The following is a 56,197-nucleotide window of genomic DNA, read 5'->3' as shown; positions in this document are numbered from 1 at the left end:
CTGGCCGTAACCGAGCGCCGGAATGCCATGCGATCGGGCAAACAGCTGCAAATAACCCACGATATCCTCATGTCTTCGGAAGCAACCGGGTGGAGCGACAATTGCCAGGTTATCCAGTACCGGCAAAGCCGCGTGACCATGGCCGTCAGTAAAACGATCTACCTGCAGACAATGCTCGGCTGCAATTTGTCGAAGCTGCTGCAACATCTCGTGCGCTGCGGTCAGTACCTTGTTTTGCAAGAGCCAGCCCGCCACTTGGTGTACCCGAAGCAGGAATGGTGACCAGCCCCAACGGTTTGACGATCCGGAGGTATGTGTCATCTCCGCCTCCTGGCACAGCAACGTGACCAGGCTTCCAGACTCAGCACTCAGCCAGCCGACTACTTCCGGGTAATGTTCCTCGGCCACCGCAATGGCGTCCGCGATACCTGCAACAGGCTTGATCCGCTGGCGTCGATGACGAACCTCTTGATGCAGGAAGGCCAGGGCTGCGATCAGGGCATAGACAGCGGCCGGACCACCCTCTATGGGAATGGTTGTACGACGAGCTACAGGGTAACCTTCTGGCAGCCACATTGCTGCCGATGCCGCCAGCACCTCGGCCATCTGGTTTCTCGCACGCGACCATATGCTACATGCCAGTCGATTGACGTTCCTGCCGACATTCTGCCGCGACGCGAGCCAGAGTACATGCTGAGGGCAGCGGTCGAACCCTCTCAGATCCCATAAGGCTGGCCTGAATCCAAAGTCATTGATGCACCTTGGACACGCCAAGTCCGGTTTGTAACGGAGGTCGATCAGTTGCCCCGATACCGGATCGGTGCGAAACACCAGCCAGCACGCCAGCGCTGACTGGTAACCTTCGACACCCATGGTGCTTAATAGTTGGTCTGCCAGTGCCCTTACCACCAGAGTATCTGTTGCAGCGTAGATCGTCCGTAGTGCGCTGACGACATCTCCAGAAACAGGCTGGGCATTCACCTCATGCAATCGCAACACATACCCCGCAAAGCTCTCGCCCTGATGCCAAGCCGGCCGTACAGGCAGACGATGCAGTCTCATGCGGCCTCCCTCCGATGACTGCCTCCTTTGCCGACTTCCGGACCAAATGGCTCACCAGGACGATCCAGCTTGCGGAAATCAAATTCAGCGGAAAATGGGTTTAGGCGCGCCGGCGAAGCTGACCAGACTCGGCTAAGGAAGGCCTTCGCTAAGTCATCAAGTGTTATCACCAGGCTGCCAGGTTCCTGACGTGTAACCAGCACCCCCAGCATCAGCTCATGCAGGTAGCCTACCCGCCCCATAGAGGCGTACCACAGACGCTCAGCCCACTCACTCCATGCTCCGCCAGCGAAATCCAGATCAACACCAGCGGCCTCAGCAAACCCACTGAACAGGCGGAAGCAGGCCTCCCAACCTTCAACGCCATCACTAGGAGGGGGCCCCATCTGCATGACCTCGGTGAAACGACGCCGCAGCTGATCGTTGACTCCCAGCAGTTCAGCCAATCGGGGTAGTCCGAACAGAACCACCGGTATACCCAGGGCATCAGCCAGCGCTTTTACCCAATCGCCGGCGAGAAACCTAGACTGGTATTTGCCCCGGTCATACAAATGCTGTGCCTCATCTAGCAATAGCATCTGCACTCTGCAACCACGCATCAGAACTTTGATGCGGTAGGCCTTGCCGGCGGTCGTACCATTGAAGGGGCTGGGGTCCCCCAGCCCTTCGAGGATCGCCGACGCGATTGCACCTATGGTGCCGGAAGGCGGTACCGATGCGTAGACTATTGGCCTGACATCACACTCCTGAGTGCGCTGTAGCGGGTGTGCTCGTAACAGTGCAGCCGCGAGGGTACTTTTGCCGACACCGGTCTCACCGGCGATCACCAGATTTTGCACCAGCCCAATGCGTCGGTATGCCTCCAATACCGAATTGATCCGCGAAAACGTGATTTGGAGTGCAGGGAACAACAGCGGCGATGCAGCGATCCCACGAAAGGCGCGAAGGCGACTCATGTGGTCCATGCTACTCATGGCTGCCCCTCTTCAAGCCGAGGATACGCGGTCGGAATTGGTCGGTTGCTTTGGGGCGAGGGGCGGGGTGATGGTGTGCTGGGCGCGGACTCGTTGACCTTTATCTCACGTTTTGGACTATTACTGGTCTTGCCGTGGATGGCAGCGGCCCGTCGGCGATCACGCTGTCTTCGACTACTCATCAGCGCGGCGATGCTGTCTGCCAACTGTATCTTGGCCTCATGCAATGCCTCGAGATCCTGGGACGCACGGCCATTTTCCAATACCAGTTTGCGGATGAGTCGATGCTGCAGCAGCGTGAGCCCATTGGCGTAGGCGGGATCAACAGCATGAACTTCGACAGGGTCGGACTCATCAGGCGCCCAAACTTGGATCGATCCGAGATCGGCGGCATCGAACGCGACCTTGAGCCTTACTTTTTCCCCGTAGCGATTGAGTATCGGCTGCAGAGCGGGTCCGTTGTAATGCAATCCATTCAGTTCAATACCAGGTCTGCGCAACGATCGTTGTGCTACCTGCCCGATTCGGCGCTGTAGCAACTGAAGATCGGGTGGCAGGGTCAGAATGCGCCGGGACAGGCCTTCATGCCATTTTGCCCAGGGCGTAGTCCCCAATCCACGATGCAGGGTCTGGGCATAAATGTCGATCAGCCATTTCTCCAAAACCTGGACGAGCTCGGAGAGGGTCAATAGCGCGTGTTTTTGGGGGTCGTAGTCATTTCGATCAGCCAATCGAGCGAAGCTGGTGCCCGGCATCTGGTGGGAAAAACTGTAGTTCAGCGTCTTCAAAAAGCGCTCAATGGCACCCTTGAATCGAGGGGTTCGCTTTGGACAGTATTGCAATCGAATACCAAGATCAAACGCAACTGACTCCAGATCATTGCCGTGAAATTCCAGGCCGTTGTCGAGCACCATGCTGTCCATCACTCCGTAGCAAGACCACGCATGCTCTATCCTCAAGCCTGGCACCGTGATCGCCGGTGGGCGCTTGGGTAATATCGCGTGACGCAGGGCAGACAGCACTGCATGCGCCGATGTACCACCAAAATTTAGGTAGTACCCTAATGGGTGCCGGCTATAGTGATCCAGCACTACCGTCAGGATAGGACGGCCCAGGGGAAGCGATGTTTTGTCGTCGATGGTGAACATATCGAGAGGTGTGTGATCAACCTCCACCCGTTCCAAGATGTTAGTAGTGACGGCTCCTTTCATGACAATATTGAGCCGCCGATTAGCTGCCACCTCCCCCTCCTTCAGGCAGATGCGGTCATATATTTCAACCTCGGCCAGCAGGCGATAGCACGTGCGCGGACTGGGGGTCGGCAGTTGATCGAATTCGGAACGCAGCCTGTTGCACTGTCGGATCTTGCCCTTCCAGCGCACATAGATGTCCGCTCCAGTCGCCGCCGGGCTTTGCATGTATGCATCTTCAATGGCAGTCTTAAGCAAACTCAATACTTCATCGGATTGCCTGGTGTGCTTCCCACCGCGTCGATCAAATCGAGGAATCAGGCTACGCGGGTCGTGGGTCGAGCTAAGGCGCAACCACCAGCGATAGATACTGGTGGGACTAGGTGGAGTTGAGTCATCAAGCTCGGCTGCGATCACAGAAATAATGGGTTCTAGGTAAGCCGCCGTGAAGTTCGGTGCGCCGTAATCCTCCAGCCTTTGTAGATAGTGCAGTCGGCGTTTAACTTCACGCTGCACCGATGGCTTCAGATCCGATAACGGCCGGCCAAAGATCGCGACGTCAAATCGCTTGGCTCTGGCAGGTAGCTCCCCTTGACGCAAGGTTCCAGCTGAATAGGCGGATAGTAGTTCCTCGGACGCCACCAATTGCATCACACCATCCTGTTCGCGGAGCAGAAGCGCTTGTCCGTGCTCGTTCAACTGTTGGATACGAAACCTGCCACCATGCCATTCAAAATCCATGTTGCGGCGCAATGCGAAACCATTCATGTTCGTTCTCCTGAATAGGGAATAGCGGGGTGTCAGATTGCAAATGCAGGGACAGATTGAAGTGCAACAACCCGTAAACCAACGCACCGAATATGTCGGTGCCGAGGTTTTTCAAGCGGCGCTGTAGTTCGGCAAAGGCCAGGGGCTGGTCTCCCATTGCCTGACGCAGGGCGTTACGATAGGAAGCGGCCGTAGGAACATGCCTCGGCAGGCCATGCCAGATGATTTTGAGTGAGGCGAGCCGTGGCTGTAATCGCAGGATGCGATCGTCCAGAACCGTGAACGGTGTACCCATCTCGTCGAAGTGGCGGGAGACCGCTGCCAGCTTGGCAGCGATGTCGGGCCGGTTCAGACTGTGCTGCGGCTTGATCTCCACCATAACCGTCCGGCCATTGACCAGGGTCAACTCGAAATCCGGCGTATATCGCCGCTGCTGTCCGCAGTCCAGGTAGCGAATAGTGATGGGTTGCTCCCGATAGGAAACAATCAGTGGCGAGGTCTCGAAAAGGTAAATCGCATCAAGTTCGAGCAATCCCTCGTGATGCACCATGCGGCGGTTTTTGCGGCTGGGGAATTTGCCGCGGACGATACCGCCGGTATACCGAACTACCTCGCGTGCTCGGTGCGCTGCACCACCATCGGGTGCAGAACCGCGCCACAAACCCTGCCAAAAATGAATCTCAGGCATATAGCTCTCCCTGCCCATGCTGCACCAGGAAGGGCGCCAACACACGGGCAACGTTAAGTCACGGAAATTGTGAGGAAAGGAAGGGCTTGCCGTTCGGCAGGAGAGGGAGCGATACTACAAGCGCGACCAAGTAGTGGCTTCGGCTACTGCGCGAACGGGGCAGGCCTTCCAGGTTTGTCCCGTTTGTTTTTCTACATGTTGTGCTCCTCAGTAATTAGGCCGTCTCTCGGTATAGCTGCACTGGCAGCCGCTTTGCGTCGATCTTCAGAATCATGCTGATAGCTGCAACCTGCTCGCAGGTCAGTTCACCCATTCGACGAATCAGGGCGTGGGCTATTTGGTACTCATCCACGCTGGCGTCTATCGGAATCTCCAGATTCCTCCGAGACAGGTTCGCAACCTCCACGAATGCCGCATATTCGCTCTGATCCAATGCCATCGCTTTGGCCATGCGCGCGAGCTGCTGCTCAGACGGTGGCTCTTTGCGACCCGTTTCCAACGCGCAAAGATAGGATGTGCCGATCCCCAACAGGTTAGCTAAGTCCTTCTGGCGCAAACCGCGGCTGCGACGGAGCTGGAAGAGATGGTCGGCAAACGGTGACATGGTGTTGAACCTACAACATGGTCAGTGGCTAGAAATCAGGCCGAGTAGTTCACCTGGATTTCGAGATTTTTCCCCCCAATGGCCGCTGAGCGCAAGCCAATAGAAAAGCGGGCATAACCCGCTTCGGAAGGTGACCGAACGCACGCCAGTAGAGGCAAGTCCTCCAAAACCTCGACATTACAAGGACTTTGAGCGTAATAGGAAAATCTGACATTCAGCGCAGCTTGATCAAAGTAATCAAATCGCACGCGCGACTCGTGCAGGTTGATCAATCACAGCTCAAAGGATTATTTTCAATACTGTTGTGAGGATCAGACTGAGTTTGTCTGCGCTTACCACCCTGATGCGTAGCTAATGGTTTGCGACAGGAGTTCATCACCCCACATTGCCCGCAGCAGAACGCTGGTGGAGAGGGGGATCCGGACGCTGAAGGAACAGTGTGTGCATCGCTACCGGTTCGAGACCTTGCTGCATGCCAGCCGGGTGATCGCGGACTGGATACAGTTTTAAAACCATAGAAGGCTGCACCAGGCACTGAAGATGAAGACTCCAGCGGCAACCTACGCATTATGGGGCTACAAGGTGTGGCGACAGCTGAAGCGCGAAGGTGGGGTGGTGGCGCGCTGCACGGTTGAGCGGTGTGACCCGTGTGACCCGTGTGACCCGTGGCAAGGTGGTCCGCACTACGGTGCCGGAAACCAAGACACCCTGCCCGCAGGATCGGGTGAATCGCCAGTTCAAGGCGGCTCGCCCCAATCAGCTCAGCATCGGCATAATTGGGATGGCTTGCCGGCTACTGAAGGAGCGATCGTCCTGGTGGCGCAAAAAAACAACAAAGTTGTTGCCTGATCAAACAGCTTCGCTGTCGTTTAGTGAACAGCGTGGCTTGGAGGTGCGGGCTTTTTCAACAACTGTGTCACAGACTTTTCAGTAACTTGGCACGGATTTCACTAACTGTGTCATCCGACAAGTATGCAGGCAAACGCTTCCAGCTGCTGTCTATCGAGGTTCATCAGTTTTTCTAATGATCTCTTCAATGTCTTGATAATAAGTGATGCTGGCCGACTTGCGGCCTAGGCTTTGTCTTCCCACCTCTGCAGAGAGGCTGCAGGGGGGCAAGACAAGGAAACAGGTATGGCTTTTCTGCCACGTGAGTTTGTGGTGCCGGCAACGCTGGTCACCGAGCGCTGGAAGATGCGCAGCATCAACATCAACGATGTGGTGAAGGATTTCGATGCGGTAATGAGCAGCCGTGAACATCTGCGCGCCCGCTTTGGCGATATCTGGGGCTGGCCCAGTGATGACTGGACGCTGGAGCAGAACCTGGTGCACCTGGGCTGGCACCAGCATGAGTTCGTGCTGCGGTCCTCATTCGACTATGCGGTGATGAGTCTGGACGACAGCCGCTTGCTGGGCTGCGTGTATGTGGATCCGCCGTATGGTGGGGCGTCTGGCATAGAGGCCGAGGTCTGGTTCTGGGGCCGCCAGAGCGAGCTGGCTAGTGGCCTGGAGGGGCATATGGAGACGGTGCTGCGATCCTGGTTGGCCAGCCACTGGCCATTCAAGCGGGTGCTGTTTCAGGGACAGGCGCTGGATGTCTAGCCAGCGCCGCGCTACACCACCGTCAGATGGTTGTCCCAGTGGTGGGGGTAGCGCTGGCTGGCCTGTACCGTCAGTTTGCCCGGAACAAGCTGCCAGAGCTCGCCCTGCTCGCCACTTGCCAGCCAGCGGTCAGGCAGGGCGGCCGCGCCGAACACCCTGGGCAGGCTCAGCTGGGCCGTGGCCTGGCCTTCGCTGCTCCATTCGGTCAGCAGGTTGCCCGTGGGGCAAGGCATGAGGAAGCGATTGCCCAGGGCAGCCAGGCTGGCGGCGTAGCCGCGCATGGCCTGAGCCAGTTCGGGCGGCGTGCTGGCATAGGCAAACTGGCCATCGCGCAGGATGGCCAGCATGGGGGACGTATTGCTGCTCTCGTTCTGCAGCGCAGTGCCCACCGCGCCATCGGCCGTTACGGCCAGGTGGCGGATCGAGAGCTTGCTGTCGGGTAGCCGGTACTCTTGCAGCAGTCCGCCATCGCGGCTGTCTATCAGCACCAGTGAGGGATCCATGCGGTCGATATTACGCTTGTAGCGTCCCGTCTCGGGCAGGGTGAGTATGCCGCCGTTGGCTACCACCAGGGTATGTGGGTTCAGCCAGAGGATTTCATGCGGGCCGACACCATGGCTGGGGCGGTCTTCCAGGCGTTTGAAGCTGCGGGCATCCCGGATCGCCAAGCGGCCGGCGCCGGTGTTCTCGTCGGTCTCGGCGGTGATCAGATACCGCCCGTCCTGGCTGAAGACGGCATGGCCCACCAGGTTGCGTTCATCTTCCAGTGCAAACTGCTTGAGCAGCTTGCCACGGCGCCAGTCTATCCGTGCCAGGTAGTAGCCAGGCCGGCGGGCCACCACGATGGCTTCGCCATAGCGCTGCGGGTCGGGCACCAGTACATGGCCGCGTGCTGGCAATGGGGCACTGGCATGCTCCAGGGTACCGGCGCACCATTGCTCATCGCCGTCCCAGCCGGCGGACAGTACGACGGGCTGGCGTTGCCGGCCGGCCGCCAGCAGGGGCAGGGTGGCAAGCGTCAGGCCAGCGCCGAGTAGCTGGCGGCGGCTTAGGCGCATGTTGGTTGCCTTGGGAGCATGGCAAGCGCTGGCAAGCCGGGATTGTCGCGATAGGGCTCAAGCATGGCTTGCAGGTGCGCCGCGCAGTGGGTGCAAGCGGCGGACGTCACGGCTAGTCACCGTCGCTGTCCTTGAAGCCTATAGTCACGCCTACCGCGTCAGCCACCTGCAATTCGATGATGCCTTGCAGCTTCTTGATGCTATCGAGAAAGGGCTGGGCACTGGCAGGCTTGGCGGCTGCGCTGGCGGCCATGTCGGCAGGCAGCTTGGCCAGGTGTTCGCGGGCGATGGCAAATTCTTCGCGCAGGTGCTGGGCCAGCAGGGGTTTTTCTACTGCCAGACGGTCGACAAAGCTGGGTGCCTGGCGATTATCAAGGAACAGCTGTTCCAGCGCATTGAGCGTGGCTGCCATGCCGGCATGGGTGCCGTGACTGCGCCAGGCATCGAAAATCTGCCGGGTGGGTTTCTGGGTCAGCTTGGGGCTGCCCAGGCGGCCAACCTTCTTGTCACGCAGTGCTTCCACGCTGCCGGCGATCAGGTTGACGGCCTCCTCAAAGGCCTGGCGGCCTGCGTCGGCATCCAGCGCAGTACTGCTATAGCCTTGCCAGTCCTGCTGCAAGGACTGGGCCTCGGTTGCGACATCGGCCGCCAGTGCCTGGGCGTACTGGCAGCGTTGGCGGAAATGCAGGCGGCCCAGCTGCGCGCTGGCCCGGTCATCACCCCACAGCAGGTATTCCAACGCAGGCAGGCCCTGTGCATTAGCGCCCACACTATCGGCGATGGGGGCATCGCGTTCCACCAGTCGCACGGCTTCTTCCACCTTCTGCGGCTTTACTGGCCAGGCGTCTATCTGCCAGGCGGTACGGCGGCTCAGGGCCGGCCCCATGGGCAGCGCCTCCACGGCACGCCAGGCCACATAGGTTTGCAGCCAGGCCTGGCGGGCGGCCCGTATCTCGCTATTGCCCAGGCGCTTGCACAGTGCGTCCACGCTGTCTTTCAGCACCAGGCTGCTGGCTCGCAGCGTCTGTACCCGGCCCAACTGCTGGCTTTGCCACCCCTTCACCACGGCAGTGGCATCCAGCCCCTCGGCATGGACGTTGAGCAGTGAGCCGCAGGCGAGGGCAATCAGGGCAGGGCGTAGCAACATGCGCGGTATTCCTGGTAAGGATGAAGCAAGGTATTGGCAGGGCAGGCCCGGGGTACGCGCCGCCCTTGAAAAGCTACAGTGACTGCAGGAAGTGGGTTAAGTTCTCGCGATCGGCGCGGCTGAGCTTGAGTACGTGCTGCTTGCTGCCTTCGGCTTCGCCACCATGCCACAGCACCGCCTCCATCAGGTTGCGGGCGCGGCCATCGTGCAGGTAGCGGCTGTGCTTGTTGACCGTAGGTACCAGTCCCAGGCCCCATAGCGGTGGTGTTTTCCAGTCGCGGCCGCCGGCGGCAAAGTCAGGTCGGCCATCGGCCAGCCCCTCGCCCATATCGTGCAGCAACAGGTCGGTATAGGGATAGATGGTTTGCTGGCCCAGCTGCGGCACCGCCTTGAAACTGCCGGTAGTGTAGCTGGGTACATGGCAGCTAGCGCATTGGGCCTGGTGGAAGACTTCACGGCCACGGCGTACCTTGGGGTCGTCCTGATGGCGGGCAGCCGGCACGGCCAGGGTACGGCTGTAGAAGATGACAGACTCCATCAGGTGATCAGCGATCTCCAGCTTGCCGCCGCTGGGGGCCTTGCGGCAGTCGGTCTGTGCCTTGGTGCATTCCTCATGGGGGAAGCGGCGTGAGGTGATGCCGATGTCGCCCAGAAAGGCGCCTGCGCTCTGGTGTGCCACGCTGCCGGTATTGGCCTTCCAGCCGTACCGGCCTATCACCATCTTGCCGGCATAAGCGTCCCAGACCCGGTTGGGTCTGCCCTTGATATCGCCACCCATGGCGGCCTGTCGCTGGGCATTGGCCAGGATATCGCTCTCCTTGATGGCCTCCAGCAAGCCCAGGCCTATCATCTGCGGTGCAATGCGGGGGGACAGCATGGTCTGGGGGTGCATGGCGCCATAAGCCAGCTCGGTCAGCTGATAGCTAGGCTTGATCAGGCTATAGCGTTCACCATCGGCAAACTGGCCGCTGATCTCCTGGTAGCGGATCTGTACCTGGCCCTCGGGTTTGACATCGGGGATGGCATCGTTGTTGAACTGGCCGCCGTAGATCGGTTCGCCCACGGGGCCGCCATGCGCGTCTGTGCCGGGTATGGACAGGCGTATCAGCAGGGCCAGCGGCTGTTCGGTCTGCAAGCCGTTCTCGAAGCTGGGCGGGGCGCCGCGGCCGTCCAGCGCATGGCAGGCACCGCAGGAGCGGGCAATGAAATGGGGGCCCAGGCCGTCACGTGCCGTCGTGGACGCGGGCGCCTCTACCCAGTTCTTTTTGAAGAAGGAGTTGCCGATGACAAAGGTTGTCCGCTGCTGGTCATTGAGATTGGCAGCGGGCAGGGAGAAGGCATTCTGGCCGGCATCGATGGTGGTGGTCTTACCGCCAGGCAGAGCCTCGTCCGGGCTATAGGGCGGAACCAGGGCCACACCGGTGGCGAGCACAGTGCCGGTCAGTATCAGGGGAAGCAGCAGTTTCATATCGGGCCGGAAAACGACAAAGAGGGCATGGCCGCCGTGCGGTCATGCCCCCAGGGTGGGCGACCCCCCAGGGTAAGGGGGACGGGAATTATACGTTGGTATTGAGGTTCTTGATGCCCAGGCTCTTGGCGGCACTGACGATGCCCTTGGCCTGCTTGCGCAGCGCGTCGATCACTGCGCGAACGCGCTGCCGACCGGGGGCGGTGTTCTTGCCGACGATCTCCTGATCGAACGGTGCCTTGATCTCGCCTGCGAGCTTGACCGAAGCGGCAATGTCGGCGCTGGTCTTGTCAGCCAGCTTGGCATCCTTGGCAGCGACCAGTGCGCGCAGCGAGGGGCCAGCCAGCACAGTGCCATCGGCACGCTTGTAGCTGCCTTCCCAGACGTTCTGAATGCCTTGGGCATTGGTCACCACATCGCGGTGGGTATTGTCGGCAAAGCAGCTGTGCTCGTCTTCCTGTGCCTTGGAGGCCAATGCCACTTCCATGCGCTCGCCAGCCAGCTCGCCGTGCGAGAGGGTGCCGATACCGGTCAGCATCTTTTGGATAGCAGCCGGGTCGGCCACGAACTTGGCGCGGAAGTTGGCAGCATTGGGTGCCCATTCGCGGCTGATGCTGGCCAGGTCGTCAACCAGCAGGTCGCTGACGATCTTCAGGTAAGCACGGCGGCGATCAGCATTGGGGGCCTTGCCGTCCACAAAGTCGGTAAAAGGACGCGCGCCTGGGCCGTCCTTGGACAGATCCTGGCCCCACAGCAGGAACTCGATGGCATGCCAGCCGGTGCTGATGTTCTCTTCGCCGCCCTTCTCATTAAGGCCTATCAGTGCCTCGCGGCTCAGCTTGGCCTTGGCGTTGTTGACCACGCCTGCCTTGGGCTTGCCCTTGACATAGTCGACATAGGCCTCGTCCATGGGCCAGGCGTTGATCTGGCCTTCGGGGCCATTGTCGCCATCGATGGGGCCGCCATAGAAGCGGAAGGCCTCGGTCTGGCCATACCATTCGCGGGCGGCCAACCAGCTCTGCCGAGCTTTGTTCAGGCCTTCCTCAGAAGGGGCGGCCAGAAAGGCGTCGATGCTGGCTTGCAACTGCTTGGCGCCGGCCAGGCTGTCTTCGTAACCTGCGTGCACCAGAGTGGCGTAGTGGTTGGCCACGGAAGCGGACGTAACAGGCTCGGCTGCCTGGGCAAACAAGCTGGTGGCCAGGGCGGCGGCGATCAGACAGGGGCGGAACAGCGACATGACGAGCTTCCTCTTGGAGGGGATGGCGTTATACGAAACCATAATGCTAACGGTAATGGGAATTGTTATCAACCTTGCCAGTTGACGCTGCACGCTTTGTTGGCTTTTGGTGCGGGTGGGCGCCCCCGGCAGTACGTGGTCGGGTTGGCTGGTTTTCCTACAGCAGGGTGTACAGGCGGGCCATGGCGGCGCACAGTAAGCCGGCGATGAGGGTGTGGACGCCACGCCTTAGCCAGCCGGGCCGGCTGCTGCCGGCCACGTAATGCACCAGCAATGCACCCAAGGTGGCTGGCGCCAGTTGCCAGCTGGCCTGGGTCAGCCAACAGGGCCAGGCTACGGCCGATACACCAAGCAGCCAGGCAGCTGCCGTCAGCCGCGCGGCCCGGCCTATATAGCCTTGGGCGGGCGAGGCCAGCCCCAGTTGCAGCAGCTCCTCGTCACGTATGCTGTCGGGCTGGCTGACCAGGCGCTGGCAGTTGGCCTGGGCGGCCGGGTAATCCTGGCCGGCGGCAATCAGCAAGCCGGCCAGGCCCAGGGTCGCCTCGCTGGGCGTGAGTACTGCGACTACTTCGGCATGCTGGGCCTGTATGGCGGCGCGTAGCCGGCTGGCCTCGCGCCAGCTTTGCCAGGCAAAGGCGCTGGCACCCAGTAGTGCCAGCATGATCAGCAACAGCTCGCGGCTGGCATTGAGACTGCCCAGCCCCCATAGCGTGCATAGCAGGCAAAGTGCCAGCAGGGCCGCGTCCTCCGCCCGCTTGGCCAGGGGGGGGCGGTAGGGCAGTCGGTAGGGCGCAAGGCCGCTCATGCCGATGGCAGCCAGCCAAGGCAGCAGGCGGCGACCTTGGCCACGGGCCAGCAGCCATGCCAGCAGGCGCACCCAGCGTGGGGCCGTGGCTACAGGCAGGGTGGCGGCGATTTCCAGGTGCCACCATTGTCGCGGCGTGCCGGACGCACTATCTGCCAGTGCAAGGTGCAAGGGGCGGGCATGCTGTGGGGGGAGGCGCATCAGGCGGAACAGCGGGGTGACCGGGCGTGCATGGCAGGGGCGGGCGTCCGCATCCAGGGGGTGATTCATTCGTCCAGGGGGCTGGCGTCGGGATGAGGCGGCGCATCCGTCAGCAGGCGCCAGGCGCCATCAAGCAAGCCTTCAATGGGCTTGAAGCGGGTCTTGTAGGTCATTTTGCGGCATTCTTCTATCCAGTAGCCGAGATAGACATAGGGCAAAGCTAGTTCCTGTGCCAGGCCGACCTGCCACAGCACGTTATAGGTGCCGTAGCTGGCCTGTGGGTCGTCCGGCTCAAAAAAGGTGTAGACCGAGCTGAGGCCATCATTGAGCTTATCTATCAGGCTGACCATCTTCAACTGGCCGTCCAGGCGAAACTCGGCCAGGAAACTGTCCACCTGGCTCTTCAGTATGAAGTTTTCGTACTGCTCCCGATTGTCCTCGTCCATGCCCCCGCCGCTGTGGCGGCTGAGCTGGTAGCGATGGTAGAGGGCGTAGTGCTCGTCGTGGTATTCCAGCGGCAGCATGGTAACGCTGAGATCGCCATGGCGCCGAAGGATCCGGCGTTGCGTGCGGTCGGCAACGAACTCGTTGCTGCGCAGACGTACCGGTACGCAGGCACGACACTGGTCGCACCAGGGGCGATAGGTGAACAGGCCGCTGCGCCGAAAACCGTTGCGCACCAGTTGGCTGTAGATATGGGTATCAATCAGCTCCGCCGGTATGGCCACCTGCGAGCGTGCCATCCGCTCATCCAGATAGCTGCAAGGGTAGGGAGCGGTGGCGTAGAACTGCAGGCGTATCAGTTTGCTGTCGCTGGGATGGCTCATGGCAGGCGCCCTTCGCTGGGTGACTGATGGCGATAATGCCATGCACCGGCTTTTGCCGGCAGGGCCGCCAGCCTGCGCAGTTCGGCCAGAAAATCCACCCGGCCGATCTCGCGCCCACCAAAGCGAGCCAGATGATCGGTCCGCATCTGGCAATCGATCAGGCCATAACCCTGTTGCTGCAACCACTGCACCAGGTGCACAAAGGCCAGTTTGGAGGCATCGGGACGCTGGGTGTACATGGATTCACCGTAGAACATTTTTCCTATGGCCACACCATAGAGCCCGCCCACCAGTTCACCGTCCATCCAACACTCAGCCGAATGTGCCCAGCCCAGCGTATGCAGGCGGCAGTAGGCGTCAATCACTTCGGGCACGATCCAGGTGCCGTCCTGGCCGGGCCGGGCACTACCGGCGCAATGGCTGATCACGGTTCGAAAGGCAGTATCGAAGCGGATTTCGTAGGGCTTGTGGCGCAGGGTCTTGGCCAATGAGCGAGGGATGTGCAGCTCGCTGGGCACCAGTACCATGCGCGGATCGGGACTCCACCAGAGTATGGGCTCACCAGGTGCAAACCAGGGAAATATGCCCTGATGATAGGCGAGCAAAAGGCGATCAGGGCTGAGATCGCCGCCGGCGGCCAGCAGCCCGTTGGGTTCGGTCAGCGCGCTTTCCAATGGCGGAAACGCCAGCGCGCGGCCCAACCAGGGAATCATCGCGCCTTCAGTTTGCCAGCCAGACGGGTCTGGCATTCGGCGCATACACCGTACAGGTACATGGCATGATCCTGTATCAGGAAGTGATGCTGCTCAGCGATGGCGTCCTGGCGCTTTTCGATTTCAGCATCGTAGAACTCCTCGACCTTGCCACATTTGACGCAGACCAGATGGTCATGGTGCCCGCCCTGGTTCAGTTCGAACACGGCCTTGCCGGACTCGAAGTGATGGCGTACCAGCAGGCCTGCCTGCTCGAACTGGGTCAGTACACGATAGACGGTGGCCAAGCCTACGTCGTCCTGTTCATCCAGCAGCAGACGGTAGACGTCTTCGGCGCTCAAATGGCGCTGCTCGCTGGTTTCAAACAGATTGAGGATTTTCAGACGCGGGCCGGTAGCTTTCAGGCCGGCATCCTTGAGGTCACTTGCTTTGCTCATGATCACGTCCAGGATGAATGATTAGGCTATGATACGGCACTTCTTGGGCTGAACGCAGTCTCCTCCGTCTACTATCGATTCCAGTATTCCATCCATGCGTACATTGCTGATCGCCACCTTGCTAGCCTCGCTCACCGCCTGCAGCTACCTGACTCCCTACAAGCTGGACGTGCCGCAAGGCAACGCCATCACCGCAGATCAGGTGGCCAAGCTCAAGCTGGGCATGACGCGCGCGCAGGTGCGCTTTGCCCTGGGTACGCCGCTGCTGGTCGATGCCTTCCACCCCAATCGCTGGGATTACCTCTATTACGATAGCAAGGGCGGCAAAGTGGAACAGAACAAGCGCTACCATGTGCTGTTCGATGGCGACCGGGTGATCGGCATGGGTGGCGACACCTTGCCGGCCCGTGCCAGCGTGGCCGACAAAGCCCCCAAGGATCCGCGCGCCACGGCGGCGCCGGAGGCTGCTGCGCCGGTGGCAAAATGAGCGGCCCCTTGCGCGTTGCCATCGCGGGTACCTCGGGCCGCATGGGCCGGGTATTGATCGAAACCGTGCTGGCGGCTGGTGACTGCCGGTTGACAGTGGCGCTGGATCGGGCCGAGTCAGCCAGCCTGGGCCAGGATGCCGGGCACAATCTGGGCCAGCTTACCGGTGTGGCTATCCGCAGCAATGTGGCCACCGCGCTGCGTGAGGCAGATGTATTGATTGACTTCACCCGCCCCGAAGGCACGCTGGCTCACCTGGCCATCTGCCGTGAGCTGGGGGTGAACCTGGTTGTTGGCACTACCGGCTTCGACGAAGCTGGCAAGGCGGCGCTGAAGGATGCCAGCCAAGACATAGGCATCGTGTTTGCCCCCAATATGAGCGTGGGGGTCAACCTGACCTTCAAGCTGCTGGAAATGGCCGCCAAGGTGCTGGCCGAAGGCTACGATATCGAGATCGTCGAGGCGCACCACCGCCACAAGGTGGACGCCCCTTCCGGCACGGCACTGCGCATGGGTGAGGTAGTAGCCGATGCCCTGGGGCGCGACCTCAAGACCTGCGCGGTCTATGGCCGGGAAGGCGTGACCGGCGCACGTGATCCGTCCACCATCGGCTTTGCCACCGTGCGGGGCGGCGATGTGGTGGGCGACCATACGGTGATGTTCATGGCCGATGGCGAGCGGGTGGAAATCAGCCACAAGGCCAGCTCCCGCGCCACCTTTGCGCAAGGCGCCGTACGCGCTGCGCGCTGGCTGAAGCAGCAGCCGGCTGGGTTGTACGATATGCAGGATGTGCTGGGCCTGCGCTAGAACATGTTGGACTGAAGCATTGCGGGGCGATGGCGGGAAATCGACACTTCTGTCGCCTGCCCAGCACGAGAGACAAAAAACGGGGAGCCATGTGCTCCCCGTTTTGCTAGGCTCCAGCTACCCCTTACTATTTGCATGGAGCCTGCGGCATGACCTTCCATACCACCGATATCAGTGATCATCAGGGCGAACGGGTGCAGGTGGCCGACCCCATCTTCCGCCATTTTGGCCAGCGCGGACGGTTTGCCGGGCAGATTGCCACGCTCAAGGTATTCGAGGACAACAGCCTGGTGCGTGCTGCACTGGAAACCCAGGGTCATGGCCGGGTGCTGGTGGTGGATGGTGGCGGCAGCCTGCGCTGCGCTCTGGTAGGTGGGCAACTGGGTGAGCTGGCGGTGCAGAATGGCTGGTCCGGCATTGTGGTATGGGGCTGTGTACGTGATACGGCCGAACTCCATGGCCACGATGTCGGCATCCTTGCGCTGGCTAGCCACCCGCGCAAGAGCGTGAAGAAAGGCGAGGGTAGCCGCGACTTGGTACTACACTTCGCAGGTATCAGTTTTGTCCCTGGCCACTGGTTGTATGCCGACGAGGATGGCTTGCTGGTCGCACCTGAACCCGTCATCTGATAATCCGGCCTGCGTGCCCTGGGCCGGCACGCACTGGCCCTGATGCGGCCCTTTGAAGCCAGGCAAACACCATGCATCAGCGTTCCCTTTCCGCCCTGGTGGCGGACCCATCATCCACCGTTAGGCTGTCCTTGCGCGCCATCTTGCAGGGTTGCGACGTGGGCCGCATTGATACCGCCTCGACCATCAGCGAAGCGCGCCGCCGATTGCTGGATGGCAAATACGATCTGGTGCTGTGCGAATTCCATTTCGAGTCGGAAGAGACAGGCCAGGATCTGCTGGAAGAGCTGCGCGAGAAAAAGATACTGCCGCTCTCGACTTTGTTCTTCATGGTCACCGCCGAAGCCAGCTACGCCAGGGTAGTGAATGTGGCGGAGGAAACCCCCGACGACTACATGCTCAAGCCGGTACAGGCCGGGGAGTTGTCGGAGCGCATAGAGAAGGCTTTCAATCGCCGCCAGGCGCTGATGGAAATCTATGAGGCGCTGAACGACAAGCATTACAACAAGGCGCTCAAGAGCGCACAGCAGATGATGGCGGTGAAAACGCCTTACCTGGGCGATATCGTCCGGCTGGCCGCCAATATCCTGTTCCGCCTGGGGCGGCTGGAAGAAGCCGCCACTATGTACAAGCGTATCCTGGCCACCCGCAATCCGGCCTGGGCCAAGCTCGGCTTGGCTAGGGTGGCCTTGCGCATGGGCGACAAGGCAACGGCCGAGGCGGCCATGATCGATATCGTCAACCTGCATTTCCGCTACCTGCCGGTATACAACCAGTTGGCCGAGCTGTACCTGTCGGAAGAGCGCTACGATGATGCGCTGGATATCACCGAGCAGGCGCTCAAGATCACGCCCAACAACCTCAAGCGCCTGCAGCGTGCGGGGCAGATAGCCTGGAGCCTGGGCGACTCGACCAAGGCGGCCGAGCACCTGGGCCGTGCGGTGCGCTTGAATGGCAAGGCAGTAGACCTGGACTACCGCAGCATCTTCCACCTGGCCTTGCTGCAGTTCAACGCTGGCGGGTTGCCCGATGGCGCCAGCCTGGTCAAACAGCTGCTGGCCAAGTGCAAGGCCGAGGAGCTGGGGGTGGAGGGCCGTCGGGGGGAGTGGTATGCCGAGCTGGCGCAGGCGGCGGAATCGATTGCCCGGCGCGAGCCGCTGGCGGCCGTCGATGTCATGCGCAAGCTGGCGACCTACTGGGATGCCCCGGATTTTGACTTTGCCTTTGCGCTGGATTACCTGGCCTTATTGGCACAACTGTATGCCGAGGATATCGCCAGCACGCTGATAGCCTGGATAGAGCCCATCGCCTTGCGGTTTGACAGCGGCCGCCATGCCGACCAGCTGCTGGTGCAGCCCCTGGTCAAGCACCCCAAGCTGGTGGAAGTGATCACAAGGGCGGGCGAGGTGATAGCCCAGACCACCAATCAGGCGGCCAAGATGATGGTGGAGAATGATACGCGCGCGGCGGCCGAGCTGTTGATCCAAGAGGGCCAGCGTACCCGCAACAACCGGCTGCTGGCGGCAGCGGCCAATGCCGCCGCAAAGAACTACCTGAGCTACAAGGAGCCGGCCTTCAGGCAGCAGGCCGAGACCTGCCTGGCCTTCATGGTGCCAGCCGACGACCAACTGACCTTGCGGCTACGGGCACAGATGGGCAGCGTGAAGGTAGCCGATGACGCCGCGGAAACAGCCGCCGCACCACCGCCGTCGGCGGACGGTAGCGACTAAGCGCCGCTAACCAACCTATCTGGCGTGCTTGTGGGAGCTTGCCGTAGCCATGTACTGTCTGCTGCACGCGCCATCGCCCGCACGCTTGGCCAGAACCGCTACGCTGGAAATTTTGGCGGCACCAAGCTGGAACTTTTTTGCCGCCAGCGCTGAATACGGGTAGAGGGTGCCGTGTCGGGCACCCATAACCCGAGCCCAATGTGTCCGTCCTAGCCCAGCCTACCGATGCCGAGCTGCACAACCGCCTGATGGCGGGCGACGAGGCGGCCTTTACCCAGGTCTATCGTCGCCACAAGGATGTGGTCTACCGCTTTGCGCTGATGCTGTGCGGCGCTAGTGGCCTGGCTGCCGATGCCACCCAGGAAACCTTCCTGCTGCTGATACGCGAGCCCGCCCGGTTTGATCCGGCGCGTGGTGCGCTGTCTGCCTTCTTGCTCGGCGTGGTGCGCAATCTGGTGCGACGGGGGCGCGATGACCTGGCCGTCGCGGCGCCGGACGAGGATGACTCGGCGCCTGACGGCAGCCACGACCCCACCCCGCTGGCGACCCTGCTGGCGGGCGAGACACTCAACAGCCTGCACCAAGCCATTTTGGCCCTGCCGTTTGCCTACCGCGAAGCCCTGGTGCTGTGCGATCTGCAGGAACTGCCCTATCTCGATGCTGCCAACGTGATCGGCTGCCCTATCGGCACCGTGCGTTCGCGACTCAACCGCGCCCGCGCCCGGCTGGCTGAACTGCTGGCCGAACACGCGCCCTTGCGCCTGGAGACCACCTTATGACACCCGATGAGAAAACCCTGCATGCAGCCTATGCGCCGCTGCGCCAGGCGCTGGCCACGGCAGTGCCGCCTGCCGGCCTGGAGGCAGGTCTGCTGGCTGCCTTCCGCCAGCAGCATGCCCCCGTCAGCCGGTGGCAGCGGCTCATGCAGTGGCTACGGCAGGATAAGGGGCTATATCTGTCGCTGGGCGGGGGCTGTGTGGCCGCCCTGGCAGCCTTGATGTGGCTGCGCCCCATGCTGTGGAACGAGACACAGGCCTTGCAGGCTGCCCCTGCCGGTACCTTGGTGCCCACAGCCAGCACAGAGCTGACCACGGCTTTTTTCCCCCTGGGCGACCCTGCCCGTATCGAGGCAGCCCAGCATGCCCGCATGGTGAGAGTGTCCATGCCCCGGGCCTCGCTGGCGGCCTATGGCTTGCCAGTCAACCCGGAATTGGCCGACGAGGCCATCGAGGCCGACCTGCTGGTCGGCGACGATGGCGCACCGCTGGCCTTGCGCTTTGTACGCGGTAAATACCAACTGATCTGAAAGGAATGCCATGACAACCCAACATCTGCCGCTGGGGCTGCTGCTCTGCCTGCTGGCCCCCCTGGCCCTGGCCGACGAGGTGGTGGAAGAACGCATCGTGCTGGCCGGCGATCCAGCACCCACAGACGGCGGCAAGAGCACGGTGGAGAAACGCATCATCATTACCCGGGTAGGTGGGGATGGCGTAGGCGCGCCACCTTTGCCGCCGCTCCCTCCGTTGCCGCCCACGCCGGAGATGATCAACCTGCACATGCCCGGTATGCCGCTTGCCGATGGCAACACGCTGGCCTTTGCCGGTAGCGAGTTCGGCTCCGCCGCCAACGTCAAGGGCGCGCCCTACAGCGCCGAGGCCATCAGCGAAAAAGTACAGACCCTGCTGGATGGCAATCGCATCGTTAAGCGGTCGGTAACCCGCCTGTATCGCGATGGCGAGGGGCGCAGCCGGCAAGATACGCTGAACGACGATGGCACGGTCCGCAGCGCTTTCATATTCGACCCCGTTGGTGGCGCGCACTGGCTGCTGAGCCCAGCGCGCAAGGCGGCCACCAAGCTGCCTTTCCCCGTGATGCCCAATGCGCGTGTCGAAGTGCGCCACCATGAGGCTGGGATGGAGGGCACTGGCCAGGCAGGCCGGGAGGTGAGGGTAGAGCGCAATGTGGTGGTGTTACGAGGTCAGGATGGCAAGGAGACGCGCCTGGAGCAGGGCAGCGAACCTGAATCCGGCGCAGCCCGCAAATCCCTGGGTAGCAAGGAGATGGAGGGGGTGAAGGTGGAGGGCAGCCAGCTAGTCCGTACCATACCGGCTGGCCGGATCGGCAATGAAAAACCTATCCAGATCGTGACGGAGCGCTGGTACGCACCTGAGCTGAAGGTGGTGCTGGCAACCCAGACCCGTGACCCCCGCAGTGGCGAAACCAGCTACAAGCTGACCAAGCTCAAGCGCAGCGAACCCGCCAGCGACCTGTTCAAGCCGCCGGCCGACTACAAGGTGCGTGATGTCATGGCCAAGCAACCCAAGGTGCCGGCTCCGCCCGCACCACCCAAAGCGCCTTGAATGCCAGCCGCCGTGGCGGCTGGCCTGGTACTAGCAGAGGGATAGCTGATACACCGTGCGCCTGGGCAGGTGCTCATACCCGCCCAGCCGCTCATGCAGTGCCATGGAGGCGCCGTTGCTGCTGGCCACCATGGCATGCAGATGGCTGACTCCCCGTCGCAGCAGCGCCTCGCCTGCCTGGGCATACAGCGCCGCAGCCAAGCCTCGGCCTTGCAGTGCCGGCATGACCCCGACAGCATCGACCTCTTCGCCGCTGACCAGCAAGAACGCCTGGTAGTGGCCCTGCTCATCGACCAGCACGCGGCTGACTGTCCAATCGGCAGCCGACCACTCCTCCTGCATGGCGTCCACGTCTGGCACGGGGGCGTTGGGTACCTGCTGGAAGCACTGGGCATAGCATGCACGCAGGGCAAGCCAGTCGATCTCGGCGTAAGGCAGGCTACGCAGCCCTGCTGGTAGCGCGTTGGTGCCGGCTATAGGCAGGGGGAGCGCCCAGTGGACAAACTCGAACACCGGCACGAAGCCGGCAGCCAGCAGCGCGGCCTGCTTGGCCGATTCGGCGGCAAAGCTACCGATGCGCAGGCGTTTGGCGCCAGCCTCGCTCGCCACCGCGATGACCCGGGCAATCAGCAAGCTGGCTACCTCCTGGTCTGCCGCCAGTAGCGGCGCACCATAGCCGCAACCATCCTGCTCCACCCCCTGCAGCACCCAGCCAGCACAACCCACCGCCTGGCCACGGCACCAAGCCAGGCAGGCATGCTGGCCATGGCCGCGTGCCACGTCGGTCAGCTCCTCAGCCAAGCCTGGTTGGGCATGGGGTGCCAGCAAGTCATCGCGCAGTTGCTGCAATGCCGGCAACGCGGCTGCTTGCAGTGGGGTCAGGGTGATGGTGGGCACGGTAGGGTGGTGGGGTCTGGGGCTGCAGAGTACCAGCGGGCTCATGCAGCGGCTCGCTGGCGGCAGAGCTGCATCAGCTCGCGTACATCGGCCGGCGGTGCCTGTTCCAGCCGGCGGTATCGGGCGCCATCGGGCGTGCGCTCCAGCAGGCGGTAGTTCACCAGTTCGCGCCGCAGCAGCACATGGTCACCAAACGCCTCGCCCTGTCTGATATAGTCATTCACTTCGCGCTCAGTCATATCCTGTCGGGCCGGCAGGCGGGCCCAAACAGTCCAGAGTACGGGCAATTGTTCCGAGAACTTGCCCGGCCAGCGCAGCAGGCGCCCTTGCTCATCGAAATGGCGCAATAGCCGCTGGGTATTGGCCGGCGCCACCATCTTGCCCGCTACCAACCTGGGGCCGGTGAGGGGAGGAGCAGAGGCGTCCGGCGCGGCGGCGTCCGGCGGGGAGACTACCGCCTCGGCACTTTCGCGGAAATGCTGGAAGTTCTGATAGCCGGCAGCGCGCGCCAGCATATTAAGCATCTGCAGATGGCCGGGGGGTGTGCTGACATCTGCCCATTGCTTGACCAGCGAGCGTGCCAGGGAGGAGATATCGTCAGCGTGAAACGGAAAAACGGGACGAGACATGGTCGATTCCTTGTCGTCGTGCCTGCAGTCCAAGCTGCATGCCATGGTCGCCGTTGTGGCCTGGCACTCGGGTTTCGAGCCAAGCTGCGCCGAGAGGCGCATGGAGTGGTTTTGCCTGGCAGGTTTAGCGTGGTTCGCATGAACCGGCGACGCCTGGGTGAACTGCCGACCAGTGCGCAGGATAAACCGGAAGAGGCGCTTGACTCAAGCGTAGCGCTTAGAGCCGCTAACAAACCCCTGTGGCGTTGTTGTGCGAGCTTGCCGTACCCACTTACTGTCTGCTGCGCGCGCCATCGCTCGCACGCCTAGCCAGAACCGCTACGCTGGGTTTTGTTAGCCGCTCTTAGTCCATTTCATACCTACTGTGGATGGGGAGGTTGCGGCGCAGCATTTCAGTAATGACGGCTTGATTCACGGCATCATCGTCAGAGGGCTGATGCGAGACACCATTGATGCGATGGATAGGTTGGTAGACGACATACGAGGCATCCTTGAGATGTGCGTTCAAACCCAGTTTTTTCGCTTTGTCATGAAGGCGCTGGGCCTCAAGATTGCCGTAGCGGCCGAGATCGAGTTCCCTTTCCTCTTGTGCCAAGGCTCTGACGGCTGCGGGGGCCATGGTGCTGACTTGAGGAAGTAAGCCACGTAAAGCGACCAACTCTTTGACTGATACGCCGGTTTCAGCAAAGCTGACAATGACATGTGCTTCGCTATGTATGCCTTGCGCCAATGCCCAGTCTCCGGATTCCCAAAGGTACGCTAGGTGGTTGATGTCAGGCACTTTGCATGTTCCGATAGATACGGTGGACAAGGGATGGTTAGGCCACTTGTCCGCCGTAATTAAGGCAGATGCTGGTTGGTCTGATTCAAGTTAGGCACTCGCCAGCGCTTCAATCTCGGCAATGGTCTTGGGTATGGGTTTGCCCAGCACGCGGGCACCATCGGCTGTGATCAGCACGTCATCCTCGATGCGTATGCCACCGAAGTCGGCGTACTGGCGCGCCACATCGTAGTCTATCAAACCGGCATGGCGCTGCTCGGCTGCCCAGCGCTCGATCAGCGCGGGAATGAAGTAAGCGCCTGGCTCCACGGTCACGACCCAGCCTTCACGCAAGGGACGGCCCAAGCGCAGCGATTTGCGGCCGAACTCGCTGGCGCGCTCCACCCCTTCGCCGTAGCCCACCCAGTTCTCGTTGAGCGCTTCCATATCGTGTACATCCAGGCCGATGTGGTGGCCCAGCCCGTGCGGGAACACCAGGGCGTAAGCACCGCTGGCAACTACCTCGGCCGCATCGCCCTTGAACAGCCCGGTGGGGGCCAGGCCGCTGACCAACACCCGGGCGGCCAGATCGTGTACCTCGCGGTAGGGTACGCCGGGTTTCATGGCATTAATGGCCGCCAGCTGTGCATCCAGCACTGCCTGGTAGACCAGCTTCTGCCGGTCGTTGAAACGGCCTGCCACCGGAATGGTGCGGGTGATGTCGCTGGCGTAGTGCAGCGGGCTCTCGGCGCCGGCATCGTTGACCACCAGGTCACCGGCCTTGAGGGTGTAGCCATGGCCGTGGTTGTGCAGGATATGGCCGTCACGGCTGAAAATGACGGGGTAGGCTAGCGCACGGCCCTGGCTCTGCGCCAGGCCGGTCATCAAGCCGACCACCTCTTGCTCCTTTACTCCGGGGCGGGATGAGCGCATAGCCAGCATATGCATGCGGTAGGCGACTTCCAGGGCGTTCTCCATCTCGGCGATTTCCTCGGCCGACTTGACCGAGCGCAGCGCGATGACCGCACGGGTCAGCGATTCGGAAGCCGCATCGTCCACTGCTGCGACATAGAGCTGCAGCAGTTCCGCCAGCCAGACGCGGTGCTCGGCGCGGTAAGGCGGCAGATAGTGCACCTTGCGGCCACCATCGCGGGCGCGGCTCACTACGCCGTCGAGCTTGGACAGCGCCAGCGTCTGGCTGACCGCCACCGCCTGGGCCTGCTCGGCCAAGCTGGGCAGCGGGCCGGTCCAGACTATGCTGTCCAGGCCGCCATCGTCGCCAAACAGGGTGGCGCTGTCGGCCTCCACGTCTATCACGGCAGCCAGCCCCGGCAGGTCCAGCCCGAAGAAATACAGGAAGCTGGAATCCTGGCGAAAGTGGTAGATGTTGTCGGTGTAGTTCATGGGGCTGTCGGCATTGCCTATCAGCAGGATAAGACCAGAACCGACCTGTTGGGCCAGTGCCGCGCGACGGGCGCGATAGATGTCGGGTGTGAACATGGGGCTACCTCAATGGGAGGGTGGCAAAGTTGCGCGCATGATACCCCCGTCAGGTGGGTTTGGATGCAGGGAGCGGGGCTGCAAGCGTTAGCTGGAGGTGTTGCCCGCGGCCAAGGGGTATGGCTTGAGTGGGGCATGGGCATGCCGGTAGCCATACCAAGCGTGGGCTATGCCAGAGACGGCCAGCAGATAGGCAATGGGCTGGGATTGCGGGTTGATACCCAGCACGATGAACGCTAACAGCCCGATCACTGCAATGGCGGCGGTAATGCCTACAGCAAGCAGTCGCTGCTTGCGTAATCGGTGTGCCTGCTGCTGAAGCCAGCTCTTACGGGTATCCGTCTTCATACCGGTCAACCAGTCTGCGCAAAAAACCTGCACAGGAGCATGGAGGAAACCGAGATCGTAGCTGCCATTCTGATCGCTGAATCTGACCGCCATGCATGGGCGCAGGAGCGAGTCTGCGCCTGGCAAGCGTAGTGTCTGGATAGTCTGCATATCGGCATAGTTGAACCGGTGCAGCGACAGCAGCGAGAAATCGCTCTGGCGAACCTGCACCAGTAGCAAAGCGTCATGACAGAGCAGGACGATGGCCTTGTCTGCGATCAAAACCAGATAGCAGCCGTGTGCTGCATTGATGGCTTGAGGCAGGGTGGCATGATCCACGTTTGCCAAGTTGAGCAGCGTTTTGGCTATGGGCTGCGGCAGTGTTTTTCCCAGTTGCAAAGGGGCAATCAGAAAGTGGGGGACGGCGTCGACCTGTAACCACATGCCCAGCACAAGCGGCCAGAGCACCATCCACAGTGTGTAGTTGCCGCAGACGCTGATGGCACCGCAAAGTTGTTGTTGGGTATGGCTGCTGCCCAGCACATAGGTCGGTATTCCAAACAGCCCGAACGCAAACGCGAGCGCGGCAACACCGTATATCGTCAGCCGCCACCGCTTGTGTGGTGAGTGTAAGGAGGTATCAAAGAGTGCATGCCTAGGCACTGCATATATCCGGCGATATAGACGGAGGTGTGTGTATATTGCGTAAACCGTTGCACTGAGAATCGTGCCTATCAATCCGAGGACCAGCCACAGACCAATCTGTTTGTTGCTGTGCAGCATGCGCCAGCGGTGCCGGTCAAAATGTGCCTTGAGTTCTGCACCACCAAAATCGTCCAGGCGCTCCCCGCTTGCACTGTAGTGCAGGATGCGCGTTGTACGGGGATCCACTGCCAGCAGGGAGCCATCCCTGAGGCTGGCGATACCGAATGGATTGCTCCACCAGGGGGAAGCGGGGTGTGCAGTCAGACGGCTCTGGCTATCCAGCGTACGCAGACTGCCTACACTCAAGCTGTCTGATTTCAGGGTTAACCACCAGCCATCCTTGCCCCTGCTGAGCAAGGTGACGGGTTTGCTCATGCCCAGATGGGTGGGCAAAGCCAGCGTATCCTGAACCTCCAGATCCAGGCTATGGGCGACCAGGCGTTTGCCCTCGGTGTCGGCTAACCAAACCAGGCCATCAGTGGCAATATCTATCCCGTAGGCGCCTGGATAGTCAGCGCGCTCGGCTATCTGTCGTGTGCCCTGAAATGCACGTAGCTTGCCAGTGCGCTTTTCCATCACAAAGGTTCTGTCGTGCTGCGCTGCATAGGCCAGCGTGACCGTACCTTGGAACACCAAGTCCAGCTGTCCGACTATTTTTCCATCGCGATCCAGTTGGTAGATGCGTTTGTCGTTCAGGCTGGCTACCAGTACACCGCCGTTTTTCCAGGCCGCCAAGCTGCTGAAGGGAGCCCTAGGCGCGTTGGGAGAGGCTATTGTCGTGACTACGCTGCCATCAGTACGCGTCACGATGAGTCTGTCGCCGCCATCTATCCAGACGCGGTTCTCACTATCTACCGCCAAGGTGGACAACTCGTAACCGTCACTCGACAGCACCAACGATAAGCTCAAGGCGATAAGCGCGACACCAACAGCTGTGATACCAAGAAAAGCCAGCAGCATGGCGGATAGACCATGGTTCAACTGCAGCAGCTTGGCCAGCATTTGGACGCTTTTGGGGCTCAAAGGCAGAAAGGGCGTGTCTTGTTGCTGGCTCATGATAGGCCTTGGTATATCTGGCTATACAAAGCGCTAAGAAAGCGCCCCTGATGTTATTACCCCATGCACCAGTATTGTCCTGGTAGCGGAAATTTGCTCAGCGCAAGCTGGAGGCTGGGCTGCTATGGCGCAAGCGGCATGGGGGCCGGCGCAGGTGGTGGCCTCCGTACGCCGCGCACGGACAGTAATGCCAGCAGCAGGGCAAGCAGCAAGGTGAGGGGAGCGTTGTAAGCCGTGGCACCAAGGGCAAGCAAGGTGGCCAAGCCGCTGCCGCACAGCAATAGCATGAACCAGTGCGCTCGGCGCGTGCGCCGTACGAGCGTCTGGTGCTGCTCTGCCAGCCAGCTATCTCGCGTCGCGGGGTGCATGTTCTGAAGCCAGGCCAGGAATGTGCGCTGGTGTTTGGGGCTCGGGGTCTCGAATTCCCGCCGCGCAGCGCCGTGTTTGAAGCGGATGCGGGTTGATCCGGCATCCAGTATGAAAGATACCCCTACCGCTTCAAATTCGCTCAGGTCCTCGTAACGAAGGGTCTGCAAGCTTTCCAGGCTGTAGTCCGGCGAGCGTAGGCGGACGACCAACAGGGCATCGTGGCAGACCAAGAGCAGGGCATTCTTCACACAGTAGCCAAAGTAGCAGCCGCCGGCCGCTTCCACTGCCTGACGTAGGGCGGGGCCGTGGGTGTTGGCCCTATCCAGCAAGCTATGCAGCACAGGCATATCGGTCTGGAAGTCGTATCCTGGGATACGGTGAGGCGGGAACATAAAGATCGGCAGCATGACAACAAATCGGCTGCCCAGCTCGAGCAGCATGAGTTCCTGGCAGTCGGTAGTACCCTGGCAAAGTTGCGCGGCGAAATCTGCCGAGAACAGCGGCACGCCTATTTTGAACATCTGCATGACAATGACCGCCCACAGGGCGAGGCTGGCCAGTTTGCCTACGTTATCGCGGTTGGCTGGCGTGGCAAATAGCGGAGACGACGCGGGACCAGGGCGCCTATCTCGCCAGATTATATAGCCACCATAGATCATCAGACCGACCATCATGGCCAGGCATAGCTGAAGGAATGGATTCTTCAGGTGGCGCCAACGGTGGCGGCTCAGGTCTTCCTGTAGTGCGCTATCGCCAAACTGGCCCTGTACTTGTCCTTGTGGATCCAGCTGCAGCACCCTGCTGCGGCGTGCCTCGGTGACCAGCCAACTGCCATCGGGCAACATGGCGAGCCCGGCCGGCATGGACCACCAGGGTAACGCGGGTGCAGCCAGGGCTTGGCCTTGCCTATCCATGCGCAGCATACGACCTCGCTGCCAGTTGCGTATGTCACCCGTTATCCACCAGCTTCCATCTGGCCCTGCCTGTGCCTGGTTTGGCGGTACGGCATCGAATGCGGCGGGTAGTAGCACAGCCTTCACCGGCTGTAAGTGGCTATCGTGTGCGAGCAAGCGTGCGTTGTGTCTGTCCAGCAACCACAGCCTGCCATCCGGGCTGAGGCTCATGCTGCTGATATCCTGATAACCTTTGCGCTCGGCAACCAGGGTATCGCCCTGATAAGCGCGCAGCACCCCGGCGTCTTGCTCCAGCACATAGGTAGTATCACTGCTGGCTGCATAGGCCAGCAGCACCGTGCCCATGAAGTACGTCGGTAGCGTGCCGACGATTTGTCCTTGCCGATCCAATCGGTAGACATGGCCGTTGTCTGCCGCATCCAGTAGTACACCACCCTGCTTCCATGCCACCACCACCTTGTAGGCGGTGCTGATCTGTTCGCTTGTATCCACTTCTCCCACTACCTGGCCCTGGAGTTGGGTGATGACCAGGTGGTCATCTATGGCTATCCAGACCCGCTGTTCAGAGTCCAGCGCTATTGGGCCAAGCTTGCGCGCACTGGAAGAAATCAGGAACAGGCCAAGGGCTATCAGCAGGCACAGTACGCTCACAAAGAAGAAGAGGCTCATGCCCATGCCGAGCGGAGGATGGTGGGGCTCGATGGCCGCGTGCTTGATGGGGTTCACTAGCATGGCAGAAGCTACGCTGTGGAGATCTCATTACAGGCTAGTCCAGTTTGTGCGGCCATGTGGAGGCAGCAATGCAGGATGCGCTGTTTTCGCGGGCTGGCAACGGTACAATCTCGCACTCTATCTGTGCGGCCACCAGGCTGCCTTGCCTTCGCTACGAAACAGGAACCACCATGCCCGTCAACCTCAACGCCCCCGACCCCGCCAGCCTGCACGCCGTTCCCGGCATTACCCTGGGCATAGGCAGCGCCGGTATCAAGAAACCCGGCCGCAAGGATGTGCTGGTGATGCTGCTGGCAGAGGGCGCAAAAGTGGCCGGGGTGTTTACCCGCAATCGCTTTTGCGCCGCGCCGGTCCAACTGTGCCGCGAGCATCTGGCCCAGGCTACGCCGCGTGCGCTGGTGGTCAACACCGGCAACGCCAATGCCGGTACCGGGTTGGATGGGCGCGAGCGGGCGCTCAAGGTGTGCGATGCACTGGCAGCGGAGCTGGGTGCCGAGCGCAGCCAGATACTGCCGTTCTCTACCGGGGTGATACTGGAGCCTCTGCCCTTCGAGAAGATCGTGGCAGCGTTGCCAGGCGCAGTGGCCAATCTGTCGCCCGCCAACTGGGCCGATGCCGCCGAGGCCATCATGACCACCGATGTCGTGAGCAAGGCAGCCAGCCGGCAAGTACAGGTGGCAGGGCAGACCATTACCATCACCGGCATCGCCAAGGGCGCCGGTATGATCCACCCCAATATGGCGACCATGCTCGGCTATGTGGCGCTGGATGCCAAGCTGGCCCAGCCGCTGCTGCAGGCCCTGGTCAAGCATGCGGCCGACCGCAGCTTCAACTGCATCACCATTGATGGCGACACCTCGACCAACGACAGCTTCATGCTGATTGCTACCGGCCAGACCGGCGCCGAGATCAGCGATGCCGACAGCGCTGAATACGCGGTGCTGCGTGATGCCGTGACGGCCGTGGCGCAGACCCTGGCACAGGCCATTGTCCGCGATGGTGAAGGCGCCACCAAGTTCATGACCGTGCAAGTGGAGGGTGGCCGTGACGAGAGCGAATGTAAGGCTGTGGGCTATGCCATAGGCCGCTCGCCACTGGTCAAGACGGCCTTTTTTGCTTCGGACCCCAATCTGGGCCGCATCCTGGCTGCCATAGGCTATGCCGGCATCGACGACCTGGATGTGGACAAGCTGGATCTCTACTTGGACGACGTGCTGGTCGCCACCCAGGGCGGTCGCAACCCGGCGTATCGCGAGGAAGACGGCCAGCGCGTGATGAACAAGGCCGAGATACTGATACGCGTGGTGCTGAACCGTGGCCCGGTGGCGGCCACGGTCTGGACCTGTGATTTCAGCTACGACTACGTCAAGATCAACGCGGACTACCGCTCGTGAGCCAGCGCAGCCTCGCGCCACAGATCATTACCGGGCTGGGCTTGATGCTGCTGACGGGCGCCTTGCTGCGGCAGGGGGTGGAGTGGGCTATGGTGGATGTCTGCCTGGACGGTGGCGGCGCTTATGACTATGCCCGCGCCGTCTGCCGCGAGCCCGGCTACAGTGCGGCCATACCCTCTTTGTGGCAACGCAACCCGGCCGTGGTGCTGCTGGCGGGCAGTGGTACGGTGCTGGCACTGCTGGGGGCTGGATTGATCTACCTGAGCCGCCGTGGAGGCGATGATGAATCTTGAGCAGCTGTTGGCCCGGCTGGAAGCCATACTGCCGCCAGCGGACGCCGCGCCGGATTGGTCTGCCACGGCTTTTCGCTGGCGCAAGCAGGCTGCCTTGGGCACCACGGTGGGCTGGCTGGAAGCCGTGCACCAACCGCATCGGCTGCGGCTGGCTGATCTGCAGAACATCGAACCGCAAAAGGCCGAGATCGTCCGCAATACCCGCCAGTTCGTGCAGGGGCGGCTGGCCAACAATGTACTGCTGACCGGCGCACGCGGCACCGGCAAATCCTCGCTGGTCAAAGCCCTGTTGCATGAGTTTGCCGACCAGGGCCTGCGTCTGGTGGAAGTGGACAAGGACGATCTGTGCGACCTGGCCGATATCGTCGCCAAGCTGGCGCATCGCCCGGAGCGCTTTATCGTGTTTTGCGACGACCTGAGCTTTGAGGAGGGCGAGGGCGGTTACAAGGCGCTGAAGTCGGTACTGGACGGCAGTATTGCGGCAACCAGCAGCAATATCCTGATCTATGCCACCTCGAATCGCCGCCATCTGTTGCCAGAGTATTTTGACGAGAACAGCCGTAGCCGCCATGTGGATGGTGAGGTGCACCCGGCCGACGCAGTAGAGGAAAAAATCAGCCTGTCCGAGCGCTTTGGTCTGTGGCTGAGTTTCTATCCCTTCAGCCAAGAGGAATATCTGGCTGCTGCGCGCCATTGGCTGGCGGAGTTTGGCCGGCATGAGTGGAACGAACCCCTGGAGCGTGCTGCGCTCAATTGGGCGCTGGGCCGTGGTTCACGCTCGGGCAGGGTGGCCTGGCAGTTTGCCCGTGATCGGGCAGGGCGCATCAGCTAGGCCGTAGCCGTCCATTACCTATTATCAGGGCAAAGATGACCGAAACCAAGACCACCCATGTTGCCGCCGGCATACTGATACGGCCTGATGGCCAGTTCCTGCTGGGCTCGCGCCCGGAGGGCAAGCCCTATGCCGGCTGGTGGGAGTTCCCAGGGGGCAAGCTGGAGGCGGGCGAGACGCCGCTGCAGGCGCTGGTGCGCGAGTTGCACGAGGAAATGGGCGTGACCGTTTCGATGGCGCAGCCCTGGCTGGTGCAGACCTTCACCTATCCCCATGCCCATGTCAGGCTCAATTTCTTCAAGGTGACCGATTGGCAGGGTGAGCCCCACCCGCATGAAGGGCAGGCATTTGCTTGGCAGGTGCCGGGAGCCTTGACGGTGGACCCGGTGTTGCCCGCCAACACCCCCATCCTGCGTGGCTTGCAGTTGCCGGCGGTGTTACCGTTTTCCAATGTGGCGGAACTGGGCGAGGCGGCCTGGCTGAGGCAGCTGGACCTGGCGCTGGCGCAAGGCCTGCGCTGGCTGGTACTGCGCGAGCCGCAACTGCCAGCCGCGGCCTACGCAGGCCTCGCGGCCGAGGTGCAGGCACGGTTGCAGCCCTATGGGGCTCGCCTGCTGGTGCATGGCCAACCGCAACGGGCGCACGATCTGGGCGCGGCCGGCGTGCATCTGCCTGCGCGGGTGCTGATGGAAACCACCGAACGGCCTGAGGGCTGGTGTGGTGCGTCGGTACATAACGCAACAGAGCTGGCCAGGGCGGCGGAGTTGGGCCTGGACTACGCCGTGCTGGGGGCGATACAGCCTACGCAGAGCCACCCAGGCAGCGCTACGCTGGGCTGGGATGGCTTTGCCGCGCTGGCGGGGCAGGGCTGGCCCTTCCCTGTGTATGGCATTGGTGGTCTCAAGCAGGCCGATCTCGCCGCGGCACAGGCTGCAGGCGCCCAAGGCGTTGCCCTGCTGCGGGCTGCCTGGCAAGGGCTGTCATGAAGCACGCCGGCTGGCTATTGATGACGGTGGCCAGCCTGACGGCACTGCTACTGCTGGCCAATCGCCTGCGGCCCGTGGCACCTCCTTCGGTGCTGACGGCCAGTTGCGCTGATCTGACTCAGCCCTGCCGCATTCCTTATGGTACCCAGGTGGTGGAGGTCCGAGCGTTGCAGCTCCCCTCTGCCCTCAAGCCGTTTCAGCTGGAGGTGCGCGGCCTGGCCGGGCCGATCACCGCCCGCTTTGGCATGGTAGGGATGGATATGGGCCCGATAGCGCTACCGCTCAAGGATGAGCCGGGTGGGGTGGCCGCAGCCCAGGTGGTGCTACCGCTCTGCGTGCAGGGACGCCGCGATTGGCTGCTGTGGCTGGATAGCCAGGCCGGGCGGATAGAAGTACGGTTCGTGGCAGGGGCCTGATCCAGCCATCGGTGCAGCTGGCACAACGTCCCGCCAGGTCCGCAGGGTGATACAGCCGGAATAACGCTGTGGCTGGGGAACATCGCCGCGCTGTGCGAGTCGCAACGGTATCGGCAATCTAACTGCGATTTCGGAATCGACCGCACCGGTTAGCGCGGGCGATTGCTTTATAATCCTGCGTTCTCGCATCACTCCGCCTTATATCCCGCATGAAAAATACTCTGATTGCCCTGGCCGTCGCCTTGTCCGTCCAGGCTGGTGCTGCTGCACTGCCCGTGCCGCCCGCCCCTGATCTGTCGGCAACTGCCTATTTGCTGCTGGACTTCAATAGCGGTACCACCCTGGCTGCCAAGGATGCCGACCGCCGTATTGAACCGGCCTCCCTGACCAAGTTGATGACGGCCTACCTGACCTTCCAGGCGTTGAAGGATGGCCGCATCAAGATGGATCAGCAATTTACGGTATCGGAAAAAGGCTGGCGCACCGAAGGGTCGCGCATGTTTCTTGACCCCAAGAAGCCTGCATCGGTCAGCGACATGATCAAGGGCATGATCGTGCAGAGCGGCAACGATGCCTGCGTGACGCTGGCCGAAGCCATCGCCGGCACCGAGGAAACCTTTGCCGGCATGATGAACCAGCAGGCAGCCCGGCTGGGCATGAAGCACACCCACTTCATGAACTCCACCGGCCTGCCTGATCCGCAGCACTACACCACAGCGCGCGACCTGGGCATCCTGGCGGCCGCCATCATCCGCGATTTTCCGCAGCACTATCCCATCTACTCGATGCGGGATTTCCGTTACAACAATATCTCCCAGCCCAATCGCAACCTGTTGCTGTACCGCGATCCACAAGTCGATGGCATGAAGACCGGCCACACCGACAGCGCAGGCTACTGCCTGGTGGCAAGCAAGCGCGACGGACAGCGTCGGGTGCTCAGTGTGGTGCTGGGTACGGATTCTGACGTTACCCGTGCCAATGAAAGCGCCCGCCTGCTGGGCTATGGCATGCAGTTCTTCGACGTGCCCAAGCTGTTCGCGGCCCGTCAGCCAGTGAGCCAGGTCAAGGTGTACAAGGGGGCCAGCAATACGGTGCCGGTCGGTTTTGATACCGATCAGTATGTGGCGGTGGCCAAGGGGGCCTCGGCCCGCCTGCAGAAACAGGTACTGCTCAAGCCGCATTTGACCGCGCCGGTAGTCGCCGGCCAGGTGGTGGGCAGCATCAAGCTGAGCGTGGATGGCCAGCCCTTGGCCGAGCTGCCGCTTAAGGTACTGACTGCCGTGCCAGAGGCTGGTTTCTTCGGTCGTAGTGTCGATAGCGTCAAGCTGTGGTTCAACTGAGCGCCTGTGCTGGACCGGAGTCATGGATAGGTGGTGAAAGCAGGGACAGACGCCAAGGTAGCTAAGCCGGGGTGGTCGCTGCGCCCGGTGGTTTTGGCCGATCAGGCGGGCTTGACCCGCCTATCGGCGCAATTGGGCTATCCCATTGAAAATCAGCTGCTTGGCCACAATTTGCAGTTCATGCTGGCCAGACCAGACCACAGGGTGCTGGTAGTAGCCGATGCCCAGGGGCAGATACTGGGCTGGGTACATGGCTATGTGCGGGTGGTGCTGGAGGCGGAGCCGGCGGTGGAAGTGGGTGGCCTGGTGGTGGACGTCGCCTGCCGTGGCCAGGGGTTGGGGCGGGCGTTGATGGCGGGTCTGGAGGACTGGGCTCGCACCCAGGCTGTGGGCCGGATCACCCTGCGCTCTGGTATGGAGCGGCCCGAGGCACACTGTTTCTACCTGAGTTTGGGCTATACCGCTATCAAGCAGCAGCAGGCGTTTTCCAAGTCTCTCTAAGGGCTAGCAATGCTTTATCTGAATGGCCGGTTTTGCCGTGCTGAAGATGCCATGATCTCGGCGCTTGATCGCGGCTGCCTGTTTGGCGACGGGGTGTACGAGGTGATCCCTGTCTACTCGCGCAATCCGTTCCGGCTGGATGAGCATCTGGCCCGGCTGGACGCCAGCCTGGCAGCTATCTCGCTGCCCAACCCGCACACACCGCTGCAATGGGCAGAGCTGGTGCGCGAGGTGATACGACTGCAGGCCTACGATGATCAGTCCGTTTACCTGCATGTGACACGCGGCAATGCCGGCGAGCGGGATTTTCCCTTCCCTGCTGGCGTGGCCCCCACTGTGCTGATCAACCCCAGCCCGCTGGTCACGCCATCGCCCGAGGCCAAGGCAAAGGGTGTGCGCGCCATCAGTCATGCCGATTTCCGCTGGCTGCGTTGCGATATCAAATCGCTCAACCTGCTGCCCACGGTGCTGCTGCGCGAGGCGGCCAAACAGCAGGGCTGTGCCGAGTGCCTGATGTTCCGCGATGGCATGTTGACCGAGGGTGCGGCAAGCAATGTATTTGTGGTGAAGCAGGGCGTGATCGCCTGCCCACCCAAGAACCATTTGATACTGCCGGGCATTACCTACGACCTGGTAATAGAGCTTGCGCGCCAGCATGGTGTACCCATGGAGGTACGCCCGGTGACCGAGGCAGAGGTGCGCAATGCCGATGAGCTGTGGATGACCAGCTCCACCCGGGAGGTGCTGGCCATCGTGGAACTCGATGGCCAGGCAGTGGGCGATGGCTGTGTCGGCCCCATGGCCAGGCAGTTGGACCAGTACTACCAGGATTTCAAACGCACCGTGATGCGGGCAGGAAAGGAATAGACGATGAGTGAACAGGATAAACCCCTGCTCGAGTTTCCAACGCGTTTCCCCATCAAGGTGATGGGTGCGCGGCATGATGAATTTTCGCAGACCATATTCGAGCTGGTACGGGTGCATGCGCCGGATATCGTGGCCGAGGATATCGAGCTGCGTATCAGTTCAGGCGGCAATTATGTGTCGCTGACTGTCACGGTGACGGCCATCTCGCAGGCACAGCTGGATGAAATCTATCGCGCCGTGACTGGACACCCCATGGTGAAATACGTGCTATGAGTGCAGGCTTCAGCTTACGCCCGGCGCGGCCGGGAGAGGCCGCGGCACTTAGCGCCATTGCCCATGCAGCCAAGGCCCACTGGGGCTACCCGGCAGAATGGCTGGCGCTTTGGCATGACGGGTTGACCGTCACCGAGCCGGAACTGGCCGCCAATTGGGCCGTGGTGGCCGAACGCGGCAGCGACACGGTCGGTTTTGCCATGGTGGAACGGGTAGACGGCCTGGCCGAGCTGATCCATTGCTGGGTATTGCCGGGCACCATGGGGCAAGGCCTGGGGCGCCAACTGCTGGCGGCCGCCAGGCAGCACCTGGGCCGCAGCGAGCCCTTGCTGATTGCCGCCGAACCCAAGGCTGAAGCCTTCTATCACCGCTTTGGCGCCCGCACCATAGGCATGCTGCCATCCCAGCCCGAAGGCAGGCAGCTGCCATTGATGCTGCTGCAGGACGAGATCATGCTGGCCGGATCGACCGTAGCAAGCCGCTGGCTGGGGGTGCAGGAATACATCCCGACCTGGCGTGCCATGCAGACCATGACCAGCCACCGCAATGGCAACACCTCCGATGAGCTCTGGCTGCTGGAACACCCACCGGTGTTTACGCAAGGCCAGGCCGGCAAGCCGGAACACGTGCTGCAAAGAAGCAATATCCCCATCGTGCCGATAGACCGTGGCGGCCAGGTGACCTACCACGGCCCCGGCCAGTTGATAGGCTATCTGCTGATGGATCTGGGTCGCCGCAAGCTGGGTGTGCGCGAGATGGTGCGCCGTATCGAGCAAAGCATCATCGATCTGCTGGCTGACCATGGCATACGCGCCTATGGCAAGGAAGATGCCCCCGGCGTCTATGTGGACGAAGCCAAGATCGCCTCGCTGGGCTTGCGCATACGCGATGGCAAGTGCTATCACGGCCTGGCCCTGAATGTGGACATGGACCTGTCGCCGTTCAGCCAGATCAATCCCTGTGGCTACGCCGGTTTGCGGGTGATACAGCTGGCCGATTTTGGCATTCGGGAAACGCCGGCCTCGCTTGCACCGCAATTGGCCGCTAAAATCAACGCCTTGCTGGGGCAGGAAGGTACTGCCTCGCCAGCAGACTACGCCCTGAGCGCCAAGCCGGCCGCTAGCTGAGCTGCTTATATAAGGGTGCAGCTGCAAGCTGCTTGGTCTACGCAAGGCGCAGCGCACATCTATCGTATCGGCCTTGCATGGCTGGGGGGCGAAGCGATACATCCTGTGCGCCATGTCGCGTTGCGATCCAGGGTGGCCTGCGGTCGTACCCATAACAAAGAAAGAACCCCCAAGCATGTCCTCGCCCGTCGTTACTACCCCGCCCGCCCGCGCCGAGCAAGGCGTCAAGCTCAAGGGCGAGGCCAAGACTGCCCGCATACCCATCAAGATCGTGCCGCTGGACAAACCGCTGGAAAAGCCGGACTGGATACGCGTCAAGGCGCCCAGCGGCAGCCGTTTCTACGAGATCAAGAACATCCTGCGCGAGCAGAAGCTGCACTCGGTGTGCGAAGAAGCCAGCTGCCCCAATATCGGCGAGTGCTTCGGCAAGGGTACGGCCACCTTCATGATCATGGGCGACATCTGTACCCGCCGTTGCCCCTTCTGCGATGTGGGCCACGGCCGCCCCAATCCGCTGGATACCAACGAACCGCGCCACCTGGCGGAGACCATCGCCGCACTGCGGCTCAAGTATGTGGTGATTACCTCGGTGGACCGGGACGATCTGCGCGACGGCGGTGCCCAGCATTTTGCCGATTGCATCAGCCTGACCCGCGAATTGTCGCCCGGCACCCAGATCGAAGTGCTGGTGCCGGATTTCCGTGGCCGGCTCGATATCGCCATCGATATCCTGACCAAGACAGCGCCAGACGTGATGAACCACAATCTGGAAACCGCGCCGCGCCTCTACAAGCAGGCACGGCCAGGCTCCGACTACCTGCATTCGCTCAAGCTGCTGAAGGACTACAAAGCGCTCAACCCGAATGTGGCGACCAAGAGCGGCATCATGGTGGGCCTGGGCGAGACCGATGAAGAGGTGCTGGAAGTGATGCGCGACATGCGCGCCCACGATATCGACATGATCACCATAGGCCAGTACCTGGCACCGTCGAACTCCCACCTGCCGGTGCTGCGCTATGTCACCCCCGACCAGTTCAAGGCCTTCGAGGCCGAGGCCTACCGCATGGGCTTCAAGCACGCTGCCGTCGGCGCGCTGGTGCGTAGCTCCTACCATGCAGATCAGCAGGCGCATGACGCAGGTTTGTAATGCAGGCACCTTCGCTCAGAGCGACGATAAAAGCGATACAGTCTGACAGGTCTGCGCTTTAAGCCTGGTTAGTAAGAGAAGCCGCCATTGGCGGCTTTTCTTCTGTGTGAGGGTGCCCTGCGCGTTTGCTATGCTTTGATGGTTGCTTCATAACGTGCTGGGTCAGTAGCCGGAAAACGCCGCCGTGTTGATAAGCGGCCCCTGCTAACCCTCCACGCACGACATATAAGCCAGTCAACCTACCTCCCAGGGGTATGCCATGCAAACTGCCGCCAGCCGCCCCGCGCACGAGATACTAGGCCAACCCCTCACCCTGCCCAGCGGCCTGATCCTGCCCAATCGGCTTGCCAAGGCTGCCATGAGTGAAGCCTTGGGTACGGCCGACAATCGTGTGACGCATGCGCTTGAGCAGCTGTATGCGCGGTGGTCCGAAGGGGGCGCCGGCCTATTGATTACCGGCAATGTGATGGTGGATCGGCGCGCCTTGGGCGAGCCTGGCAATATCGTGCTTGAAGACGACAGGGATAGGGAAAGCCTAAGGCGCTGGGCCAGTGCGGGCACGCGCCAGGGCAATCAGCTGTGGATGCAGCTCAACCATCCAGGCAAGCAGGCCCCGCAGGGGCTCAATCGTGAAACCGTAGCACCTTCGGCCGTCCCTTTTGTGCCGGCCCTGCAGCGCTTTTTCGCAACACCGCGAGCGCTGGAGAACGCCGAGATCGAGGACATCATCCAGCGCTTTGGCACGGCAGCACGGCTGGCCAAGGAGGCCGGGTTCACCGGAATCCAGATTCACGGTGCCCATGGCTATCTGGTGGGCCAGTTTCTCTCGCCGCATCACAATGTGCGTGAGGACCAATGGGGCGGTAGCCCGGAAAACCGTCGCCGTTTCGTGTTACGCGTGCTGGCCTCGATCCGCGATGCAGTGGGTAGGCAGTTCCCGGTGGGCATCAAGCTGAACTCGGCCGACTTCCAGAAAGGGGGCTTCGGCGAAGCGGAATCGATAGACACCTTCAAGGCCTTGGCCGCCGCTGGTATCGATATGATAGAGATATCGGGTGGCACCTACGAGGCACCGGCCATGACGGGCATACGCGCCAAGGAAAGCACGCGCCAGCGCGAGGCCTATTTTCTTGAATTTGCCGAAAAAGCCCGTGCCGCTGTCGATACACCCCTGATGTTGACCGGCGGGTTTCGCACGGCAGAGGGCATGGCCGCTGCCATCAACTCTGGCGCCATCGACCTGGTCGGGCTGGCACGGCTGCTCGCCATTGAGCCCGACGCACCGAACCGGCTACTGGCAGGCCACGCCACCTACCATCACGTACGCCCCATCCGTACGGGGATCAAGGCAGTGGATCGTATGGCGCTGATGGAAATCACCTGGTACACCCGCCAGTTACGCCGCATGGGCAAGGGCCGCAATCCCAAGCCGACAGAGTCGGGTTTCAAGTCCTTCCTGATCGGCCTGCTGGAGAATGGCTGGGGCACCTTCAAGACGAAGCGTATGCGGGCGTAGGCGGGGGCTGGCACCAAGCAATGGGGCGGGCTTTGTTTATCATTGCCGAGCAGGTAATTGAAAAACTATTGTTTGTGGAAATTGACCAAACGGGTACCAAAGTGGCCTCGCCAGTGGTCTAAGGCGAGGTCTTACGCGGCGTTGAGAGTTGAGTCAGGGCGGTTCCTCAACCTCAAGCGAAAAAATCGTTCAATGCATCAATTGCTGATCCCGCAACGGAAGAATGAACAGTGCTAAGGTCTGTACGAAACCTTACTCTCGTAACCCTAGGGTCAGCGGGTGCATCGGGAGCAGGTATGTCTAAAGCAGAGAACACTCGCAAGCCTCTCTCTGCACATTGCGGGTCAAATCTTCTATCAAGCCTCTCCGAAAACTCGATACCCAGAGCAGAAGCGACGTTCTCCCAGACTTTTTCCCTAAGCTTCGGCTGACTAACGAGCATCGATGTAATGCTTGTCGCAAGATCGACTACGCTCACTCCTCCGGTAAGAGGTTGAAGTAGCAACGACGCCACGTATGCCTGCCCTGTTGTCGGCAGCTGCAACTGTTCAAGCCCAAATTCATGCTGACGCTCTTCTCCGAGAGTTGACTTAACCTCCAGCCAAGAGCCAGGCAATGAGAAATCGAAGCGCTCGTACGGATCAGCGTGCCAAGCACGTACTGCTTTGGCTGGGTCCTTGCACATAGAGATTACAAACAACTCGCCCCACAACCCAGCGAGTTCACGATTGCCGGGGCGACTAAGAGAGCGGAACAAGTCAATTAGTCGTATAACACTGGCGTGGATATCGGTGGTAGAGGCGACGTCTGGCAGTTGCTCTATGGCAGCGCCAAAGCACCTGATGAACAGTTCATAAAGCTCGGGCACGTCTGCGCGGCAGGACACTACGGCGAACTGGCCCTCAACCGCATCGTTTGTGGTTGTTACTTGGCAAGTGCAATGGAATCGTGCCGATACGCTCTTTAACTCAACTGCCGGCACGTAACTGGCAGAACTGGAATCATGGAGTAAGAAGACTGGGCTACCATCTACCGACTTTGCAAGGAAATCTCGTTGCCGGGATGGCAAGGGAATAGCCGAAAAGTCGACGGCGGATTTTGCCAATGGCAGTCTCGTGAAGTTGGCGAACACCTCCACGTCAGCCCCTTTCTTCCACTAGAAGCGCCTTTCGAAGTTTGGCTGGGACATTTAGCGCAAACCACGTCACATCTTTGATGTCGGCTTTACTCTTGTCCCGTTGATGCGTGCCTAAATCGAATTTGCGAAGCTGTAGTGTAATCCTGTCACTAAAGCAGTGATCACGATCATTCAGCATGCCTGCACTCTGGCTGAAGTATTGATTTATTGGCGCAAAGCGATGCTCCGCAGGCAACCCATGCCCGGCTTCGCGAGTTCGATACCCGGTATCTAGCCTGTTCATGAGGAACACATCCACCTTCAGCGACTCGTCCTCCCTAAGCATCGCTGCTAACCCGATTAGCATAGCCGTGTGTTGCTCGGCGTCACTTGGATCTCGGACCTGGACATTGAGCAGAAAGTCATCAAGCACGTTTCGTAGGGGGATATCGACGATCACATTGTGTGGTGAATCTTTGACTCCGCTCAGAACTGTCGCAGCATTTTCGTCAGGCCCGAAGTCACGCCTCCACTTCGTAACGACATCGATTAACAATGTACGATTTGCAGCCGCCGCATTGTCATCACGCTGCATCACCTTCGGAACTAACCAGCCATTGACGGGGATTCTACGAATGCCAAGGCCGATGACGTTGCCTCGGGTAGGCTTAAGCATTTCGGTCAAAATAAAGTCGCGCCGCCATTTTGCCAGCGGAAGTCCTCGGTGATTGGCTAGTGCTTCACGTACAAACTCTTCATGCTCTATGTACTCGGTGAAAGCGGCCTTCACCGTACCTTGGACAAACACTCGACATAGGCCAAGATATGGCTTCTTATAACCAAAGAAGCGGGCACGTTGCTGCAAGGTATCCGCCGCAGGGGCGGAGCCAAGCGGCCTCGGCATATATGTAATGCACAACCCCTCAACGGTATACCCACGATCCAGTTTCGCGCCGCCGACAAGAATCCAATAGCGAGTAGCCCTCCAATTAACCTTCTTCTCCGCATCCTTTGTTCCATTTACTTCGACGACGTTTAGTTCATCGAAGACTTCATCGAGCAATTCAGCAATCAACTCTCGCAGTGGACGTATGTCTGGAAAACTCTTGGCTAGCGACTCGTACTCGACCTCAAATTTTGCTCCGGCAACAGCCGGATCTGATGCGTGCAGGTCTTCCACAGTGCGCCGCAATGTCTTAAGTGCTTTATCCACCCAAGACTTATAAGTCTTGTGCGACGATGTGGCCATCGCTGGATGTACCATCATTGACCTGTTCCGGTCCTTCGCCTTGATGCCCTTTTCTCTTGTTAGTGAGTGATGTGCCGCAGCCAGCAAGAAGTAGCGCAGCGCCTGCAAGAGTGATTTGGGGGGGCTTACAACATTATTGGTCTTGCTGGGGACTTGCTTGGTCGGAATCTCAACAATCAGGTCTGCGTTGTCTATGAAGAACGCTGTCCCTCCAGTGTAGGATTCCCCAGGGGTTACTAGTTCAGCAAAATTTGGGTTGAGAAAGTCAGTTTGGACAAGGAGCAAGTTTGCTTGCGGGGTCGCCGTGTATTGTAAATACGAGTGATGCGGCAAAACTGCGCGCAAGGTCAATATGGACTTGTAGGTAGTGCTCACTTCGTTGATTGCAGCCAAGCCTGCCTTTATACGGGCGGCCTTGGTATTTAAGCTTGCCTGATCGCTTTCATCGTCAATGATGAGGCTGGGAACGCATGACAAGTCCAATTTGGCCAAAACTTTAGCTAAATCCTCTATGCGCCCACCGTGCTTGAGCACGGTGATAAGCAGCGCCTTCTTGGTGGACTTCTTCTGCCAAGCCTGGAGGCGCGTTTCAATCTGGTTCTTGGCAGAAGTAGTCGGATTCGACAGGTGGTACCAGTGATCACCACCGTCATCGATTCCCAAATCTTTCTTTAGTCGCTCTTCAGACTGATCCCGTAAATTATTCTTCGTGCCCGCCAAGACTATGATCATGCCGTACCCATTGTCGCGGGCCAGGGCGATCACTGTCTCGAATGAGAGCGTTTTCCCGCTCTGGACGTACCCTACAACCAACCCTGTTTCAGGGTCTTCTTCTATATTTCCCGGAGGAAGGCACCGTCCCAAGATACGCTGCGCTTCATGCAATATGGAGTCTGCTCCCTCGGTCAAGGCCGCATAGCTCGGTCCATTTGCATCTTTCGACTTGCTCTTGAGAAACTCGATGGTGAACTCACCTTGCTCTGGCACCCAACGAAGCGGTGGCTTAACGGTCTTCAAGATTTTGATCGAAGTTGTCATTTGGTTAGCGCCACTTGACTCAATGCTCCACGCATGAGGTAGTTGAGATGATAGAGAACCGAGTCGGGTGCTTCACCAGTGATGTCTTCCGCTAACACTAGCGCTATTGCGACAGCCGCAGCCACCCGAAGCATGAGCTCGATATTTTCATTGCTTGCCCCTAGGAATTCGGATGAGAACGGATGTGCAAGCGCAAGGTCTACGCATATACGCCTCACCAGATCTTCATCGCCGCATTCTGATTGTTGCTTGGCAAGCGATACCCAATCTTCACGGGCCGGATCCACCGAAGTCCGGAGAGTAATTATCCATTGCCAAGTCCCATCATCTATTTCAATAGCCCTCTCCGAAGCCTGCAACGGCCCCCTTGGCATCGAATCCGGTATCGGCGGTACATCGAGGGCTGGGTTGCTCTGCGCTTCCAATAGCAGTGGTGCTATGTGTTTTTCAAGATACTGAGCGACGACAAAGGTAGCGGCCTCAGCTTTTACTTCAATATTCTTTTTCGACGGGAGGGCTCGGTAGTTTTCGGCTTGAGCTAGGAGATCCAATGGCTCCAGTTCAAGTTTTTCCTTCAAGCAGTCAAGAAAAACGTCTTCATATTGTTCCCAGCGGAATCCATCTTTCGTATGACTTACCTCAAATCCTTCCACATGTAGTTCGCCAAAGAGTCGCTGGTATGGGTAACTATTGGTTTGCTTAAAGATATGACTGGGGCGGTAGGTTTCGTCATAACTGCCCTCGATTAATCTATCACGGCGAAAGAGCGCAAAACCTGCAAACGGGGTAGAGCCAATTTCACGTAGCGCCGCAAAACCTGTGACATGCTGCCCCTCGCCAAAATCCAAGGAGATGTTCTTTCTCCATAGAACCGAGTGAGCATTCTCACCTAAAGCAGCTACACCAGGTGATGTATACTGTACAGCATGCAAAATTGCTGGTGTCTCGTAGACTAGACACTCTCCATTGAATTTCAGCGTCATGCGTCCGTCGCGTAGGAACACCCTATAGATACTGGCAAGATGTTCCTTTATCTTGCCAAGCGTACGCCCCTGAGGAACATGGTGTAGTCCGCGCAAAGTAACGACAGTGTAGTGGGCGGACAGATTGTCAATGTCGCGAGCGGTGGTGTCCAAACTTTCAATCTTATTGTCGACAATGTGCCTTATGTCAAAATTGATCGTGCGCTCTAACTGCTCGCCCAGAGCCTTTGTTCGTACGCTCCAGTTCTCAGCAAACCAGCATGCGGCGCTTTTCATCCCCATGCCAAATTCGGACAGGCCGCTTCGATCCGTAGGGACGTGTGCCGCTCGAAATGCTCTTGGGAAGTCCGCCTCTGAAATTCCCGCCGCATTGTCGGTTACAACGATTTGGCCCGGCGCATTAGTGTCTAAGCGCACATCGACAACAAGGCGGAAATCCGTACCGTGCAAAGATTCTAGAGTTTCTCGATTTGCAAGATAGCTCTGAAGAGAGTTATCAATGAACTCGGCTAGTGCAAACCACGCCTTATAGTTCAGGTGCCTAAGCACAGACAGCATTGTTACTTCTGGACGTATTTCGATCAGTCCCTTTAGCTCCTCCACCGACTCTACAGGCATGCAGTCTCCAGTTCTTGCGCCTGCGCCTCTTTGCAGACTGTTTGATGGATGGGGAAAGTTGCAAGCAGCGCTCTAGCAACCATTTCCACAACATTGGAGTTCACTGCATTCCCAAGAGCAGCAAACGCCTGTGTCGCGCTAGCAGGTAGGCCTTTCAATGCATCTAGACTTTGAAGTCGCGCACATTCCCGAGGGGTCATGTAGCGCTTCTGCCAACCAATGATTGGTACTTGCGTATCAGTCATTGCAATAAGGCTGGGAGCGGTCGTGCGACGCTTGACGCGAACACCGGACGCACGGAACTGGATTACATATTCCCAAATGTTGCGCCTACCACCTTTGATATTCCATTCGAACTTTTGCAAGCTAGAGGGGAACTTCAAAATCTTCGGAAGCCAAGGGTTAATCCAAGCTTTATTGTCTTCGTAGAACTGGCGGTTCTGTCGAATGAAGTCCTTCTTCCACTTTGGAAAGTGGAACTGCTCTGTACGTGCGTGACTGGGAAGCGCGGCCCAACGATCCTCAAGGTTGCGCATACGCCCAATCATCGCGCCGTGGCTACCTTTGAAGCCCTTGAGTCCATCTAGCCCCAGAAGCGTTTTCAAAGCGTAAGGTGTCGTATCCTCGTATGGGTACGTAGCTCCCCACTCCATAGACCAAAGCGGGAAAGAGGGAAGTTCGACTTCGGGAGGGCTCGCTCTCAGGAATTCATCCCAAACCTCTAAACACTCGTTAACCTGAGCAGATAAGCGCTTTGCTTCTTCCGGATGGTCGTCGAGAACGCTATCAATGCTAGTCGGGTCATCACTGGTCGCTGGCCATTCGAACGAGTCTAGCGAGTGCAACGAACCAACAATGTAGACCCGCTCGCGTATCTGTGGGATGCCAAAATTGTGAGGCGAGAACTGATTGACCCGGATATTGTAGCCAAGCCCATTCTCACCTTTGCCAAGAATTTTTTGGATCTCAGCCCATGTGCGCCCTTCATCATGCTTTAGCAGATTCGGAACGTTCTCCAAAACAAAAAACGTTGGCTGCTTCGCCGCCAAGATAGTAGCAACATTGAAGAAGAGATCGCCTTGTTCCGTACACTCAAAGCCAAGTTGTTCGCCTGCCTTGGAGAACGGTTGACATGGAAAGCCAGCGGTCAGAACATCATGCGCAGGTACGCTCTCGGGATCGACCTTGGTGATGTCGCCCTCGGGCAGAAGTCCGAAGTTCTCTAAATAGAGCTTACGTAGATGAGGTTTCCACTCAGCCGCAAAAACACACTGACCACCAAGACGAGACAGGGCAAGGTGGAAGCCGCCTAGGCCTGCGAAAAGATCGATAAATTTAAATGATTGCATATGTCGGGCTTAGTTATTAATTCTTTGCGCCGAACGCCGTTAACGTATCCACAATAGACCGTCCTCGCCAATATCGACGATCAGACCTAGACGCCTAAAAGCAAGTCGCGAAAAAGAGAACTATCGTTCTCTTTCTATCCTTCATTGGTCGGGCTGTCAAGGCATAGCCTCCTTGGGGAAGCGAAGTGTCGGGTAGAGCCACCGTCGAGCTAACCGAAGGTCACGGCAGTGCTTGAGCATAGCACGGCCGTTGCTCTGCAACGCAGAGCCGCCCAGGGATCGGTGGAACTTCCAGGCGAAATATATTGGACTCCTATTGATTGAGTGCGCACTCGTCCTGGTTACGCTCGGCTACCAGTAACCCATACCCTCTTATTGCTCCAATTCCGCTGCACGCTGCTCTTGCGCAAACGAGACGGTCCGCTGAATCCCTGCTGGTGACAGTAGGTGAATCGTAGTCAGCAATGCCGCTTCGTCATCTGAGTCGGCGACTTTCCTACCACCGCAAGTCCGCTACACCACAATCACTTCGGGCAAGGCAAAACCGTTGAAGGTAGAGCCGCAGGCGTTGCTATAGGCGCCGGCATTGCGCACATAGACGAAGTCGCCCTCGGTCAGGTCGGCCGGCAGGGGCTGGCTGCGGGTACAGATGTCCATGGAATCGCAGGTGGGGCCGGCAACTACCCAGGGTACGATATCGCCCTGGCGGTCGCTGCGCATGTCGTATTCGATGCCGGTGGTGGTTTCCAGTAGGCCGTTGAATACGCCGGTGTCCAGATAGGCCCAGGGTTGGCCTTTGCGTACGGTCTGGCCGATGACGCGGGTTACCAGCCAGCCGGCGTCGGATACCAGGAAGCGGCCGGGCTCGGCCATGATGCGGATATCGTCGGGTACGGCGGCGAGGGCGGCGTTGATGATCTCGGCAATCTGCCGTATCGATGGGATGGCGGCCCGGTGCTCTACCGGGAAGCCGCCGCCCAGGTTGAGCAGGCGGGGCTTGAGGCCCCGGGTGCGCATGGTGTCGAACAGTGCGACGGCGGCTTCTATGCCGATGCGCCAGTTGTCCGGATTGAGGCATTGCGAGCCGGCGTGGAAGGTGGCGCCGGCCAGGTCGGCGCCGAGCTTGACGGCTTCGTCCAGGATGGCCTCGATCTCCTCTTCGAACACGCCGAATTTTTCTGACAAGGGCGAGACCGAGCCTTCGTTGCTGGTGTGCAGGCGCAGGTAGAAGCTGGCGTCGGGCTTGATGCCATGCACCTTGCGCAGCTCGCTGACCGAATCCACCACATACCATTGCACGCCGGCCTTTGCTGCCAGGGCGATGGCTTCGCGCGCGCGCATGGGGTTGCTGAAGTACAGCGTCTCTGCGGGCACACCCAGGGCCAGGCAGGCATCCAGTTCGGCCGGGGAGGCGATCTCAAAGCCTGCACCTTCCTCGTGCAATACCGCCAGCACCGCCTGGGTGGGATTGCACTTGACGGCGTAGTGCGGCGTTACGCGGGGCAGCGCGGCCTTGAAGCGGCGGACTTTCTCGCGCAATACGTCGCTGTCCATCAACAGAAAGGGGCCTTGATAGCCGTGCTGCAGTTGCTGGCGCACCAGATTGAAATCGGCTTGGGGTTCGCGGTGGGGATCAAAGCTGCGGCGCATGGCTATCGTACTCGGTTTGCTGGACGCGGCAGTTTAGAGCAGCGGCCTGAATTGTTGTAGCGTGGCAGGGCACTGCTACGCGGCGGTGGCGACAGCGCAACGCTGCTTCGCCATAATGGCCGCCGCCATCAAAATGATAAGCAGGAGACACGCGGCATGTTTCAGCAGGGTACAGATTATCTGGATAGCTATTACAGCGTCAGCAGCCAGGAGCAGCAGGTGCGGCGGCCCCGGTTGGAGGGCGAGGTGGATGCCGACGTGGTCATAGTCGGCGCCGGCTATACCGGCCTCTATACCGCCCTCAATCTGGCCGAGGCTGGCCTCAAAGTGGTGGTGATAGAAGCCAGCCGGGTGGGCTGGGGAGCATCCGGCCGTAATGGCGGGCAGATTATTCTGGGTTTTAGCTGCGATATGCCGCCGTTCGAGGCTGCATTGGGCCTGGCAGGCGCCCGCGAGGTATGGCGGCTGATACAGGAGGCGGCGGGCGAGATACGCGGCCGTATTGCACGGCACGATATCGACTGCGACCTGGCCGAGGGGCATTTGTGGACATCGGTGCAGCAGCGGCGCGTGGGCCTGCTGACGGGTTGGCAGGAAGAAGCGGCCAGCAAGTGGGGTTATGAGGGGCTGCGCTTCATACCCAAGGCGGAACTGCCGCAACATATAGGCTCGGATCGCTACCAGGCCGCCTTGCTCGACAGCAAGGGGGGGCACCTGCACCCGCTCAAGTATGTGCTGGGCCTGGCCAGGGCGGCTGAAGCCGCCGGGGTGCGTATCCATGAAGACAGCCAGGCCACCGGCTACGCCCGTAGCAGCAATGGCGTCACCGTGCAGACCCGCCATGGCCGCATCCGAGCCGGTAAGCTGGTGCTGGCCTGCAATGCCTATATCGATAAGCTGGATAGCCGCCTGCAGAGTAGGGTGCTGCCAGTCGGCACCTATATCATCGCCACCGAGCCGCTGGGCGAGGCGGTGGCTAAGCAATTGCTGCCATCGGGCCATGCCGTGTCGGATAACCAGTTTATCCTCGATTATTTCCGCATGACGGCAGACCATCGCCTGCTGTTTGGCGGCAAATGCACCTATACCGGCAAGACCCCGCGCAATCTGGCGGCGGGCATGCGCGCCGACATGCTCAAGGTGTTTCCGCAACTGCAGTCGGCCAAGGTAACCCACGCCTGGGGGGGGCATATCGACATCACCATGCCGCGTACGCCGGACTTTGGCTGCGACGGTGATGTCTACTGGGCGCAGGGCTTCTCTGGTCACGGCATTGTGCCGACCTGCGTGGCAGGCCGGGTGCTGGCGGAGGCGATACGGGGCGACGACACCCATCTCAAGCTGTTTACTGCCTTGCGCAACCCACCTTTTCCCGGTGGAGAGAAATTGGGCGCGCTATTTCAGGCCGTGGGTATGTCATATTACCGTTTGCGCGACTATTTCTAGGCGGGTTCTGCTGGCCGTCGGCGGGCCAGAATCGGCGGCCCATGCTGGATAGGCCTTAGATATCAAGCTGATGGTGCAGGCAGTGCTGTATCCGCGCCACCTTGCACTGTGCTTGGCCCCCAAGCCTGCCTGCGTAGGGGCGCCTTGTGTGGGGTGGGGGCTGTGCTAAGATTTTTTGTTGCATATAGGCAAGGCCCAGCATGCATGCGCCAGCGATTGACTAATGCCCGAGCCGCCCAACTTTTCTGGAGAAAAGCGTGTCACTCAAGAGCTTTCTGATCAAAGCGAAATTGGTCGAGCCGGATCCTGTGGAGCCGGATGCCGCCCCCATGGCTGCCCCGCTTGATTTTGAACTGATGGGCACTAGCCGGGCGGTGCCTGAGCCCCCTGCAACCAAGCCGCCGGCAATACCGCAGGCGACGGTGGAAGGCGTGAGCAACCATATTGCCGAGAACACGCCGCTGGAATCCATCTACGCGGTATTTGGTGTGCCTGGTACTACCTTTCCGGCAGAGCGCCTGTTGAAAGTACTGGATGGCTTGCGCGCCATGGACCCGGTGAACCAGCGGGCGGCCGTTGCCGCGCTGGATGCGGCCGATGATTCCTGGGCGATTGAGGATGTGCTGGAAGACGCAACCCGTAAAGTCCAAGCCCTGAAAGCCCACTTGACCAAGCTGAATGAGACGGTGGCTGTGGTGCGCGAGCAGGAGCAGGTGCAGAAAGCTGCGCTGGCCAAAGACTATGAAGGGCTGCGTGCTTCGATTGCCGAGCAGATGGCCCAGTTGCAGGAGGCCGCCCAACTGGCCGCCGCAGAGAATGCCAGTGCCCTGGCGGCGCTGGAGGCCAGTACGCTGGCGGCAGTGAATACCAGCCAGCGCGAGCAGTCACGCATACAGTCTGAAATAGAGCGGCTTGATGGCATTGCCCGTCATCTTGGCCAAGCCGCCAACCCGCTTTGATATCCCTTATCCAAGGAATGTGAATATGAAACTGACCCCCCTGTCAAAAGGCCTGTTGTCGCTGATCGTGTTGGCTGGCCTGGGATCCGTGGGCTGGAACCTTTACAAGAACAAGGCAGCGGCACCTGCCGAAGCCGTGGATGCGGCTGCGGCACCTGCCAGCACGCCAGCATCGGCACCCGTGGCGGCTGCACCCGGGGCGGATGCCACGCCCGCACCGGTTGCCAGCCCTGCTGCACAACAGTCGGGGTTCAATTCCTATCGCAGCATTATCGAGAAAGGCGTGGTCCGCGTCAGCGTGCAGTCGCCCGCCAAGCCCTTTTTTGCGCTGGAGAACGGTGCGCCCAAGGGCTTCAATGTGGATTTCATGAAGCTGCTGTTTGCCCAATCGGAATTCACCAAGCAGCATCCCAAGATCGTGCTGGATACCGACCATATCGTCGACACCTATCCTGCAGTGCCGGAGCAACTTACCAAGAACGACAGCCGCGGCAACCCGGTGGTGGACATCGCCATCGATGGCCTGACCTTTGCCGACGGTGACCAGCCTGGGGTGGTCTACACGGTGCCTTATGTCAGCGACTTCGGCTATTCGCTGATCACAGCGGCGAATTCGTCGGTACGCGGCGTCAGCGACCTGGCCGGTAAAAAGGTAGGGGTGCTGCAGGGCGACCCGGATGCCAGGGCCTATGCCCAGCAGAATTTCCGTGGTGCGCAGATTGTCGAGCTGAGCGATGCCAGCACCAATGGCGAGCGCGATTGGATCAAGCGTGCCATCCAATCGGGCCAGGTGGATGCCCTGATTTATGACTACCCCTTCGGCGTGGCTGAAATTGCCGGCACCGACCTAGTATTTGCGGTTGCCAAACTGCCGCAATCGGATGTGCGTTACAAGATTGGTGTCCGCAAGGGCGATGCCGAGCTGCTGCAGAACCTCAATACCGCCATCAGCAAGGTCAAGCAGTCGCCCGAGTATCTGGATCTGCTGCGCAAGTATTTCATCAGCAACAATCTGGGTCGTGTCGCTGGCGCCAATGGCAACGAGACGGTCTATGTGGTCAAGCCGGGCGATACCCTGTCCATCATCGCTACCCGCCTGCTGGGTAACAAGGCACGTTATGCCGAGATCGAGGTCCGCAACAACCTGCCCAATCCCGACTTGATCCAGGTCGGCCAAAAGCTGGTCATCCCCAAGGGCTGATGCGCTGCGATGAGTGATAACAAGCCAAGCTACTTATCGGATTTTCTGCAAAGCCCAGGCAATGTCAGTTTGCTGCTGGGCGGGGTGGCCACGGCTGTCTTCCTGTCGTTTCCCTATGGCTTACTGGGGGCGGCATTCCCCTTGCTGGGCACGCTGGCGCTGGAGTTCGTGGCCTGTCTGTTCGTGCCCGACATGACCACGTTCAGGCATTGGGCCGATACCCGGCGTGGCAAGCAGCATAGGGTGGAGCATACGCAGCGGGTGATGGGTGAGATACGCAGGCGTTGTTCCAGCCCCAATCAGTTCCGCAAGTATGAGGAGGGCCACCGGGCCATTGCGCAGCAGGTGGCCAGCCTGCTGGAACTGGCGGGCAAGAAGCCAGGCACGCTCAGGCTGGAGGATCTGGAACGCATTGCGGATGTGCCCAGCGAATACCTGGGCCTGCATCTGTCGCTGATGGTGATGGATGAGCGCACCAGCGCGATAGATCTCAAGGATATACATCGCAAGCTGGACCACATCGTCAACCAGATCGACGACCCCAGGGCCGGTAGCGATATCCGCCAGCTTGAACGGGCGCGGGACGAGTATGAGGCTTTGATTGCCCGGCATCAGCGCATGCTCAGCAAGCGCACGGCAATCGAGGCTGCCATCGTCGCCTTGCCCGACCAACTGGCCGAGATTTATCAGATCGTCATGGGCGAGAGCACACAGAACGATGGCGCACGCCTTAGCGGTGCCATCGCCAGCCTGCGTCTGCGGCAGGACATTGAATCGGAGATTGCCGAGGATATTTCGGGCGCCATACCCAGCCCAACCACGAAACGCACGGGCGACGCCGCAAGCGTCCGCTCGGCTCGTTAGCCATAGCGCCTTACATTGAACAATCAGGAAGGAAAATCATGTCCGACATCAGCTTCTTCTCGCGGGTAGGCAATCTGTTCAAGGGTTTCATGTCTTTGTGGATACAGGATGTGGAAAAGGAGCACCCGGAGATCGCCTACCAGAATCGCATCGATGCCATGGTGTCCAAGTACGCCAAGCTCAAGGATGTCACCGCTGCCGTCCTGCGTCGGCGCGAAGACATCGATTCCCGCCTCAACAAGCAAGGCGAGGAACTGAAGCGGGTGGCGGCTGACCTGGAGGCAGCGGTTGCCACCGGGCAGGATGACCTGGCCGTGGTGCTGATACAGAAGAAGGAGGCGCTGGAGGCGTCGATAGCGTCGCTGTCGGTGGAGTTCGAGCAGTCGCGCCGCGATGCCGAGGAAGCCAAGTCCTCTCTCAACAGCATGAAGGCCGAGATCGCCAAGTTGAAGGACGAGCGGGATTCCATGCTGGCCAAGCTGCAGAGTGCGCAGGCCCGCATCCAGATTCAGGATCAGCTGGAGGGGCTGTCGGTGGAGGCGGATGTACGGGCGCTGGATAATGTCCGCGAGCACATCAACAACACGGCGGCCCGCGCCAAGCTCGGCGCCGAACTGGCCGATTCGGACCTGGACAACAAGCTGGCACAGCTGCGCGTCTCCAGCGGCGCCATCTCGGCCCGCGCCACGCTGGAAAAGCTGAAGGAAGCCCAGGCCGCCAAGGCTGCCGGTAGCAAAACCCTCTAAGGCGGGAGCCGGATCATGAGCGCGGAACCGATCAAAATGCCGGCCTGGGCCGACATCCTGCGTGAGCGCTATCTGGCGGGCGAGGCCAATGTCTTTGTCCTGCATGGCAATGTGTTCGACAGCTACCCGCTGGGCAAGGACTACGCTGCGCTGCCCCGTGTGCTGGACAGCATGCTGGCCAAAAAGGACAGCCTGCTGGAACTGAGCCTGGCCCAGGGGGTGAGGATAGTGCGCAGCCAGCGGGCCTTGCCCTCGCTCGATGGCCTGCAGGAGAAAGGCCTGGGTGGTGCCCTCCAGTACCTGGAGAGCCATATGCGTACCCACCACAATACGGCTGTGGTGGTGCCCTATGCCGAGACCCTGTTCCCGGCTGCCGAGACACACCATCTGTCCTTTGAAGAGCGGGCTGCCGTCACTACCCTCCATCGCTGGTCTCTGGACGAGGCGCTGGGCAGGTCCGACGCCATCATCATCCTGGTGGCCGAGACACTGACCTCGCTGGCGCCCGCGCTGCTGAGCAACCCACGCATTATCGCCATCGACCTGGGTTTGCCGGACGAGGCTGCCCGCACCGAGGCCATCGCCCAATTCGCCCCGGCCTTGTCGGCCGAGCAGCGCACCCGCATTGCGGAGCAGACGGCCGGTCTGCGCCTGGTGCAGATATCCAGCATCGTCAGCGACCACGGCCGTGCCGATGGCTTGGATGAAGCGGCGCGGCGCAGCTATATCGCCGGGCTGCTCGGTGATAGTCCTGATGCAGCAAGCCGTGCCCAGGAGTTCGCCCGGGTGACCGCAGGCATGAGCAGGCAGGCCATCCGCGCCCTGATTGCACCGGCCACCCCTGAGGAACACGAGGAGGGTGAAGACGAGGTGATGGCGGTCATCCGCCGCCGCAAGCGGGAAATCCTGGAAAAGGAATGCTCGGGCCTGATCGAGTTCATCGAGCCCCGGCATGGCCTGGAAGTGGTTGGTGGCAATGGTGCCATCAAGACCGAACTGGCACGCGTGGCCAAGGCGCTGCGAGAAGGTGACATACGCCGGGCGCCCATGGGGCTGCTGGCAGTCGGCCCCATGGGGTCGGGCAAGACCTTTGTGATCAAGGCCTTCCTGAAAGAGGCGGGTCTCAACGGCGTCATGCTGAAGAATTTCCGCTCACAATGGGTAGGTGCCACCGAGTCCAACCTTGAGCGGGTACTGGCCATGGTCAAGGTCATGGGGCCGGTTGCGCTGGTGATAGACGAGGGCGATCGCAGCTTTGGTTCACGTAGCGAAGACAGCGATGGCGGCACCAGCTCTCGCGTGATTGCCCGCTTGAAGACGTTTATGTCCGAACCCGAAAACCGTGGGCGGGTGCTGTTCATCATGATGACCAACCGGCCGGACAAGCTCGATATCGATATCAAGCGGCCAGGCCGGCTGGACGTCAAATTACCGTTTTTCTACGCCCAGACCGATGCCGAGCGGGTCGAAATTGTAGGCGCACTGCTGGCGCGGCACGGTATGGCCTGGGTGGCTACCGATGCACAGCGCCTGCAAGCCTGTACGCCGCTGGCCGGGTATTCCAATGCTGATCTTGAGGCCGTGGTGCTGCTGGCTGCGGCCAGCGTCAGCGACCAGGGCAGCAGCATCAGTGCCGAACAGTTCGAGCAGGCGGTGGCCGACTTCATGCCGCCGCAGGACAGGAATATGGTTCGTTACATGGAGTTGCTGGCGGCGCTGGAATGCTCGCGCCGATCCTGGTTGCCCGCCCATCTGCAAGACCTGAGCACCGAAGCCATGCAAGCGCAGTTGCTACAACTGCAGCACATCATTCATTGAGGAGACTTCATGTTTATCGATCAAACCTTGCCCGCGTTTTCTGCCGAACAGGTCAAATCCAGCTGTCTGGCCATGTTGCAGGTGGCCCGCTCGCATGGCCTGCACCCGGCGGAATCAAGCCTGATCAGCGGCTTCTGGCAGCAGGCTGAACCCGCCCTGGGGGTGTTCGATGCCAATACCACCGAAGCCTTCGCTGCTGGGCTGTTTGCCTCGGCCGGGCACAAGCAGCTGGTATTGGACCTGTGCCTGGCCTGCGCCTTTGCCGATGGCCACTACAGCGCAGAAGAGAAGGTCGCGATCGCCGCTATCGCGGCCCAGTTGGGTTTGCCCGAGGCCGTGGTGCAAGAGCGGACTGCCGAGGTACGCGTGGCCTTCCTCAGCTCCCTGGCGCATCTGCCGGATGCGCAATCGGTAGCGGCGCTGGCCAAGGGCCTGGAGTAAAGGGCAGGCTCAGCCTGTGGGTGGGTAGCCTGTCGGCCATGGCGGCCGTTCAGGGTGCCTGCCCGCTAGTCGGCTAGTTGCCACAGCCTGCAACTGGCTGGCCTAAGCTCGTTCCAAGCGAGATATTCAGCGGGGGAGCGAGCCATGATCAAGGGTATAGCCAGCAACCTGCCTGCGCTCAATGCGCAGCGCAATCTACAGCCCAGCCGTGATGCCCAGGGACTGGCCTTGGGGCAGTTGTCGTCGGGCAAGCGGTTGACCAGCGCAGCGGTCGATGCCGCGGCCAGCGCCATCGTCGAGCGCTTTGCCGCGCAGATTACCGGTAGCAACCAGGCCGCGCGCAATCTGAGCGATGGGATATCGCTGGCGCAAACGGCCGAGGGCGCTTTGAGCAGCGTGGGCGACAATAGCCAACGTATCCGCGAACTGGCGGTGCAGGCCGGCAATGGCACCCTGAACGCGCAAGACAGGGCGGCCCTGCAAAGTGAGGCGGATGCGCTAAGCCAGGCCAGTGCCGATACCCTCTCCAGCGCCAACTTCAATGGCCAGGCCCTGTTCCAGGGTAATACCTTGCGCTTTCAGGCGGGGCCCAATGCGGGCAATGAGATCAATCTGGCACTGGGCGATCTGTCATCCGGCGTGGTGGCCAGTGCCGCAGGACGGGTTGATTTGTCCAGCCCGGCCAAGGCACAGCAGGCCTTGGGCCGCATCGACGCCGATATCGGCACCTTAAGCAGCCAGCGCGCCACCCTGGGCGCCGTGAGCAGCCGCTTTGGCGCCAGCATTGATGCCCTGCGTAACAGCAGCGAAAACCTGTCGGCGGCGAAAAGCCGCATTGGCGATACCGACTATGCCAAAACATCGGCGGATCTGGCCGCTGCCAATATCCGTGCCCAGGCCGGCATTGCCATGCAGGCGCAGGCCAATGCCCAGCCGCGTGCGGTATTGTCCTTGCTTCGATCCTGACGGGGTCAGTCGCCGTCCGTGCGTGCCTTGATGCCACGCCAGTGCTTGGCGCCGATCAGGATAAAGCGCAGTTTGTCTTCCAATTGATGAGCCGGGCTGCGGCTGTCGGGCTGGTGGGACTCATGCGGGTTGATCAGCTCGGGCAGGGTGGTGAATACCGTTTTCACCACCAGGCTGGCCAGGACTTCGTAGTCTTCCGGGCCCAGATGACTGAGCCGTGGGCTGAGCGCCAGATCCGCCTCCAGATCGGTAATGAAATCACGCTGCATGGCGTTGATGGCCTGCCGCACGGCGGCTGAGCCGCCGTATTGCTCCCGCGCCAGAAACAGGAAGTGCTGGCGGTAGGCCACCACGTACTCGGCAAATATGCGTACCGAA

Annotated in this window: 53 protein-coding genes and 2 pseudogenes (2 of these 55 running past the window's edge); 30 read left to right on the top strand and 25 right to left on the bottom strand. The window is 60.4% G+C overall.

Annotated features, from left to right (window positions below):
* The 5 genes from QWZ03_RS02795 to QWZ03_RS02775 all read right to left on the bottom strand — a co-directional run.
* Positions 1–1,062, bottom strand: the 5' portion of a protein-coding gene (locus QWZ03_RS02795; RefSeq protein WP_290331342.1) for a TniQ family protein. Its footprint begins 117 nt before the window's first position; only the first 1,062 of its 1,179 coding nucleotides appear in the window; it begins with the start codon at positions 1,060–1,062; its stop codon lies off the left edge, out of view.
* Positions 1,059–2,018, bottom strand: a complete 960-nt coding sequence (locus QWZ03_RS02790; RefSeq protein ID WP_290331340.1) for a TniB family NTP-binding protein — start codon at positions 2,016–2,018, stop codon at positions 1,059–1,061. The genes QWZ03_RS02795 and QWZ03_RS02790 overlap by 4 nt, the downstream gene beginning before the upstream one ends.
* Positions 2,019–2,032: 14 nt before the next feature.
* Entirely contained in the window at positions 2,033–3,994 is a 1,962-nt protein-coding gene (locus QWZ03_RS02785; protein ID WP_290331338.1) for a TnsB C-terminal domain-containing protein, read from the bottom strand.
* A complete protein-coding gene (locus QWZ03_RS02780) occupies positions 3,957–4,682 on the bottom strand; it encodes a TnsA endonuclease N-terminal domain-containing protein (protein WP_290331337.1) in 726 nt (241 codons plus the stop codon). The genes QWZ03_RS02785 and QWZ03_RS02780 overlap by 38 nt, the downstream gene beginning before the upstream one ends.
* 214 nt (positions 4,683–4,896) lie before the next feature.
* Positions 4,897–5,286 carry a helix-turn-helix domain-containing protein gene (locus QWZ03_RS02775; protein WP_290331336.1) on the bottom strand — a complete coding sequence of 130 codons (390 nt, stop codon included), beginning with the start codon at positions 5,284–5,286 and terminating at the stop codon, positions 4,897–4,899.
* 579 nt (positions 5,287–5,865) lie between these two features.
* Between QWZ03_RS02775 and QWZ03_RS02765 the strand changes: the two are divergent.
* Together QWZ03_RS02765 and QWZ03_RS02760 are read left to right on the top strand one after the other, a co-directional pair.
* Positions 5,866–6,049: pseudogene (locus QWZ03_RS02765) on the top strand (IS3 family transposase); the annotation flags it as partial.
* A gap of 371 nt (positions 6,050–6,420) precedes the next feature.
* A complete protein-coding gene (locus QWZ03_RS02760) occupies positions 6,421–6,888 on the top strand; it encodes a GNAT family N-acetyltransferase (protein ID WP_290331334.1) in 468 nt (155 codons plus the stop codon).
* Between the two features lie 11 nt (positions 6,889–6,899).
* On the opposite strand, the gene QWZ03_RS02755 is transcribed toward QWZ03_RS02760, so the two are convergent.
* The 8 genes from QWZ03_RS02755 to fur form a co-directional block, all read right to left on the bottom strand.
* On the bottom strand, positions 6,900–7,946 hold the full coding sequence (locus QWZ03_RS02755; protein ID WP_290331333.1) for a DUF1513 domain-containing protein: 1,047 nt from the start codon (positions 7,944–7,946) through the stop codon (positions 6,900–6,902).
* 112 nt (positions 7,947–8,058) lie between these two features.
* Entirely contained in the window at positions 8,059–9,093 is a 1,035-nt protein-coding gene (locus QWZ03_RS02750; protein ID WP_290331332.1) for an imelysin family protein, read from the bottom strand.
* 73 nt (positions 9,094–9,166) lie between these two features.
* On the bottom strand, positions 9,167–10,561 hold the full coding sequence (locus QWZ03_RS02745) for a di-heme oxidoreductase family protein (RefSeq protein ID WP_290331330.1): 1,395 nt from the start codon (positions 10,559–10,561) through the stop codon (positions 9,167–9,169).
* A gap of 88 nt (positions 10,562–10,649) precedes the next feature.
* Entirely contained in the window at positions 10,650–11,798 is a 1,149-nt protein-coding gene (locus QWZ03_RS02740) for an imelysin family protein (RefSeq protein WP_290331329.1), read from the bottom strand.
* 157 nt (positions 11,799–11,955) lie between these two features.
* A complete protein-coding gene (locus QWZ03_RS02735; RefSeq protein ID WP_290331328.1) occupies positions 11,956–12,873 on the bottom strand; it encodes a hypothetical protein in 918 nt (305 codons plus the stop codon).
* Positions 12,870–13,631 carry an arginyltransferase gene (locus tag QWZ03_RS02730; protein WP_290331326.1) on the bottom strand — a complete coding sequence of 254 codons (762 nt, stop codon included), beginning with the start codon at positions 13,629–13,631 and terminating at the stop codon, positions 12,870–12,872. Before QWZ03_RS02730 ends, QWZ03_RS02735 begins: the two co-directional genes overlap by 4 nt.
* The gene (aat, locus tag QWZ03_RS02725) at positions 13,628–14,344 is read right to left on the bottom strand and encodes a leucyl/phenylalanyl-tRNA--protein transferase (protein WP_290331325.1); all 717 of its coding nucleotides are present in this window, start codon (positions 14,342–14,344) and stop codon (positions 13,628–13,630) included. Before aat ends, QWZ03_RS02730 begins: the two co-directional genes overlap by 4 nt.
* Positions 14,341–14,781 carry a ferric iron uptake transcriptional regulator gene (fur, locus tag QWZ03_RS02720; protein WP_284194592.1) on the bottom strand — a complete coding sequence of 147 codons (441 nt, stop codon included), beginning with the start codon at positions 14,779–14,781 and terminating at the stop codon, positions 14,341–14,343. Before fur ends, aat begins: the two co-directional genes overlap by 4 nt.
* Positions 14,782–14,875: 94 nt before the next feature.
* On the opposite strand from fur, the gene QWZ03_RS02715 reads away from it, so the two are divergent.
* From QWZ03_RS02715 to QWZ03_RS02685, 7 genes are all read left to right on the top strand, one after another.
* Positions 14,876–15,268, top strand: a complete 393-nt coding sequence (locus QWZ03_RS02715) for an outer membrane protein assembly factor BamE (protein WP_284194591.1) — start codon at positions 14,876–14,878, stop codon at positions 15,266–15,268.
* On the top strand, positions 15,265–16,074 hold the full coding sequence (gene dapB, locus QWZ03_RS02710) for a 4-hydroxy-tetrahydrodipicolinate reductase (RefSeq protein WP_290331324.1): 810 nt from the start codon (positions 15,265–15,267) through the stop codon (positions 16,072–16,074). Before QWZ03_RS02715 ends, dapB begins: the two co-directional genes overlap by 4 nt.
* Positions 16,075–16,223: 149 nt before the next feature.
* Entirely contained in the window at positions 16,224–16,703 is a 480-nt protein-coding gene (rraA, locus tag QWZ03_RS02705) for a ribonuclease E activity regulator RraA (RefSeq protein WP_290331323.1), read from the top strand.
* A 71-nt stretch (positions 16,704–16,774) separates the two neighbouring features.
* Entirely contained in the window at positions 16,775–18,433 is a 1,659-nt protein-coding gene (locus QWZ03_RS02700; protein WP_290331322.1) for a response regulator, read from the top strand.
* Positions 18,434–18,633: 200 nt separating this feature from the next.
* Positions 18,634–19,212, top strand: a complete 579-nt coding sequence (locus QWZ03_RS02695) for an RNA polymerase sigma factor (protein WP_290331321.1) — start codon at positions 18,634–18,636, stop codon at positions 19,210–19,212.
* Positions 19,209–19,739 (top strand): hypothetical protein, encoded by a 531-nt coding sequence (locus QWZ03_RS02690; protein ID WP_290331320.1) that lies wholly within the window; start codon positions 19,209–19,211, stop codon positions 19,737–19,739. Before QWZ03_RS02695 ends, QWZ03_RS02690 begins: the two co-directional genes overlap by 4 nt.
* Positions 19,740–19,749: 10 nt before the next feature.
* Positions 19,750–20,793: a hypothetical protein gene (locus QWZ03_RS02685; RefSeq protein WP_290331318.1), complete on the top strand. Its 1,044-nt coding sequence runs from the start codon at positions 19,750–19,752 to the stop codon at positions 20,791–20,793.
* Positions 20,794–20,823: 30 nt separating this feature from the next.
* Here QWZ03_RS02685 and QWZ03_RS02680 read toward each other — a convergent pair whose 3' ends face one another.
* The 6 genes from QWZ03_RS02680 to QWZ03_RS02655 form a co-directional block, all read right to left on the bottom strand.
* A complete protein-coding gene (locus tag QWZ03_RS02680; RefSeq protein ID WP_290331316.1) occupies positions 20,824–21,735 on the bottom strand; it encodes a GNAT family N-acetyltransferase in 912 nt (303 codons plus the stop codon).
* Positions 21,732–22,319 (bottom strand): DUF2087 domain-containing protein, encoded by a 588-nt coding sequence (locus QWZ03_RS02675; RefSeq protein ID WP_290331315.1) that lies wholly within the window; start codon positions 22,317–22,319, stop codon positions 21,732–21,734. The genes QWZ03_RS02680 and QWZ03_RS02675 overlap by 4 nt, the downstream gene beginning before the upstream one ends.
* 343 nt (positions 22,320–22,662) lie before the next feature.
* Positions 22,663–23,100: a hypothetical protein gene (locus tag QWZ03_RS02670; protein WP_290331314.1), complete on the bottom strand. Its 438-nt coding sequence runs from the start codon at positions 23,098–23,100 to the stop codon at positions 22,663–22,665.
* A gap of 90 nt (positions 23,101–23,190) precedes the next feature.
* Positions 23,191–24,579 (bottom strand): aminopeptidase P family protein, encoded by a 1,389-nt coding sequence (locus tag QWZ03_RS02665; RefSeq protein ID WP_290331313.1) that lies wholly within the window; start codon positions 24,577–24,579, stop codon positions 23,191–23,193.
* Positions 24,580–24,666: 87 nt separating this feature from the next.
* Positions 24,667–26,667, bottom strand: a complete 2,001-nt coding sequence (locus tag QWZ03_RS02660; protein WP_290331312.1) for an NHL repeat-containing protein — start codon at positions 26,665–26,667, stop codon at positions 24,667–24,669.
* A 122-nt stretch (positions 26,668–26,789) separates the two neighbouring features.
* Positions 26,790–28,682, bottom strand: coding sequence for an NHL repeat-containing protein (locus QWZ03_RS02655; RefSeq protein ID WP_290331311.1), 1,893 nt, complete (start codon positions 28,680–28,682; stop codon positions 26,790–26,792).
* A gap of 170 nt (positions 28,683–28,852) precedes the next feature.
* Here QWZ03_RS02655 and argJ point away from each other — a divergent pair, with 170 nt between their 5' ends.
* The 13 genes and pseudogenes from argJ (at position 28,853) to QWZ03_RS02595 (ending at position 39,374) form a co-directional block, all read left to right on the top strand.
* Positions 28,853–30,076, top strand: a complete 1,224-nt coding sequence (gene argJ / locus QWZ03_RS02650) for a bifunctional glutamate N-acetyltransferase/amino-acid acetyltransferase ArgJ (protein WP_290331310.1) — start codon at positions 28,853–28,855, stop codon at positions 30,074–30,076.
* Positions 30,073–30,369, top strand: coding sequence for a hypothetical protein (locus QWZ03_RS02645; RefSeq protein WP_290331309.1), 297 nt, complete (start codon positions 30,073–30,075; stop codon positions 30,367–30,369). The genes argJ and QWZ03_RS02645 overlap by 4 nt, the downstream gene beginning before the upstream one ends.
* Positions 30,356–31,201 (top strand): ATP-binding protein, encoded by an 846-nt coding sequence (locus QWZ03_RS02640; RefSeq protein WP_290331307.1) that lies wholly within the window; start codon positions 30,356–30,358, stop codon positions 31,199–31,201. Before QWZ03_RS02645 ends, QWZ03_RS02640 begins: the two co-directional genes overlap by 14 nt.
* A 35-nt stretch (positions 31,202–31,236) precedes the next feature.
* Positions 31,237–32,187 (top strand): Nudix family hydrolase, encoded by a 951-nt coding sequence (locus tag QWZ03_RS02635; RefSeq protein ID WP_290331306.1) that lies wholly within the window; start codon positions 31,237–31,239, stop codon positions 32,185–32,187.
* A complete protein-coding gene (locus QWZ03_RS02630) occupies positions 32,184–32,603 on the top strand; it encodes a hypothetical protein (RefSeq protein WP_290331304.1) in 420 nt (139 codons plus the stop codon). Before QWZ03_RS02635 ends, QWZ03_RS02630 begins: the two co-directional genes overlap by 4 nt.
* Positions 32,604–32,812: 209 nt before the next feature.
* On the top strand, positions 32,813–33,943 hold the full coding sequence (locus QWZ03_RS02625) for a D-alanyl-D-alanine carboxypeptidase family protein (protein WP_290331302.1): 1,131 nt from the start codon (positions 32,813–32,815) through the stop codon (positions 33,941–33,943).
* A 33-nt stretch (positions 33,944–33,976) separates the two neighbouring features.
* Complete coding sequence (locus QWZ03_RS02620; protein WP_290331301.1) at positions 33,977–34,444, top strand: GNAT family N-acetyltransferase; 468 nt, start codon at positions 33,977–33,979, stop codon at positions 34,442–34,444.
* A gap of 9 nt (positions 34,445–34,453) precedes the next feature.
* Positions 34,454–35,311 carry a D-amino acid aminotransferase gene (locus QWZ03_RS02615; protein ID WP_290331300.1) on the top strand — a complete coding sequence of 286 codons (858 nt, stop codon included), beginning with the start codon at positions 34,454–34,456 and terminating at the stop codon, positions 35,309–35,311.
* Positions 35,312–35,314: 3 nt separating this feature from the next.
* A complete protein-coding gene (locus QWZ03_RS02610; RefSeq protein ID WP_284194572.1) occupies positions 35,315–35,584 on the top strand; it encodes a YbeD family protein in 270 nt (89 codons plus the stop codon).
* Positions 35,581–35,961: pseudogene (locus QWZ03_RS20875) on the top strand (GNAT family N-acetyltransferase); the annotation flags it as partial. The gene QWZ03_RS02610 and the pseudogene QWZ03_RS20875, both read left to right, overlap by 4 nt.
* Before the next feature lie 75 nt (positions 35,962–36,036).
* Positions 36,037–36,711 (top strand): lipoyl(octanoyl) transferase LipB, encoded by a 675-nt coding sequence (gene lipB / locus QWZ03_RS20870; RefSeq protein WP_308447504.1) that lies wholly within the window; start codon positions 36,037–36,039, stop codon positions 36,709–36,711.
* Positions 36,712–36,886: 175 nt separating this feature from the next.
* The gene (gene lipA, locus QWZ03_RS02600; RefSeq protein ID WP_308446971.1) at positions 36,887–37,858 is read left to right on the top strand and encodes a lipoyl synthase; all 972 of its coding nucleotides are present in this window, start codon (positions 36,887–36,889) and stop codon (positions 37,856–37,858) included.
* 259 nt (positions 37,859–38,117) lie between these two features.
* Positions 38,118–39,374 (top strand): NADH:flavin oxidoreductase/NADH oxidase family protein, encoded by a 1,257-nt coding sequence (locus tag QWZ03_RS02595; protein ID WP_290331298.1) that lies wholly within the window; start codon positions 38,118–38,120, stop codon positions 39,372–39,374.
* A gap of 172 nt (positions 39,375–39,546) precedes the next feature.
* Here QWZ03_RS02595 and QWZ03_RS20950 read toward each other — a convergent pair whose 3' ends face one another.
* The 5 genes from QWZ03_RS20950 to QWZ03_RS02575 all read right to left on the bottom strand — a co-directional run bounded on the left by QWZ03_RS20950 (position 39,547) and on the right by QWZ03_RS02575 (position 47,378).
* Positions 39,547–40,260 (bottom strand): PD-(D/E)XK motif protein, encoded by a 714-nt coding sequence (locus tag QWZ03_RS20950; protein ID WP_505538574.1) that lies wholly within the window; start codon positions 40,258–40,260, stop codon positions 39,547–39,549.
* A 253-nt stretch (positions 40,261–40,513) separates the two neighbouring features.
* Positions 40,514–42,778 (bottom strand): Z1 domain-containing protein, encoded by a 2,265-nt coding sequence (locus QWZ03_RS02590; RefSeq protein ID WP_290331297.1) that lies wholly within the window; start codon positions 42,776–42,778, stop codon positions 40,514–40,516.
* The gene (locus QWZ03_RS02585; RefSeq protein ID WP_290331296.1) at positions 42,775–44,379 is read right to left on the bottom strand and encodes an ATP-binding protein; all 1,605 of its coding nucleotides are present in this window, start codon (positions 44,377–44,379) and stop codon (positions 42,775–42,777) included. The genes QWZ03_RS02590 and QWZ03_RS02585 overlap by 4 nt, the downstream gene beginning before the upstream one ends.
* A complete protein-coding gene (locus QWZ03_RS02580; protein ID WP_290331295.1) occupies positions 44,370–45,728 on the bottom strand; it encodes a DNA cytosine methyltransferase in 1,359 nt (452 codons plus the stop codon). The genes QWZ03_RS02585 and QWZ03_RS02580 overlap by 10 nt, the downstream gene beginning before the upstream one ends.
* 513 nt (positions 45,729–46,241) lie before the next feature.
* A complete protein-coding gene (locus tag QWZ03_RS02575) occupies positions 46,242–47,378 on the bottom strand; it encodes a type III PLP-dependent enzyme (protein ID WP_290331294.1) in 1,137 nt (378 codons plus the stop codon).
* Between the two features lie 156 nt (positions 47,379–47,534).
* Here QWZ03_RS02575 and QWZ03_RS02570 point away from each other — a divergent pair, with 156 nt between their 5' ends.
* The 8 genes from QWZ03_RS02570 (at position 47,535) to QWZ03_RS02535 (ending at position 55,819) form a co-directional block, all read left to right on the top strand.
* Positions 47,535–48,824 carry an NAD(P)/FAD-dependent oxidoreductase gene (locus tag QWZ03_RS02570; RefSeq protein WP_290331293.1) on the top strand — a complete coding sequence of 430 codons (1,290 nt, stop codon included), beginning with the start codon at positions 47,535–47,537 and terminating at the stop codon, positions 48,822–48,824.
* A 257-nt stretch (positions 48,825–49,081) separates the two neighbouring features.
* Positions 49,082–49,783, top strand: coding sequence for a hypothetical protein (locus tag QWZ03_RS02565; protein WP_290331292.1), 702 nt, complete (start codon positions 49,082–49,084; stop codon positions 49,781–49,783).
* 25 nt (positions 49,784–49,808) lie between these two features.
* Positions 49,809–50,984, top strand: coding sequence for a transporter substrate-binding and LysM peptidoglycan-binding domain-containing protein (locus QWZ03_RS02560; protein ID WP_290331291.1), 1,176 nt, complete (start codon positions 49,809–49,811; stop codon positions 50,982–50,984).
* Positions 50,985–50,993: 9 nt separating this feature from the next.
* Complete coding sequence (locus tag QWZ03_RS02555) at positions 50,994–51,848, top strand: hypothetical protein (RefSeq protein WP_290331290.1); 855 nt, start codon at positions 50,994–50,996, stop codon at positions 51,846–51,848.
* 38 nt (positions 51,849–51,886) lie between these two features.
* Positions 51,887–52,594: a PspA/IM30 family protein gene (locus QWZ03_RS02550; protein ID WP_290331289.1), complete on the top strand. Its 708-nt coding sequence runs from the start codon at positions 51,887–51,889 to the stop codon at positions 52,592–52,594.
* A gap of 15 nt (positions 52,595–52,609) precedes the next feature.
* Positions 52,610–54,412, top strand: a complete 1,803-nt coding sequence (locus QWZ03_RS02545; RefSeq protein ID WP_290331288.1) for an ATP-binding protein — start codon at positions 52,610–52,612, stop codon at positions 54,410–54,412.
* A 9-nt stretch (positions 54,413–54,421) separates the two neighbouring features.
* Positions 54,422–54,853, top strand: a complete 432-nt coding sequence (locus QWZ03_RS02540) for a TerB family tellurite resistance protein (RefSeq protein WP_290331287.1) — start codon at positions 54,422–54,424, stop codon at positions 54,851–54,853.
* Between the two features lie 144 nt (positions 54,854–54,997).
* A complete protein-coding gene (locus tag QWZ03_RS02535; protein ID WP_290331286.1) occupies positions 54,998–55,819 on the top strand; it encodes a flagellin N-terminal helical domain-containing protein in 822 nt (273 codons plus the stop codon).
* 5 nt (positions 55,820–55,824) lie between these two features.
* Here QWZ03_RS02535 and QWZ03_RS02530 read toward each other — a convergent pair whose 3' ends face one another.
* Positions 55,825–56,197 carry the 3' portion of a TetR family transcriptional regulator gene (locus QWZ03_RS02530; protein ID WP_290331285.1) on the bottom strand. The gene runs 275 nt beyond the window's last position, so the window shows 373 of its 648 coding nt (coding positions 276–648); the start codon falls outside the window, past its right edge; its stop codon occupies positions 55,825–55,827.

It is taken from the genome of Chitinimonas viridis (assembly GCF_030409555.1).
In the GTDB taxonomy this organism is placed as follows: Bacteria; Pseudomonadota; Gammaproteobacteria; order Burkholderiales; family Chitinimonadaceae; genus Chitinimonas; species Chitinimonas viridis.
This window is presented reverse-complemented; position numbering and strand designations above follow the sequence as displayed.

Excerpts from the sequence above, each read along its gene's own strand:
- QWZ03_RS02685 (WP_290331318.1), top strand. The coding sequence starts at position 19,750 with ATGACAACCCAACATCTGCCGCTGGGGCTGCTGCTCTGCCTGCTGGCC.
- QWZ03_RS02740 (WP_290331329.1), bottom strand. The coding sequence starts at position 11,798 with ATGTCGCTGTTCCGCCCCTGTCTGATCGCCGCCGCCCTGGCCACCAGC.
- QWZ03_RS02780 (WP_290331337.1), bottom strand. The coding sequence starts at position 4,682 with ATGCCTGAGATTCATTTTTGGCAGGGTTTGTGGCGCGGTTCTGCACCC.
- QWZ03_RS02550 (WP_290331289.1), top strand. The coding sequence starts at position 51,887 with ATGTCCGACATCAGCTTCTTCTCGCGGGTAGGCAATCTGTTCAAGGGT.
- QWZ03_RS02655 (WP_290331311.1), bottom strand. The coding sequence starts at position 28,682 with ATGCTAGTGAACCCCATCAAGCACGCGGCCATCGAGCCCCACCATCCT.
- QWZ03_RS02540 (WP_290331287.1), top strand. The coding sequence starts at position 54,422 with ATGTTTATCGATCAAACCTTGCCCGCGTTTTCTGCCGAACAGGTCAAA.
- QWZ03_RS02615 (WP_290331300.1), top strand. The coding sequence starts at position 34,454 with ATGCTTTATCTGAATGGCCGGTTTTGCCGTGCTGAAGATGCCATGATC.
- argJ (WP_290331310.1), top strand. The coding sequence starts at position 28,853 with ATGCCCGTCAACCTCAACGCCCCCGACCCCGCCAGCCTGCACGCCGTT.
- fur (WP_284194592.1), bottom strand. The coding sequence starts at position 14,781 with ATGAGCAAAGCAAGTGACCTCAAGGATGCCGGCCTGAAAGCTACCGGC.
- rraA (WP_290331323.1), top strand. The coding sequence starts at position 16,224 with ATGACCTTCCATACCACCGATATCAGTGATCATCAGGGCGAACGGGTG.
- QWZ03_RS02585 (WP_290331296.1), bottom strand. The coding sequence starts at position 44,379 with ATGCCTGTAGAGTCGGTGGAGGAGCTAAAGGGACTGATCGAAATACGT.
- QWZ03_RS02630 (WP_290331304.1), top strand. The coding sequence starts at position 32,184 with ATGAAGCACGCCGGCTGGCTATTGATGACGGTGGCCAGCCTGACGGCA.
- QWZ03_RS02755 (WP_290331333.1), bottom strand. The coding sequence starts at position 7,946 with ATGCGCCTAAGCCGCCGCCAGCTACTCGGCGCTGGCCTGACGCTTGCC.
- QWZ03_RS02545 (WP_290331288.1), top strand. The coding sequence starts at position 52,610 with ATGAGCGCGGAACCGATCAAAATGCCGGCCTGGGCCGACATCCTGCGT.
- QWZ03_RS02595 (WP_290331298.1), top strand. The coding sequence starts at position 38,118 with ATGCAAACTGCCGCCAGCCGCCCCGCGCACGAGATACTAGGCCAACCC.
- QWZ03_RS02535 (WP_290331286.1), top strand. The coding sequence starts at position 54,998 with ATGATCAAGGGTATAGCCAGCAACCTGCCTGCGCTCAATGCGCAGCGC.
- QWZ03_RS02680 (WP_290331316.1), bottom strand. The coding sequence starts at position 21,735 with ATGAGCCCGCTGGTACTCTGCAGCCCCAGACCCCACCACCCTACCGTG.
- QWZ03_RS02640 (WP_290331307.1), top strand. The coding sequence starts at position 30,356 with ATGATGAATCTTGAGCAGCTGTTGGCCCGGCTGGAAGCCATACTGCCG.
- lipB (WP_308447504.1), top strand. The coding sequence starts at position 36,037 with ATGCTGGCCGGATCGACCGTAGCAAGCCGCTGGCTGGGGGTGCAGGAA.
- aat (WP_290331325.1), bottom strand. The coding sequence starts at position 14,344 with ATGATTCCCTGGTTGGGCCGCGCGCTGGCGTTTCCGCCATTGGAAAGC.
- QWZ03_RS02700 (WP_290331322.1), top strand. The coding sequence starts at position 16,775 with ATGCATCAGCGTTCCCTTTCCGCCCTGGTGGCGGACCCATCATCCACC.
- QWZ03_RS02635 (WP_290331306.1), top strand. The coding sequence starts at position 31,237 with ATGACCGAAACCAAGACCACCCATGTTGCCGCCGGCATACTGATACGG.
- QWZ03_RS02675 (WP_290331315.1), bottom strand. The coding sequence starts at position 22,319 with ATGTCTCGTCCCGTTTTTCCGTTTCACGCTGACGATATCTCCTCCCTG.
- QWZ03_RS02760 (WP_290331334.1), top strand. The coding sequence starts at position 6,421 with ATGGCTTTTCTGCCACGTGAGTTTGTGGTGCCGGCAACGCTGGTCACC.
- QWZ03_RS02560 (WP_290331291.1), top strand. The coding sequence starts at position 49,809 with ATGAAACTGACCCCCCTGTCAAAAGGCCTGTTGTCGCTGATCGTGTTG.
- QWZ03_RS02625 (WP_290331302.1), top strand. The coding sequence starts at position 32,813 with ATGAAAAATACTCTGATTGCCCTGGCCGTCGCCTTGTCCGTCCAGGCT.
- QWZ03_RS02665 (WP_290331313.1), bottom strand. The coding sequence starts at position 24,579 with ATGTTCACACCCGACATCTATCGCGCCCGTCGCGCGGCACTGGCCCAA.
- QWZ03_RS02785 (WP_290331338.1), bottom strand. The coding sequence starts at position 3,994 with ATGAATGGTTTCGCATTGCGCCGCAACATGGATTTTGAATGGCATGGT.
- QWZ03_RS02580 (WP_290331295.1), bottom strand. The coding sequence starts at position 45,728 with ATGCAATCATTTAAATTTATCGATCTTTTCGCAGGCCTAGGCGGCTTC.
- QWZ03_RS02660 (WP_290331312.1), bottom strand. The coding sequence starts at position 26,667 with ATGAGCCAGCAACAAGACACGCCCTTTCTGCCTTTGAGCCCCAAAAGC.
- QWZ03_RS02775 (WP_290331336.1), bottom strand. The coding sequence starts at position 5,286 with ATGTCACCGTTTGCCGACCATCTCTTCCAGCTCCGTCGCAGCCGCGGT.
- QWZ03_RS02570 (WP_290331293.1), top strand. The coding sequence starts at position 47,535 with ATGTTTCAGCAGGGTACAGATTATCTGGATAGCTATTACAGCGTCAGC.
- QWZ03_RS02730 (WP_290331326.1), bottom strand. The coding sequence starts at position 13,631 with ATGAGCCATCCCAGCGACAGCAAACTGATACGCCTGCAGTTCTACGCC.
- QWZ03_RS02790 (WP_290331340.1), bottom strand. The coding sequence starts at position 2,018 with ATGAGTCGCCTTCGCGCCTTTCGTGGGATCGCTGCATCGCCGCTGTTG.
- QWZ03_RS02555 (WP_290331290.1), top strand. The coding sequence starts at position 50,994 with ATGAGTGATAACAAGCCAAGCTACTTATCGGATTTTCTGCAAAGCCCA.
- dapB (WP_290331324.1), top strand. The coding sequence starts at position 15,265 with ATGAGCGGCCCCTTGCGCGTTGCCATCGCGGGTACCTCGGGCCGCATG.
- QWZ03_RS02690 (WP_290331320.1), top strand. The coding sequence starts at position 19,209 with ATGACACCCGATGAGAAAACCCTGCATGCAGCCTATGCGCCGCTGCGC.
- QWZ03_RS02750 (WP_290331332.1), bottom strand. The coding sequence starts at position 9,093 with ATGTTGCTACGCCCTGCCCTGATTGCCCTCGCCTGCGGCTCACTGCTC.
- QWZ03_RS02715 (WP_284194591.1), top strand. The coding sequence starts at position 14,876 with ATGCGTACATTGCTGATCGCCACCTTGCTAGCCTCGCTCACCGCCTGC.
- QWZ03_RS02610 (WP_284194572.1), top strand. The coding sequence starts at position 35,315 with ATGAGTGAACAGGATAAACCCCTGCTCGAGTTTCCAACGCGTTTCCCC.
- QWZ03_RS02575 (WP_290331294.1), bottom strand. The coding sequence starts at position 47,378 with ATGCGCCGCAGCTTTGATCCCCACCGCGAACCCCAAGCCGATTTCAAT.
- lipA (WP_308446971.1), top strand. The coding sequence starts at position 36,887 with ATGTCCTCGCCCGTCGTTACTACCCCGCCCGCCCGCGCCGAGCAAGGC.
- QWZ03_RS02590 (WP_290331297.1), bottom strand. The coding sequence starts at position 42,778 with ATGACAACTTCGATCAAAATCTTGAAGACCGTTAAGCCACCGCTTCGT.
- QWZ03_RS02745 (WP_290331330.1), bottom strand. The coding sequence starts at position 10,561 with ATGAAACTGCTGCTTCCCCTGATACTGACCGGCACTGTGCTCGCCACC.
- QWZ03_RS02735 (WP_290331328.1), bottom strand. The coding sequence starts at position 12,873 with ATGAATCACCCCCTGGATGCGGACGCCCGCCCCTGCCATGCACGCCCG.